Below are 57,671 nucleotides of genomic sequence, written 5' to 3'. Positions count from 1 at the left end.
CGATGCTACCCAAGCTAGAGGTATAGAGCCTTTTACAACCGATATTTTTAAAGGCTTTTTATCATTATTTTTATTAGAAATGGGCATGGTAACCGCAAAACGAATTAAAGGCTTTAAACAGTATGGTTTCTTTTTATTTGCCTTCGGAATCATCGTCCCGCTAATAAATGGATTAATAGTAGCTTACCTAAGTGGTTTTATCACTAATAGCGACGGAAACAGATTATTATTTGCCATATTAGGTGCAGGTGCTTCATATATCGCTGTTCCTGCAACCATGAAACTTGCAGAACCTAGAGCAGATGCGGGTATCTATATCCCCATGGCATTGGGTATAACCTTCCCATTTAATATCACTTTAGGTTTACCTATTTACTACGCCTTTATTCAAATGACATAAATTGAAAAAGAAAATTGAATCAAAAAAAGCCATCACGTTTTATATGTAGATGGCTTTTTAAATACTGCTTAATAAGGTGTGTTTTTACAAGACTTTAATCTAAATCTAAAGTAAAAATATCATCCAAATGTTGTGCACTATCCATTGATACTTTTAAATCGTGAATAATTCCATCTTTTAAATCATACACCCAACCATGTACCTCTAGTCCTCGATCGTCTTTCCAAGCTTGTTGTACTATAGATGTTTTGGCTAAATCGTACACTTGCGCCTTTACGTTTAACTCTACAAGTCTATCAAAACGCTCTTTATCATCATCTATTTTTTTAAGCTCTGTTTTATTGTCTTTATACACCTCTTTAATGTTTCTTACCCATTTATTGATAAGCCCTAAAGATTTGTTTTGCATTGCAGCTGCAACACCACCGCAACCATAATGACCACAAACAATAACATGCTTTACACCTAAATGATTAACAGCATAATCTAAAACGCTTAACATGTTCATATCTGTGTGTACCACCATGTTTGCAATATTTCGGTGTACAAATAGTTCACCAGGATGTGTTCCTGTAATTTCATTGGCTGGCACTCTACTATCTGCACAACCTATCCAAAGTACTGGTGGCTTTTGTCCTTTAGATAAATCCTCAAAATAATTTTCGTCTTTCTCGGTCATCTCTTTTACCCAATCCTTATTATTGGCTAATAATTGATTATAATATGTATTTTTCATAATTATGTTTTATTTAATTTAGTTAAGATACCTTTAATTTATACAATTTACATTTTTTTAATAACACTTTAAACAACTAGTGTTTGGGCTTATTAAGTTTAAAAAACTCTATATAACTCTCGGGATTTTCAACAACACCTCTTTCAGACACTAATTTTATGTCTATATGTCGCTCTTTTGCCTTAAAAGCAAAATCTTCAAGAATTTCGATAATATCATTATCTAAATACCTTGTTTTTCTTACATCTAATTCTAAAAATGAATTTGGCGATAAGCTATCTAACTCCTTTAATATAGCACCTTTATTAAAGAAAGTAACTTCCTCAGCTAAAGTCATTTTTACTTTTCCATCATCTACATCTTCACCTTCTTTATGTAAAAAGTGAGAGTTTTGGAAACTCTTAATTAATATTACAATTATACCTATAGCCAATCCTAATCCTATTCCTAACAATAAATCTCCAGTAATTACCATAGGTAGTACCGTTGCCATAAAAGGTAGCCACTGTTTCCAGCCCAAACTAAACATTTTTTTAAATGTAGATGGCTTTGCTAATTTAAAACCTACTATAAACAATACTGCCGCCAAAACTGCTAATGGAATGTTATTTAATATTTTAGGGATTAAAATAACTGATATTAATAAGAAAAATCCATGAATAATTGCAGACATTTTAGATCTACCACCAGATTGAATATTAGCTGAACTTCTTACAATTACTTGTGTAATTGGCAAACCTCCAATCATACCAGACAAGATATTACCTGTTCCTTGTGCAAATAGTTCTCTATTAGTAGGTGTTACATTTTTATGCGGATCTAGTTTATCTGTAGCTTCAACACAAAGTAAGGTCTCGAGTGAAGCAACTAAAGCTATTGTAAAACCAGTTAACCAAATTTCTGGTTTTACAATAACTGCAAAATTTGGAAAACTAAACTGTCCTTTAAAACTATCTAAACTATCGGGTACTGGTACAGAAACTAATTGATCATCTATAAGCCCCATTGCACTATCTTTAGTAATCATATAAAAGATGATACCTACTACAACAGCCACCAAAGGCCCTTGAACTAACTGAAATATCTTCCCTTTTTTTGAGAGTACGTTAGACCATAGTAGCAATATCCCTATAGATATAACGCCAATTATTGTAGCACCCACACTTATATTTCCACTTAATAACGCATTTATATCATTTAAAAAACCAGATAATAAATTATTCCATTCTACTTTAAGGAAATCAATACTCCCTTCAACATTTGCATCCATGCCAAAAAAGAATCTTATCTGTTTTAAAATAATAATAATTCCTATACCCGTTAGCATACCTTTTATCACAGAAGAAGGAAAAAAATATCCAATAATTCCTAAACGCAAAACACCAAATAAAAGCTGAATAACCCCACCAATAACAACAGCTAACAAAAAATTCTGGTAACCTAAAGAAGTAATTGCAGATAAAACTATTGCCGCTAAACCTGCAGCAGGACCACTAACTCCAATTTTTGAACCACTTATGACTCCTACAACAATTCCACCTATAATACCAGCAATAAGGCCAGAAAATAATGGCGCACCACTAGCTAAAGCGATACCTAGGCATAATGGTAGCGCAACAAAAAATACAACAATACTTGCAGGAAGATCGTTCTTTAAATATTTAAACATAAAACAAAAAATTTAAAACCATTACCAAAGTTGGTATTGATTTTATTGATAAAAAATAAGTTTGGGTGTATTTAGAATTTTAAAACTACTTTGGGAGGTGGAAATGAAAGCTTAATATTAGGTGTTTTGTACACTCTAAAATAATAATGTAAATATAGCTCGTTAAAATCTTTAGTACTAATTTTTAGTGAAGCATCTACCAGAGCAGATATAAATTCTTTATCTATAGTTTTCTCTTGGGTTTTATCCTTTTCTTCTTCTGAGCTGTTGTAAAATATTGAAACATCAGCCGAATCATCAAAAATAATAATAACCGAAGGCATTACTATAACTAATATAAAAATTGATGTTAAAATTATGGCTAATACGTTTTTAAACATTCCTATTGTTCTCTTAAATAAGAATTAAATATAAACATATTTTTTTAAGCGTTTAAAAATCTTTTAAAACTTTAATATCGTCACTTACAATCCAGCCTGTTTTGCCATCTAAAAGCCTAATTTTTTTCCAATTATTTACGGTATCAATTATTTGTACTTTAGTGCCTTCGTGTAACCTAAAAGCCTCTTCGCTTCTTAAATTTGGTTCTGTTTTTATTTGAGATTCTTGTGCAAACACTATGGCAGGATTATTTGTTTTATCTATTGCAAATTTATTAAATGCAAATGCTAAAGCAATACACAAGAAAAATAAACAAAGCACACTTGTTACAAATGTAATTCGTTTTTTTCCAGAGGAATATGAGAAATAATACAGTAAAATTAAAATAACATACACAATACCAAAACCAACTGCTATTTTTGCCCAAGTATCAAAATTAAATGTATTTGTAATAGATTTAATCATTTTTGAAAAACCAACTTCTGGAATAGTGTCAATAGCATCAACAGTCATGTTATTCGCAAAAGCTAAATTATTTTTAATATCCTTATCGCCCGGTTTTAAAAGTAGTGCCTTTTCAAAATAATACACACTAGGCGCTACATTATTTAATTTATAATGCGCATTTGCCAAATTAAAATATAATTCTGCAGAATGATACTCTGTTTCTAATACAGCCTTATATTTATCTATAGCCTCAGCATATTTTCCTGCATTATATAATGCATTACCTTCTTTAAAAAACTGACCGTTTTGAGCTTCAACATTAATAAAACCTAATAGAACAATTAGTATGTATACTATATGTTTCATTGTTGTGCCTGTTTATCAATTAAAGAAATAGTTTTTGCTGCCTTATCATAATCTTCCTGCATGGTTACATTAGTAATTGGCGTATAACGTGCTAACTCACAATTTTCAAAAATGGCAATAAAATTGTTTACAACTTCAGTTTCAACATTTCGTTCTAGCAATAAACTTTGTATTCTATCCTTACTTAAATCGCTAGTTTCAATACGCAATTTTGCTTTTAAATAATTATGTAATGCCTTCTCTAAAGCTTCATAAAATGCTTCTTTTTTTCCTAATTGTTTTTTAGCACCTTTTAAGTATTTTCGTGCTAACCTATCTGCCTTTCTTATCTTATTTCCTGTGATATCAGCATCGCGAAGTGCTTTTTTTCTTCTTACTAATACAACTAGAGGGATGCATAAAAATGGACCTAATAATAAACCCCAAAATACTTTAGATTTAAAAAAATAAGTATTCTCTTTTAAAATGAGATTGGTTTTTGTTTTAATAAACGCAAACTGATTTCCATTAGCAACTACGTTTTGTTTCACTGTATTATTAGTAGTGCTAGATGCTTGAGATGCTGTATTAACGGGACCGTCTAGCACATTAATTATTATTTCTTCAGAAGATAATCGTTTGTAGCTTTCAGTTTTTAAATCAAAATAAGAAAACGATACTGTAGGTAGCGGATATTTCCCCTTGTATTGTGGCACAATGGTATAACTATCTGAAATACTACCTTGCATACCTCGTGTAGTGGTACTAACATTCTCCTTATGTTCGGGCTCATAAACTTCTAAAGAACTAGGTAAAGTAATTTTTGGGAGATTAAATAATTTTAAATTCCCTTTACCACGAACCTCAACTTTAGCTTGTAAAGATTCAGACGCGTCTAGTTCAGTTTTTGATGTAGTAAGTTTAAAACTAAAATCGCCAACGGCACCACTAAAATCAGCTGGCTTTCCATTTTCAGGTAATGATTTAACATTAATAGTGCGATTACCAGCAGACACTGTTTTGTTTACGCGCGTCATCAACCTACTACCAAATATATCACGTCTGTTGGTTGGTACTTGTACCGCAACATTTAGTGAAAGTGGTTCTATATTCAACTTCCCTGTTCTTTGGGGATACAGTACTGTTTTACGTAACACCAAATAGCGGTAATCCTCTCCTTTATAAGTACCATTTTGCACACGTTGCCCTTTAGTATCAATCGTCTGGCTCCAAAAATCATCATATTTGGGTATATCAATTTCTCGCCAATTATCTACTCCGGTTGTTGGTGCTACATATAATTTGTATACCACTGTAATCGCTTCATTCAAATACGGCGTTGTATTAGAAATTTCAGCCACCAAATGTATATTATTAGATGCTAAATAATTAGGATCGTTAGGGTCTTTGGGTTTATCAATTGCAGCCGTAACTTGAACTTTTACGGGTGTAGTTTTATAAACTTGTCCTTCTATTTCAATAGTTGCTTGCCCAATTGTAAAAGCACCTCTACTTTTAGGGGCTAAAAAATAACTGTAGGTTTTTTTATAACTACGCACACCATTAATCCAAGAGTTACTTACAGACTGGTTAGGGCCACCAATAACTGTAAAACCTTCAAAGCTTGGTGGATTAAAATTATCCCCATCCTTATCCATTTGGAAATCTACACGCAAACGCTCGTTTATGCCTAGTTTTTTCTTGCTTAGTTTAGTTTCAAACTTTACTTGACCAGAAACAGCTGTTGCTACAAGAATAAAAAAAGTGATATGTAATAATTTAAATAATTTCATTTGTACTTATTACACCTATTATGTGTTTTTATATAGCTTAGCTTGAAACACGTATAATATCAGTCGCTTATTAAGCTGTTTAAATTCGTTGCTTAAAATCATCTACCAATCTTTTTCAGTTTTAACCTTAACTCCTTTTTTCTTTTCAGCATTCATTTTTTCCTGCACCTTTTTCTCTTGGTTATTCATAGCCTCTAACAAACTTTTAATTTGTTGTGGCGATAATTGTCCTGGTTTAGGCTGTGGTTTTTTCTGTTCTTCCTTGTCTTTATCGCCTTTATTTTTATTATCTTTTTTATCCTCAGGTTTTTCCTTTTCATCCTCCTTATCCTCACCATCCTTCTTTTCATCCTCTTTATCCTCGCCGTCTTTTTTATCGTCTTGGTTTTCTTTATTCTCGTCTTTATTTTCTTTGTCTTCGTCTTTTTTATCGTCGCTGTTATCCTTATCGTCCTTATTCTCGTCGTCTTTATTTTCGTCTTCCTGTTGCTTAGCACAATCTTTTGCTATACCCAAATTATAGCGTGTTTCATCGTCTGCAGGGTTATTTCGCAACGCGCTTTTATAAGCTTCAACAGCTTCAGCACATTTTTTGTTTTTCATAAGCACATTCCCCATATTATGAAATGCTCTATGCTTTGCATCCTTAGAGGTTGCTAATTTAGCAGTCTGTTGGTGTCTATATAAAGCCTCATCAAAATTACCTTTTTCATAATACGAATTTCCTAAATTATACATTCCAGCAATATTATCAGATTGTTTAGATAATGCTTTTCTGTATTCCATTTCGGCAGCAACAAAATCTTCACTCACCAATGTATTAGCTTCATACACATAATTATTCGCTTTTTTCTCAGCTAATAAACGTTCTTTATTTTCCTGAGAAAATCCAAGAAAAGAAAAACATGTTATTACGAATATTACTAATTTTTTCATTGTTAAATATCTTATTTCTAAATTATAAAACTGTCCTTTTTATTCCGTTAAAAAAAATATAAATTTGGGCGTTACCCTAAAGGGTCGGGCTTTCCGTTATATCTTTTTTTCATGCTTCAAAAAAGGATGCCACTACAATCCCTAACGCGGGCATACTTGCTAAAGCTGTTGGTTTTACTAAAACTTCACCTATCTATAAGTTCTCATTAAATAAATTCAACTTTTTTAACCATGCTGTTTTACGTTCTAATAGGAATATATCTAAAAACAAGAAGAAAATACCAAAACCTAAAAACCATTGAAATTGGTCTTTAAAATCAGCAAATTGTTTAGCTTCAAATTCAGTTTTATCCATTTTGTTTAAAATCTCCCTAATACGTTCTACTACATCATTTGTTATTCTTCCATTAATATATGCACCATTTGCCTCCTCAGCAATACCTTTTAAGGTATCCTCATTTAACTTTGTAATTACGGTTTCACCTTGGTTATCTTTCTTATAACTCACCACAACGCCATTTCGTTTTAATGGAATAGGTCCGCCTTTTACATCACCTACGCCAATGGTGAAAATACGAATACCTTCTTCACTAGCCTGTTCTGCTACATCAATGGCGGCCTCACTATGGTCTTCTCCATCCGAAATAATTATAAGTACTCTATTAGTTTGCTCTTCATTATCAAAATAAGTTGTGGCCAACTTTATAGCTTCATTTATTGCTGTACCTTGAGAAGACAACATATCGGTATTCATATTATTTAAAAACATTTTAGCCGATGCATAATCTGTAGTAATTGGCAACTGCGGAAACGCCTTTCCTGCATAGGCAATAATCCCAACACGATCACTAGCTAAATTATTTATAATTTGTGTAACCAATTGCTGCGCTTTTTCTAAACGGTTTGGTGCAATATCTTCTGCCAACATACTTTTAGAAACATCAACCGCAAAAACAATATCAACACCCTCGCGTTTTACAGTTTCTAATTTTGTGCCAATTTTTGGATTTACCAAAGCAATAGATAAACATAAAAATGCTAAACTTAACAACACAACTTTTAATGCCGATTTAAAGAATGAAGCATCAGGACTTAAGCGTTTTAATAAATGCTTATCTGCAAATTTCTTTTGGGTATTATATTTCCAAAATTGAAGCACCAAAAAGAACAGGATAATCACTGGGATTATTCCCAACGTCCAAAACCATATTTTTTCATCTAATTGATACATTGTTTATGTGTATTCGTTTATCTGTGTATTTGTTTACTGTTAGTTATGCTATACAAAGCTTCTAAAAATAGTAAAGCGCAGTAGTAATTCTAGAAGTAACAAAAGTCCTGCTAATAATAATAGCGGGCGATACTTCTCTTCATAATTATAAAACTTAAACTCTTCTACTTCGGTTTTTTCTAATTTATTTATCTCTTTGTAAATGGCCTGTAACTTTTCATTATTAGTAGCCCTAAAATATTTACCACCAGTGGCATCAGCAATTTCTTTTAATAAATCCTCATCAATTTCAACCTGTATTCTTCCATATTGAAATCTACCGGTTCTAGGGTCTAAAGCCACAGGAGATAATGCCATCCCATTAGTTCCTAAACCAATAGTATATGTTTTAATACCATACTCTACCGCGAGTTCGCTTGCAGTTCTTGGATCAATAAATCCTGAGTTGTTTACACCATCAGTAAGTAAAATAATAACTTTACTTTGGGCTTTACTATCTTTTAATCGGTTTACCGAAGTTGCTAAACCCATACCTATTGCTGTACCACCTTCTATAATTGTATTATATTTTATACTTTTTAAAGAGCGCAACACAATAGCTTTATCGCTTGTAATTGGTGTTTTCGTGTAGCTCTCTCCGGCATATTCTACTAAACCAATACGGTCGTTTGGGCGCCCTTTTATAAACTCAGAAGCTACATCTTTTAAAGCTTCAAGTCTATTAGGATTTAAATCTTTTGCTAGCATACTCGCAGATACATCAATAGCCATTACAATATCAATACCTCGCGTTGTTTTTGTTTTGCTAGATACATCTACAGATTGTGGTCTGGCCAGTGCTGTAATTAATAATGCCAATGCCAAAAGCCTAAATACAAAAAGTATATGCTTTAGTTTTGGCAATACCGAGTTGGTTACTTTAAATCCTTTTAAACTCGATATTTTTAGTGCAGCAGTCTGTTTTTTATGTTTTAAAATATACCAAGCAGCAGCTAGTGGTAGTAGCAATAACAACCAAAACATTTCTTTATTTAAAAACTCAATGCCCTCTAACATTATTCGTTATCTTTTTCTTCGTTTTGCAATTCAATAGAATTAAGTATACGCTCAACTATTTTATCTGCGTAAATATCGTCTTCCTTAGATGTAATTATTATTTGTTGCATTACGTTTTCGTTACTAAACAACAATAATACATACTTCCCTCTTTCTTTATCATCTTGAAGAATAGATGGAAAATTAGCTGTACCATGAATTTTTAAACCCTCAGCACCATTAGGTGTAATAAATTTATCCCTTTTAACCAGCATATTTTCAACGCCTTGTTGCTCAAAATCGCCGATACATTTTTCTGCACTCTTCTCTAAATCGAACTTTGTTTTTGGATTTTTTAATTTTAAATTAACTACGTTTAAGTAAAATCCTTCTAGTAAACTTCCATAATTAAAAACAATAGCCTCATGTTGTGCTTTTACTTCTTCTGGTAACTCTACATTTATACGTTTTAACACTCTAGGTGTAGTAATAGTTACAGGCGGCACACCATAAGCACTGGTTACCCATTCGCCTTCTAAAAGCTCTTTACTTTCATGGCCAATAACAGTATCTTTTACATAATCAAATCCATATTTTATAGAAAATCCAGTTATAGCAGCTAAAAGCAGAAACACACTAATACCAACTGTTATCCATACTTTTTTACGTTGCTTTTTACGCTCTTGTTCTTCTGCATATTGCGCATCTAAAAGTTTTTCTTCTTCAGTTGGCTCTGGCAAAACTTCTTTTACATGGTCTATTTCTGCATCAATAGTAGTTCTATCCAATTCTGCTAATGCCACATCTGGAGCAGATTTTGCAAACTTTACCAAATCGGCACGTCTTAAAATACTTTCTATATTTTTTATAGTGTCTTTACTCAAATCTATTTGATTCCCTTCTTTTAATAAGCGTAACCTACTTATCAATTCGTCTGTGGTACTTTCTAAAGAATGATCGTATACTTTCTCGTCTAGATACTTTCTGATAATCAACGTTAATTCAGAATAATAATCTTTAAGCTGCTCATGCTCTAAATAATGACTTTCGTCTAATTTTTGTAGTGCCAATTTTGCACGATCATAAGGTGGTAATAATGCAATTTTCTCTTCTTCAGTTAAAGGTTTTTGTCTCCAAATAAACCACCATAGTGCAGCTGCAATAACACCTATAGCAAGTAGTGTAATTAATAGATATTTCCACCAATTACTACCTCGTTTTTTAACTTCAATTAGTGGTTTTATATCGTAAAGTCCTTGTTTTGTAGTATCAACAACAACTGTGTTTACTTCAACTTTAATAGAATCGGTAAAAAATGTTTTATCGGCTACTATAATTTTTTGTCTAGGTATGGTGTATGTGCCAGAATCAAACTGTGTTAAACCGTATTTTTTTATTAAACTAAATTTGTCTTTGTTTTTTATCGTATCAATGGGGTAAGACTCAATCATCTCCAAAGGTGTAAAGGTTTGCCCTTCTGGAAATACTACCAAACTTGTTGTATCTGTTTCTACTTGAATTTTATAGGTGATTTGTGCACCTATTTTTATAGATGAAGAATCGATTGAAGACGACACCTGAGAAAAGGCAGATAAAGACAAAAAACAGAACACCAAAGAAAAAGTAACCGAAAACGGAAGACCGAATACAGTGCGTTTTGCTTTCATAAATCGTATATCATTATTCATAAATCGTTACTACTTTTATCCTCTTCGTTTAAAATATCCTAATAATTTTTTTACGTAGCTTTCATCTACTCTACAATCAATAACACCAGCTCCAGAGCGTGAAAATGTTTCTTTATAATACGTTACTTTATCCTTATAGAATCGCGCATAGTTTTGTCGTACTTTTTTTGATGAAGTGTTTACTAACATCATTTCGCTAGTTTCTTCATCTTGCATTTGTACCACTCCTAAATTCGGGATATCTTCCTCTCGCTTATCATAAACTCGTATGCCTGTAACATCATGCTTACCGGATACAATTTTCATAGTGCGCTCGTAATCATCCGCAATAAAGTCAGAAAGCACAAATACAATTGCCTTTTTCTTCATCACATTAGTTAAAAACTTTAAGGCTTCTGCAATATTGGTTTGTTTACTTTCAGGTTTAAACTCTATAAGTTCTCTAATAATGCGAAGCACGTGTGAACGCCCTTTTTTAGGCGGAATAAATAATTCTACTTGATCTGAAAATAAAATCAAACCAATTTTATCGTTATTTTGGGTTGCCGAAAAAGCTAATGTTGCTGCAATTTCAGTAACCACTTCATTTTTAAATTGTTGCTCTGTACCAAATAATTCTGAGCCCGAAATATCAACCATAAGCATCATGGTAAGCTCTCGCTCTTCTTCAAATACCTTAACGTAAGGCTCATTATAACGAGCGGTAACATTCCAGTCTATACTTCTTACATCATCTCCAAATTGGTATTGGCGCACTTCACTAAACGTCATACCTCGCCCTTTAAAGGTAGAATGGTATTCTCCTCCAAAAATATGATCAGACAAACGCCGTGTCTTAATCTCAATTTTGCGTACTTTTTTTAGTAATTCTTTAGTATCCATTTTCCTCTCTCCCAAACCCTCTCTCCAAAGGAGTGAGAGCTTTTAAAAACTTTAAATTTAATCGCCATTTGAAATCCTTGCATTTAAGAAGGATTTAGGATGGAATTTAAGGTACTTCAATTTCATTTATAATTTTATTAATGATGTCTTCAGAAGTTATATTTTCTGCTTCTGCTTCATAGGTAACACCTATTCTGTGACGCAACACATCATACACTACAGCACGAACATCCTCTGGAATTACATAACCTCTACGCTTAATAAATGCATAACATTTTGCTGCAGTAGCTAAGTTGATACTTCCACGAGGCGATGCTCCAAAAGAAATTAGTGGTTTTAAATCGGTAAGTCTATATTTTTCAGGATATCGTGTCGCAAAAATGATATCCAAAATGTATTTTTCAATTTTTTCATCCATGTAAACCTCTTTAACAGCTTCTTGTGCTGCTAAAATTTGCTTTACAGATACTACAGGATTTACTTTATCCCAGGCGCCTTTTAAGTTAGCTCTCATAATTAACTGCTCTTCGTCTAATTTTGGATAGTCAATTACTGTTTTTAACATAAAACGGTCTACTTGTGCTTCTGGCAAAGGATACGTTCCTTCTTGTTCTACTGGGTTTTGGGTTGCCATTACTAAAAATGGCTTATCTAAAACAAATGTTTCGTCTCCAATAGTTACTTGCTTTTCCTGCATCGCTTCCAGTAAAGCAGACTGTACTTTTGCCGGCGCTCTGTTTATCTCATCGGCAAGCACAAAGTTTGCAAAAATTGGTCCTTTTTTGATGGAAAAGTCATTCTCCTTCATATTATAAATTAAAGTACCAGTAACATCGGCAGGCAATAAATCTGGAGTAAACTGTATTCTACTAAAACTACCGTCTACTGCTTTAGACAAGGTGTTAATAGCTAAAGTTTTTGCTAATCCAGGTACACCTTCTAATAAAATATGACCACGACCTAACAAACCAATTAGTAATCGTTCTACCATATGTTTTTGCCCCACGATAACTTTATTCATTTCTAAAGTTAGTAAATCTACAAAGGCACTTTCCTTTTCAATCTTCTCATTAATTGACTTAATATCAATTGTACTAGTTTCTTCCATCATTTTCTAAGTTTTAGAGAGTAAATATGAAGCTCATATTTTTAGCATTGCAAATTGTTAAAATTTTTATTCGAAACCTGTTAAAAATTGGTTAAAAAACGAGCGGAATATTATGAAATATGACTTTAACTATTAATTATGATATGATTTTCGAAAATTGAAAGTATATCGTGAATAAATTTTTAATTAAATCTTACAGTTACTGAATGAATTTACATTTGTTTTTAGGTATTTTTAAAAACAATTAAATCTTTACAATGAATAAAACAGCATTAATTACGGGTGCAACAAGCGGTATAGGTGAAGCTACTGCCTACGAATTTGCAAAACAAGGCATTAAACTTGTGCTTTGTGGTAGGCGATTACACCGACTAGAAACCATACAAGAAGCACTAAGCAGACTAACGGATGTACATATTTTAAATTTTGATGTGCGTAATAAACAAGATACTTTAAAGGCTATTGCATCTTTACCTGAAGGTTTTGAGCAGATTGATATTTTAATAAACAATGCAGGAAATGCTCATGGTTTAGACGCTATTCAAGACGGTAGTTTAGACGATTGGGATGCCATGATGGATATAAACGTAAAAGGCCTATTGTATGTTAGTAAAGCTATTATCCCGCAAATGACAGCTAGAAAATCTGGACATATTATCAACATAGGGTCATCGGCCGGGAAAGAAGTGTACCCAAAAGGTAATGTATATTGTGGTAGTAAACATGCTGTTTTAGCTATTACTGAAGGCATGCGCGTAGATTTAAATCCGTTTGGCATAAAAGTAGGCGCTGTAAATCCTGGGATGGTGGAAACAGAATTTTCTAAAGTACGGTTTAAGGGTAGCAAACAAGCAGACAACGTTTACTCTGGCTTTAAGGCATTACAAGCTAAAGATGTTGCCGAAGTAATTTATTTTGCAGTATCTAGACCCGCACATGTTAATATTGCTGATGTTTTGATGTTTTGTACGGCGCAGGCGAATAGTGTAACGGTTAAAAAAGAAATTTAAATGAATATTACTTATATTTTGGGTGCTAGTGTTAGCTTTGAAGCATTACCAATTGTAAATCAGATACCTGAAAAACTGCTAGTATTTGCAAACGCTTTTAGAATTAATAATTTTGAATTTATGGTTTTAAATGAGCAAAAGTCAAATATTGCTGAAAAGCATTTACACCTATATAATTTAATAGAAGATCGAAGTTTCCATCCCAATAGAATTTTAAACTAATACCAAACAGATTCCTGCCTTCGCAGGAATGAAAACTATGATTAATAAACGCCTACTCATAAAACATCTTTTAGCTCATAACGATGAGAACAGTTTTTATGACAAAAAGCGAAAAATTGATATTAGCCTAAAAGAAGGAAAAGCAAAGTTTTTAAAACATATTTGTGCGCTGTCTAACAGCAACCCAAAAAACAATTCGTATATCGTAATTGGTGTTGAAGATACCGATAACTCCATTTTAGGTGTTGATTTTTTTGATGATAGTAAAATTCAAAATCTTATAAATGCATATTTAACTAATCCGCCAATTGTTCAGTATGAAAACATTCCGTTTCCTAACTTACCTGAGGATAAAGTAGTTGGACTAGTTACTATAAGACCCCTAGGAAAACTTACTGCTCTCAAAAAAAATATATGGAAATATTATGGGGGTTCTGTATTTTTTAGAGACGGTAGCATAAGTATGCCCAAGGTATTTAAAAGCGATATTAAAGATGTGAATTCTAAAATTGTAGAAGCCATAGAAAACAATGCGCAAAATAATATTGAGCACACACTTGACGGTGTAATGCATTTTATGAATACCCGGAAAGATTTTAATGCACAATACAAGGTGTTTAAAGAATATTTTGTGGTATGTTGGGCAGGCCAGAAGAAGGTTGTAAAAGAAGATGTATTTTACTCTAGAGTTGATATTGAATTGATAAACGAACAAGTACGTTTGTTTTTTTCTGCCTTAGATGAAGTTTCTATAAAAATAACAGAAAACACTTTTGAGATTATTGAATATGTAAACTTTGGCTACCAAAAACATTTTAAGTATTACCCACTGGAAAAAACTGTGATTAGTTTTCAAGATAATGCCCATTATAATATTGTAACTAAGTTATTATTTAATCCGCCACAATTCAATAAAAAAACACTACATCATATTTACAATACGAACAATGCGCTCTTAGAAAAATTAAGAAAAGGGTTGACTTTAACTAAAAATGATCTGTCTGATTTAAACCAACTCCCTTCTAACTATTTGATTTGTTATTTAAACGATTTTAAAGATGCGCTTGATAAGTTACAGGATGCTAAACCCTTTTTAAAAGCACAAAATAACGGTGTTTATCTTATGTATAAGGAAGCTATGCGTATTTTAAGAAAAGTGAAGTATAATTAACATTTGTTAACTGATTTAACCTTAATTTAACTTTAGAGGTTTCAAAATTTACGGGAAAACCATATTTTTGCATCGCTATTAATCATTTAATAAAACCTTGTACTCCAAATCGAAAGAATAGGTTCAAGGTTTTTTTTATGCGTTTACGTTATCTATATCATTATTTAAATAAAAACCCTTGTGCATTTTAAGTTGAAATAAACAGTGTAATGTCAGTTCGAGTGATTTTTTTGATAAGAAAATCGTATCGAGAACCAATTCATATTAAAAATTCTTATTCTCGATACAAATTTCACTGATTTCAATCGTTAAATTCACTCGAATTGATAGAGTTTTTTCAAAATACACAACGGGTTAAAAGTATAACGGGCATTTTTTAGTTACGCATTTGCAATTTCTTTTTTTAAGCATTCTCAAAATAAATTCTTGTGTCTTTTTATTTTTAAAATAATACTACAATCTAGAGAATATTAAAAAATTATTATCAAAAATCAATTTGAACTGGTAATCACTTACTCTAAAACAATTTACATAAAAACCCCGCTTAAAAGCGGGGTTTAAAACATTGGAATTTTAATATAATTAACACCTTATAATATTACAGTTAACTCCAATTAAATTTAGTAACTATTATAATTTATTTAGCTGTGTTTAAAAACTTAGGCTTAATAATTAACATGGCCCATGCCCAGTTTTGAGTACTCTTTACTCCTGGTAAATCAGCAACTGCACTTTGCTCGAAAAAATGAGAATATCCACCAACTAATTTAAATTCTTTAAACTTTTTTGCTATTACTAAATCTATTTCAGATCCTAAATCCTTACCATCAAAGCCATCAACATCTTCTACTTCTGTAAAATAATGTCCTGTAAGCGTTACTGCTAAACCAGATATTTTTGTAGCAAGCGATACCTGCAAATCATTTAAACCTCCAGCATTTCCGTGGTTACCTACGTAAAATCTATCTATTAAACCATTAAAAGCATGGTTTGTACCGTATAATGGAAAGAACGCTGCAGAATCATCTTTTCTACCAGAGATACTCTCGTAACCTGCACCTAAAGTTAACTTATCTGATACTTTATACTTAGCTAATAAGCTTGACAATAACGCTCCTTTGACATCCACACCACCAACTCTTTCACCTTCTTGCAGGTATAAATTTGCTGTTAATGATAAACCACCTGTTTTATAACCTGCATGCACCCCTGTAGTAAGTAATGATGCTTTTCTATCTGTTGTTGGTGGTGTTGCTGGGTTATTATCTCCTCCGTTTTGAAATGTATTAAGTAACGCTAAAAACGAAAAGTTTAATTTCTCTCCTTTTGTATTTACTCTAGCAAATACCATATCTCTATAAGAAAATAAATTTGCTGTGTTGTAAATTTCATCAACAGTAGTGTTTAATGCTCCACCAATATCTAAGCTCAATTTATTTTTCTTATATTTATACACAAGAGCGTCATGCGTTCTTGCTTGTTGCGCCCAACCAAGTCCACCAAGTATTCTTTGGTCGTCGTAAGATAATGACTGGCGACCTAATTTTAAACTAGAAGATGCTCCCAGTCTTAAATCTGCCCAAGCTTCCTGTACTCTAAAATTTCCATTTCCAGCAGTTGCAATTTGTGGTCTATCACCAAATGCAAATACCTCTTGAAAGTTTATAAAAACTTTATAAGTCTCAGCTGTGTAAGCCGCTTTTAGTGCTGCTCTTACGGTTGTTCTTATAAAACCTTCATCAGAATCTAATGCTGTTTGAGCAGGAAACGTACCTCCTGTAAAGTTTCCACCATTACCAAAATATTCTGATCGTGGTCTAAATTCTCCTTCTAAAGTAAACTGCGCTTGTGCAAATTGAACTATCAATGCCATCACCCCTATTAATACATATTGTTTTTTCATTTTTTACTTGTTTTTTTGTTTAAGTTTTGTTCGAGTTTTTAATGTATTTCTGTTGTTTTAAGATTGTACGTTTCCAAGGCCTATAAAATTTCGTGAATTTTATAAACTATTATTTTTTGTATTTATATGTGTTAGTATTTACTTTCTAGTGCTCTAAAAAGTCTATTAAGTGTTTTCTGTATTTGTAATAATCATCGTGTTCTAAAACCGCTTTTCTAGTTCTTGGTCTTTCAAAATCTATGTTTAAAATATCACCAATTTTAGCTTTTGGTCCGCTTGTCATCATCACCACACGATCCGCTAAAAATATAGCTTCATCCACATCATGTGTAATCATTACTGCAGTAATTTTTTCCTTATTCCAAATTTCAATTAAAATATCTTGAAGCTCTCCACGCGTTAAAGAATCTAGCATTCCAAAAGGTTCATCAAGCAATAACACTTTAGGTTTTATGGCAAAGGCTCTAGCAATACCAACACGCTGTTGCATACCCTGAGATAATTCTGAAGCGCGTTTATTAAACGCATCTTCTAAACCAACTTTTTGTAAATAGTATTTTGCAATATCAGTACGTTGCGCTTTTGTAGCATGAGGAAACACTTGGTTAACACCCAACATTACGTTTTGTAAAGCCGTCATCCAAGGCATTAAACTAGGCGCTTGAAATATGACACCTCTATCTGGTCCTGGGCCTTTAATATGTTTTCCTAATACCGAAATATTACCACCTGAAATAGGATTTAATCCTGCAATCATAGATAGCATAGTTGTTTTACCGCACCCTGAATGCCCAATAATAGTAACAAATTCTTCTTTACGAATTTGAAGATTTAAATCCTCAAGCACTACATAATCACCTTTAGGTGTTGGGTATACTTTTTTTAAATTCTTTAAATCAAGCATCACATCATCAGAAGGAAACCCTGCAGCCTCAGTAATAATTTTTGTTTTATTTTCAATTATAACACTCATCTTTGATACTTATTTAAAACGGTTAACAAAATCTTTTGGAGTTAGTTCTGGTAAAACATATTCTTCTATAGCTTGAGATTTACGTTCTGCCCCAATATCCATTAGATACTCAATAATCGCATTTCTTGTTTTCTTAAAATTTGCATTATCATTCATTTCGGTTTTATCACGTGGGCGCTCAATATCAATTTTAAACTCTGGCCCTAAGGTTGCATTTGGTCCGGGACGTAGCGGAATAATGCGGTCTGCCATATAAATCCCTTCATCTACATCATTGGTTATCAATAAAGCGGTGCGCTTATCTTTTCCCCAAATATTTAAAATCTCATCCTGTAAATTACCTCGCGTTAAAGCATCTAAGGCACCAAGCGGTTCGTCCATAATAATCATCTCCGGCTTCATTGCTAAAGCACGGGCAACAGCCACACGTTGGCGCATACCTCCCGATAATTCTTTAGGGCGTTTATTTATCGCAGGCGTTAAACTTACCATCTCTACATAATCAGCAACAATGGCATTTAATTCACTTTTAGATTTTTTCGGAAACGCTTCCTTTACCGCCATAAAAACGTTTTGCCCAACAGTTAACCAGGGTAACAACGAGTAATTTTGAAATATCACACCTCGCTCATGGCTCGTTCCTTGTACAGGGGCTCCTTTAAATAACACCTCACCACTTGTAGGCTCCAGTAATCCATTAATTAAATTTACAAGTGTTGTTTTTCCACTTCCTGTAAACCCAACAATAGCAACAAATTCACCTTCCTCAACCGTTAAATTAATATTAGAAAGTACTTCGGTAGCACTATCACCCTGTCCGTAGGTTTTATAAATGTTATTTAATTCTAAGTATGCCATTTTTTAATGTTTAATAGTTTATCTGTGTAATTGTTTAATCGATTCAACCCTTAAACAACTCAACACATCAACATTATTTATATTGCGTCTGTTTTCTCAAAACTTACCCAGTTTTGTATAGTTAACATTAAGCGATCTAATAAAAACCCAATGATACCAATAACAAACATGGCTACAATTATTTTAGCATTGGAGTCGTTTGCACCATTTTGGAATTCCTCCCAAACAAACAAACCTAAACCAGGGCTTTGTGCCAAAAGTTCAATGGCAATTAAAACCATCCACGCTACAGATAACGTGATTTTTAAACCTGTAAAAATTAAAGGTAAAGACGATGGTAATACCACTTTAAATATCTTTTGAAAATTCCCCAACTTTAATACTTTCGCAACATTTATATAATCTTTATCTACAGATGATACACCCATAGCTGTATTTACTAAGGTAGCCCACATAGAACATAAACCCACACTTATAAACGAAATAGTAAATGAGCTATCCTCGCTAGAACCAATTAATAAAGTTTTTACAATCATAAATACTAATAAGTACCAAACCACTGGCGATACTGGTTTAAAAATCTGGATAAACCAATTAAAAGAACTTTTTAATGTTGGACTCAATCCAATAAAAATCCCTAAAGGCACCGCAATTAGTAAAGCCAATAAAAAGCCTGCAAACACCGTTTGTAAACTTCTAAAAATTTGGTCTACAAATGATGGTCTACCAGTATATACAATAGGATCTAAACCTTTAGCAACACGCGTTTCATTTAGTGCTGCAGTTTTTTCTACAAATGCTGCCTTATCGGCACTAATTAAGTTATGGTCTCTTAATAAGGATTGAAAAGACTCCCAAACCTGTACAGGCGATGGCAATGTATTAGGCTGACAACTGGAGTCTCCCGACGCTATACAAGCACGTAAGGCTTCAGCAGCCTCAGGCCCTTGATCTGTTAAAGCTTTTTCAATTTTAAAATCTGCTTCTGTATTATATAAACTCTTAGAGCCTAAATGCCACAAGCCAATAAATAAAAGTACAGAAACAATAGGTACAATTGTTTTACGTAAAAAGGCTTTAAAATCTTCCTTTTCTAAATTTCCAGTGAATAAATCTTTAAAGGTGGTTAAAAACCCTAAACCCATAAATTTAGTTACTTTTCCTAATGTTAAACTTTGCTTCATCATTCTTATCTTTAGTATCGTCTGTGCTTTTTTATTAAAATATTAATTCGGGTGAGTTTCGCTATCGGTATAGTTGCATTTACTACAAAGTCTCATATCTCAAACTCACCCAAACTCATATTATGTGGTGTTTTTATTGTGCAGCTTTATCTTTGTTACCAATTTTAAAGCTATTAATATATCCTATTGGGTCTTTAGCATCATATGATGTACCGTCAATAAAATCAGCAGTTGCTGGCTTGTAACCATCTGTTGTAGGAATATCACTTGCTGGAATTTTTCCTTCTGCAACTAATAACTTTGCAGCTTTTGTCCATATATCTGGTCTGTAAATGTCTTTAATAGTACTTCCATACCAATCTGCAGATTTAGCTTCAGGAATTTGTCCCCAACGTCTCATTTGAGTTAAAAACCAAATACCATCAGAATAGAATGGGTATGTCGCATTATACTTGTAGAACACATTAAAGTCTGGCATCTCACGCTTATCACCTTTTTCAAATTCAAACGTACCAGTCATAGAGTTAGCTAATACTGCTTCAGGAGCACCAACATACTGAGACATTGCTAATATTTTTACAGCTTCGGCTCTGTTACTTGGTTCGTCCAACCATTTTCCTGCTCTAATTAATGCTTTAGTTACAGCTGTTGCAGTGTTAGGATAATCTTCTACAAATTTCTTTGTCATTACAAATACTTTTTCTGGATTATTTTTCCAGATATCATAATTGGTAGTTACTGGCACACCAATACCTTTAAATACTGCTTGCTGATTCCAAGGCTCACCAACACAATATCCGTAAATAGTTCCTGCTTCTAGTGTTGCTGGCATTTGCGGCGGAGGCGTTACAGATAATAAAACCTCAGCGTCAATTTGTCCTTGTACGTTATCTGCTGTGTACATTCCTGGGTGAATGCCTGCTGCAGCTAACCAATATCTTATTTCGTAGTTATGTGTAGATACTGGGAATACCATACCCATTTTAAACGCTTTACCAGAGTTTTTATACTCATCAATTACTGGCTTTAACGCCTCAGCTTTAATTGGGTGAATTGGCTTACCATCAGCACCTTTTGGTACGTTTGGCTTCATTTTGCTCCAAACATCATTTGAAACTGTAATACCATTACCATTTAAATCCATGGAAAATGGCGTTACTAAATCTGCTTGACGACCAAATCCTGCACCTGCAGCAATTGGCTGACCCGCTAACATGTGCGATCCATCTAACTGACCATCGATTACACGATCTAAAACATTTTTCCAATTTGATTGTGCTTCTACTGAAACAAATAAGCCTTCATCTTCAAAAAAGCCTTTTTCTTTAGCAATAGCTAAAGGTGCCATATCTGTTAACTTAATAAAACCAAAAGTTAATTGTGGCTTTTCAATATCTAATGTTTGTGTTGTTGAAGTTTCAGCAGCTGCACTTTCAGCCACGTCTTTCTTTTTGTCTTTACCACCACATGCAAACAGTAATACTGCTACGGGCAAAATCCAAGTTGTTTTCTTTAGAAGAGATTTCATAATTGAATAGTTATTTTAAGTTTACTAAGTATAAATACTTATTTTTTGACAAATATATAAGTAGTCTTAGTTTTAACTTATGGTCTTACCCATGTAAAAACCTCTTTTTAATACATAAAAAAACCTGCTATTACACAGGTTTAATTTTTAAATTACTGATTTTAATTACTTTAATATCTAAAAAAACAACGTATCACCATACTTAAATAAGTACGTAAAACACGTAGTTATTACATAATTTTTTGATTTGTTCAATGCAATTTTGAATAAATTAAACGAAAAAAAGGATTTTTATGTAAAATTACTACGTAGTTTTAGTATTACTTATATGTAATATAGATTTTTTACGTAGAGAATATATAATAGATTATGCGTTTCTGTAGAAGTTAACTAATTCAAGTGAATTCCACGATTGAAATAAGTGAAATTTGTATCGAGACTAAGAATTTTTAGATATGAATTGGTTCTCGATACGATTTTTTATCAAAAAATCACAGGAACTGACATCATCCTATTTATTTTAACACAAAATGTACGACAGATTAAGCTATATAATAACTAGAAACTTGAATACAGAAATTAATTTAGTAAGTATTCCCACAGTAAAGATTGAACTGCATATTTAAAATCTCAACCCATAATAAATAAGCGAACTAAATACCAAAAGTAAGTTGGTACCCAAATTTTTAAATAAAATGGAGTTGTTTAAAGGATTTATTAAGTACTTTTTGATCTTCTGCCTGCAACCATTTATCTAAAACAGTAGCGTAAATAGTGCGGAAATCTATTTCGAATTTTAAGTCGCCATTGTCGTCTAAATCATTTAAACTTGCCATATTATTGTAAAGCCCCTGTTTTTTTAGGTTTTCGCCAATAATAAAAACGTTGTTTGCTGTACCATGATCTGTACCTAAGCTAGCATTTTGTTTTACGCGACGTCCAAACTCAGAAAATGTTAAAATTAAAGTATCTTTAAAGGTATTATTTGCTTTTAAATCTTCTACAAAAACTTCAACGCTTTCTGCATATGTAGTTAGTAAACGCTTTTGGACGTTTTGCTGATTTACATGTGTATCGAACCCTCCAAGAGAGGTATAATATACTTTAGTTTTTAAATGAGAATTAATGAATTGCGCAGTGGTTTTCATTTGCTTTCCAAACTTATGGTTTGGATATTCCTTTTTAGAGGTTACTGTTTTTGAGGTTTCATAAATATATTTGGCGGAAGACTCTGCAGCAATCATAGATTTATACAAATACCCTAAATTATGCTCGCTTAAATGTTTGTCTGCCACATGTTTGTTTATGTTTTTTAGATAAGCTCCTTTTGATAGATTATACATAATCTTAGGGTCTTTAGTGGCTATAGCATTCATGCTTTCGCCTTTCATGGCTAGCGATAAACTATCATCTATTTCTATAGCACTGTGCGGATTTTTACCGTAAGTATCCAGATAACGCCCTATCCACCCGCTTTGCGAATATTGATTAGAGTCTGAACCTGTTTGCCATATATCCATCGACCTGAAATGAGACCGGATTGGATTTGGATACCCCACGTTATTTATTATAGATACATAGCCTTTATCGTAAAGCCGTTTTAAAGGTGCTAAACTAGTATTTAACCCTACTTCATCATTCAATTTTATAATATCTTTTGGTGTTAAACCTAATGTTGGGCGCTCTTTATAATACAAATCGTTTCTAAAAGGTACCACCGAATTTAATCCATCGTTACCACCTGATAATTGTATAATTACCAATCGCTTGTAGCCTAATTTACTAGTGGCAACTTTCTCAAAAGCTCTCACAAAACTAGGCACAAAAAATAAGCTACTAGCAAGAGAGGATTGTTTTAAAAATTTTCTTCTGTCCATAAATACATATTTTTCTAAGGCAAAATTATTTTTTTATTAACACATTTGATATTCGGGCAGCGACATCAATTGTATACAATATTCTTGTTTTGACACTTTTGCTAAAGCTTCTAAATACACTTTTGTCTCATCATTTATAGAGCATGCTAAAATATGACTGTCCATATCTTGTAATGCCACGCTTTTAAAATGTTTTTTAAAATAATCCCAATTGGTTTCTGTATTAAAACGTTTACCATATTTTTTCTTGAATTGTTGTTTTTTGATGTCCATGATAGCATCTTCATTTCCAGTTTTAATATTTGAGATATAGGCATTATTGAGCAATAGTGATGGTAACTTTAATCTAAGTACAATGGTATTACTATCAATCCAATTGCGACCACCTTTCCAGCCAGCAACGTTTGGAGGATCTAGCAAGGTTTGTCCTAATAGCCGTTGAATTTGTAATACTTGTTTCTTAGTTTTAAACGTAATAGGCACTGTATGCTTTAGCCCTACTAAAAATTCTATAGGCGATTTTATTTTTGATCCTATATGTTTTTCATCATAAAACCAGTTGGATGTTAAAACAAATCGCATTAAATTTTCAATATTATAATCTTTATAAAAAACATCTGTCATCGCATTTACATGATCTTCACTTACTACATCATTAACAAAATAGCGGTATAATTTTGTGCAAATATATTTGGCACATTGGGGCTTTTTTAAAATGATATCAATAATATCATCTCCAGTAAAATTTCCTGTTTTACCAAAAAAAGTTTTCTCAGTATAGTCATGCTGTCGTTTCCTAAATATAAATACTCCACGTAAGTTATGGCTGTAACCAGTAAATGCTCTTGCGCTTTCCTTAATATCCTCTTCGGTATAATGTCCTTCACCCAAGGTAAATAACTCCATAAGTTCTCGAGCAAAATTCTCATTAGGTTTTAGCTTTCTATTTTGCTTGGTATTAAGGTATTTTGTCATAGCCGCTTCTTTGGAAATAGCTTTTACAAAATCTCCAAAATTACCTAAAGCGTGCGTCCTTAATGTATTATTGAATTGTTGAATGTAAACAATGCTATTATCTTCACACACAAAATGATTTGCCCAAAATAATGTCATTTTTTCTCTTAGTAATTCAGATGAATTGGTTAAACGATTTATCCAGGACACATTAAGTTCTACCTGCTTTTTTCTACTTATTTTCTGAAGTTTTCGTCGTGTATCAGCATCCATTTTTGAAGCACTCTTTATACCTCCAAAAATATTCCTGATTTCTGAAATATCAACTTCAAGTATTGTACTTTTTTTAGAAGTTGTAATGAGATTATCTACTATTTGGCTTTTACTTTGCGTAGATATCTCTTGAAGTGTGGCTGGTAGTATTCCAAAACCAACACGCCTATACAAATGCTGAATATGTCTTATTTTCATAATAAAAGTGAATCGCTAAACATTTAGACTGTAATGCGCTAAAAAGGTTTAAGCTTAGTTTGAAGATACAAAAAAACCGTTTCATTACTGAAACGGTTTTCTATAATTTAATTATATAATGACTTTACTTGCCGCCATCTAACTCATCTTGCCATTTTAAAAGTGCATCCCATTTGCCTTCGTAAGCTAATTTAGCTTGTTTTGGCCAAGTGCCTGGTTTGTGCATTTTAAAACGATCTCCTCCAGATGTAAGAACACTTTGGCATTTATCTATTGAACATTCGGATAATGCTTTCCATGTTTTAACACCGTTATTATGGAACAGCTCTTGGATTTTCGGACCAATACCTTCAACAACAGTTAAATCGTCTTCTTTTATTTTTTTACCAAAAATAGCCTTTGCCGCTGCCGCATCAAAAGGTATTAAGTTTGATGAAGTTGTCGCTGATGCAACTGGTGCAACTGGAGCTGCAGCTGCAGTTAGGGATGACGCCAATGAAGCTTTTGTTGATTTTAAATCACCCTCTAAAGATCTACTTTTATTTCTACATGCATCCAATTCTGCTTGCAATTTTGATAATCTATCCTCACAATCATCGTGGTTTCCACCTCCTGTAAGTTTACCTAATAAGTATCCTAATATTGCTGAAATAATACCTACTAAAATTGGAATAAGCCAACATGGTATATGGATTGCTAAAAAATTCATAATTTATATTTTAAGTTTTTAATTAATGGTTATTTCTGTTCTTCTGTTTTCTGCTCTACCTGCTTCGGTTGCATTATCTGCAATAGGAGCGTGTGGCCCTTTAGAGGATGTTACAATGGTATTTTCTAATATGCCATTTTTAACCAAATAGCCTTTTGCAAAATCTGCGCGTTTTTTACCGAGAATAACATTATTTGCAGCATTTCCAGTGTTATCAGTATGTCCTACAACTTGTAGTTTAACGCCTAATTTATCCACACAATGAGACATATCTGCTATTTTTTGACGTTGTTCAGGAGTTAAGTTAATTGAAGCTTGACCTGTTTGAAAATGTAGAACAAGTGGATTAGCTCTTAAGGCATCACATGCTGCCTCTAAAGCTGCTGTATTTGATGCATCTATAGTTTGTATCCCAAACTTTACAGGGCCAAATAATGTATTGCTATCATTTGGCGTAATAGCATCATTTAATGCTCCATAAGTATCTATCTGTTTTGAAGAAACATCATGTAAAATCAAATAATTTTTAACTGCATTTGCTCTAGCTAATCCTAAATTTGGATATGCAGAATTGTTAGCTTCATCACTTTTATAAAATCCAGTTATATCAACTGTTTTTAAAGGATTATCTAATAGATAGGTTTTAAGTTTAGATACACCATTTTCAACATTTTCAGAAACAGGTTCTAAAATTGCAAAATCTGATGTTGTAAAATTAAAATTATCATTAAATTTAATGTTGAAGTCGCCATCCGCATCACTTATATAAAATGCATTTTTAGTAACTTCTTTAATGTCTGGCATTACTACACTTTCAGTCTCGGTCTTTTTGTTTTCACATCCATCTTTGCCACAACAAACGCTACAGCACAAATAAATATACAGAATAGTACCAATAATGATAGTGAGTATAATTCCTAGATAATAGGATGTTTTTTTACTCATTTTGGTTAGTGTATTAAATTATTTAAAAAATTAAGTGCTTCTAAAATAACACTTTAAGTTCATAAATAAGAAACAAAAAACTAAAAAAAGTCACATAATTAATATATCCGTATTTAGAAACAGATGTTTTTAAGGAACTTAAAAACATCTGTTTATCCAAAATACAGTTTAATACCAATACCGATGTTATGAAAAGATGCTCGACTAAATAAAGGTTGAATTTCTGGTGCAGTTAAGATATCTGTTTTATCATTTCTATAGGTATAATTTAAAATATTGACAATTCAGGATTAAACAAATAATCAAAATGTATTTCGTAGGCTCTAAGTTTTGTGTCGTCATCTTGAGTCCATTCTTCTCTCAATGAAAAGCCTTTGTTTTTAATATCTGAGTTACTGAAAAGCGAAATATCTTAAAAATTATAAATCAAATTTAATACCTTGCGCCAAAGGCAACTCCGTAGTGTAATTTATAGTATTAGTCTGCCTTCTCATGTAAATTTTCCAAGCATCAGAACCAGATTCGCGTCCGCCACCTGTGTCTTTTTCACCTCCAAAAGCACCACCAATTTCCGCACCCGATGTGCCTATGTTTACATTAGCAATACCACAGTCTGAGCCTTGAACAGACAAGAAATGTTCGGCTTCGCGTAAATTATTGGTCATTATTGCAGATGATAATCCTTGAGCTACATTATTTTGAATATCTATAGCATTTTCAATAGTACCAGAGTATTTTAATAAATATAGCACTGGTGCAAAAGTTTCATGCTGCACAATTTCAAATTCTGGTTGTGCTTCAGCAATAGCCGGTTTTACATAACATCCACTTTCATAACCTTTACCAGAAAATACGCCGCCATCAACAATAATATGTCCGCCTTCTTCAACTACTTTTTCTAAAGCTTGCTTGTATATCTTTACAGCATCGGTATCAATTAAAGGCCCAACATGATTATTTTCATCTAGCGGATTTCCAATACGCAATTGTTTATATGCACCAACTATGGTATTCTTTACTTTATCGTAAACAGACTCGTGAATGATTAGTCGGCGTGTAGACGTACAACGTTGTCCTGCAGTACCAACTGCACCAAAAACAGCACCTATCACCGTCATTTTTATATCGGCATCAGGTGTAACAATGATAGCGTTATTCCCACCTAATTCTAAAAGTGATTTCCCTAAACGTCCTGCAACTTGCTTAGCTACAATCTTACCCATTCTTGTGGACCCGGTTGCTGAAATTAATGGAACACGAGTGTCCTTAGTCATAAATTCACCTACTTTGTAATTGCCGTTAATTAAACATGAAATACCTTCTGGTAAATCATTTTCGGTAAAAACTTCAGCCGCTATATTTTGACAAGCGACTCCACAAACAGGTGTTTTTTCTGAAGGTTTCCACACACAAACGTCGCCACAAACCCAAGCGAGCGCCGTATTCCACGCCCAAACGGCTACTGGAAAATTAAAAGCAGAAATAATCCCAACTACTCCTAGCGGATGGTATTGCTCGTACATACGATGCCCAGGACGCTCAGAATGCATAGTTAAACCATGAAGCTGGCGCGATAAACCAACAGCAAAATCGCAGATATCAATCATTTCTTGAACTTCGCCCAATCCTTCTTGATAGCTCTTACCCATTTCGTAAGACACTAACTTCCCTAGAGCTTCTTTCTTTTCACGAAGTTTATCTCCAAACTGGCGTACAACTTCTCCGCGTTGTGGTGCTGGCATTAATCGCCATGTTTTAAAAGCAGAAGTTGCGGTAGTCATTACAATTTCATAATCTTCTTTTGTAGTCGCTTTTACCTTTGCAATTAATTCACCATCAACTGGTGAATAACTCTTAATAATTTCTCCATTAGAAAAGTTATTAGAACCTGTTGAAGTGCCTTCATTAATATCTTTTATGCCTAAAGTATTGAGTGCTTTATCTATCCCAAAATCAGCCGCTAGTGTATTCATCAATTATTGGTTTACTAAATATGTTGAAATTATTTACGAATATACCGATAAGTTGTTGTTTTTATTAAAATTTACTAATGATAAAATCAGTAACTTTAATCACTAAAAACTAGCATATATCATGAAAAAAATCATTGTAATTATTGTTTCTATTACTCTTTTTTATTCTTGCAAAAATGAAGTGAAAAATATAGAGATACCTGTAAATAGCAAATCAGAAAAAACAGCTTTCTCCTTAGTCATTCATGGTGGTGCAGGTTTTATAAAAAAAGATAATATATCTGCTGAAAAAGAAATAGAATATCGCAATAAATTGGAAGAAGCTATTCGTGTTGGCTACACGATTTTAAAAGATGGTGGCACTAGTTTAGATGCAGTACAACAAACGATTAACATTCTAGAAGATTCGCCGCTATTTAATTCTGGTAAAGGTGCTGTACTTACTAATGAAGGTACTTGTGAACATGATGCTTCCATAATGGATGGAAAAACCTTAAATGCTGGGGCTTCTGCAGGTACTAAAACAGTTAAAAACCCTATCAATCTAGCGCGAGCAGTAATGGAAAAATCGCCTCATGTAATGTTAGCTAGAGCAGGTGCAGAGACCTTTGCAAAAGCACAAGGATTAACTATTGTAGACCCTTCTTATTTTTATACTGAAAAAAGCGTGAAGGCTTTAGAACGTGTAAAAGCGTCTGAAAGTAAAAAAGTGGCGTCGTTTTTTGATGCTGATATTCAAAACTCAAAATTTGGTACTGTGGGTTGTGCAGCTCTAGATACGCATGGAAATATAGCTGCAGGAACCTCAACTGGCGGTATGACCAATAAGCGTTGGGGACGCATTGGCGATTCCCCAATTATTGGAGCAGGAACTTATGCCAATAATAATACCTGTGCAGTATCAAGTACGGGTTGGGGCGAGTATTTTATACGTGGTATGGTAGCTTATGATATTTCTGCATTGATGGAATACAAAGGGTTATCCTTAGCTGAAGCCTCAAAAGAAGTCATTCAAAATAAATTACCAAGTGTTGGTGACGGCAAAGGTAATGGCGGCATTATTGCTATTGATGCCAATGGTAATATGGTAATGGAATTTAATACGCCTGGGATGTTTCGAGCTACTATGAATGACAAAGGTGACTTATATATTGGAATGTTTGGGGATTAGTAGCTTTTTTAACTCTTGCCTTTCTATGAATTGAAAACCCATCCCTAACCCCTTTAAGGAGAGGAGTACTAAACTTAAAAATTGATATGAATATCTTTTACTTATATAATCGTTTCCCTTTATAGAAGACACAAAAGGAGTGGATAAAAAATATTAGTTTAAACTCCACTAGAACGTTTCTTTAAAAAGATTTGAGTGAAATAATACACGCCAGCATCGTTTTTTATAACGCCAATACCAATATGCGTAAAATCACCTTCAATATTTCGTCTATGCCCTGGGCTATTTAACCATGCCTCCATAACCTGTTGAGCAGATCGTTGCCCGTAAGCTACATTTTCACCTGTTCTTAATGCATTCTCATCAGCAATTAAACGATCAGAACGTTGATCGAAATCATCATGACTAATATCGTTTTGAGCAATCATATATTCAGTATGCTCGTTTGCTAAATCGGTTGCCAAAACATTTATTTCTAATGGATTTTCGCCAATGCTTAATCTGTGGTCGTTTACTATTTGTAATATCTCATCGGCTACGGTAAGCACTTCTGCTATTTCAATGGCTTCATCTTCGGTTACTGCTTCATCTTTTGAACAAGACACAGAGATCATTAAAATTGAAATACAAAGTGATAAAATGTAGATTTTAGAATAAAGGGTTTTCATACTATAAATAAATTTGGGTTTTTGAAATATACGGCTACAGGTAATTTACAGACTACAAAAAATTAATAATTCGATGAAACTACATTCAAATTTGCATTTCACCGATGGATTTTACTAAATTTAAGTGTGAATATTACGTTTAATAACTAGAATAAGACCGAAGACTATTAAAAATAATGAAAAGAAAAATCATACCATATAATCCAGATTTAGTGCCGTTTGCGAAACAACTAAGAAATAATATGACACTTAGTGAAGTTGCATTATGGCGAGAAATAAAAGGTAAAACCTTAGGTTTAAGGTTCAATAGACAAATACCAATTGATCAATTTATTGTAGATTTCTATTGTAAAGACTTACAACTAGCTATTGAGGTTGACGGGACGATACATTTTGAAGAAGGTCGTCAAGAAAAAGACGCTAAACGTCAACGTCGTTTGGAAGCACTTGGAGTAACTATTATAAGATTTAGCGATCTTGACGTTAAAAATAATTTAGGCTGGGTAATTTCTGAGATTGAAAAGGTTATAGTTGATTTACAAACCCACCCCTAACCCCTCCAAGGAGGGGAATACTCAAACTCAATAAATTTTTATGATACAATCTTCATTCGCGAAATCATTTCCCTCTAAGATGCGGATTAAGAAGTGGATAAAACTTTTAACTCCTGATTCAAGCTATCTAAAACTAGTAATAATGCTTTACAAGGTTTTCAGGTTTTTGAGAATATACCTTTAAATTAATCCCTAACCCCTCCAAGGAGGGGAAAATTTAAGCTCATAAATTATATGTTGTAATCATTACCCGCGTAATCGTTTCCCCTCTAGGGAGGGGATTAAGGGGTGGGTTTTTTATTCATAAACCTAAAAATCAAAAAAAAACCTTAAGACTTATTTAACATCTTACAAAAGGCCAACCTTTTAATATTTAACGTAATTTAATTAACGAGACTCTACCTACGCTTTCGTTTTTTTCAGTAATTTGTTCATTTAAATCTTCATCTATATGTCATTAAAAAAGTGTCTCGTTTTTGCATTAATAATTGCGCTCTCATCCTGTAAAAAGAAAGTAACAGAAACCGATAACCTTTTCAAATTTAAAGACTATATAAGTTATACTACGTCTGGAACGACCTCTACAGCGAGCCCAATTCAAATTAATTTAGCAAACCCAGTTGAAGATTGGAATACAGGTGATGAAATAGCAAATAACATCATAAGTATAAAACCGCATGTTGAAGGCAAACTAACCGCTAAAAACAAACACACATTACTTTTTACACCAGATGAATATTTAGAACCAGATACCGAATATACCATTACCGTTAAACTAAATGATATTTACAAAAATATACCTGATGGCTTTAAGGCTTACACCTTTCAGTTTAAAACCATCACCCCAAGTTTTAATGTAGAAACAAACAGTTTACAATCCTACAGTAAGCAATGGCAATATCTAGAGGGCGTTATAACATCTGCTGATATTATTACGATTAAAGACGCTAAAACCTTAGTTAGTGCCTCACAAAATGGTAAAAAACTACCACTTGTTTTTAATGAATTAAATGAAAGCTCGAAACATTTTGAATTTAAAATTGATAGTATTCATCGGCTTATTGAAGACTCTAAAATTTTGATAAAGTGGCATGGAAATGCCATTAAAGCAAATAATGAAGGTGAAAACACTGTAACTATTCCAGGAAAAAACAACTTCACTATTGTAGATACTGAAGTCACCCAAAGTCCGGAACAATTTTTATCCATCAACTTTTCTGATCCACTAAAAAAACAACAAAATTTTGAGGGTTTAGTCTCTATTCAAAAGGTAAAAAACCCAAAATATATTGTAGATGGCAATGTGCTAAAAGTATATCCAGATACTAAGCTGGTGGGTAATATTCAGGTAGATGTATTTCAAGGCTTAAAAAATACGGAAGGTTATAAATTAAAGCATCCTTTTTCTGAAACTATTGCTTTTGAAGAATTGAAACCTCAAGTAAGATTAATTAGTAACGGGACAATTCTACCAAATTCTACAGCATTAAAATTCAATTTTGAAGCGGTAAATTTAAGTGCGGTAGATGTTCGCGTCATTAAAATTTTTGAAGATAACATTCTCCAGTTTTTACAAGATAACAATTTAAACAGCAGCAACAGATACGATATTAAAAAAGTGGGGCGTCGTATTGCAAAAGAAACCATACAGTTGCAAACTGCCGATGAAAACTCAGGGAAATGGAAAGCTTATAGTATCGATTTATCCAAATACTTTAAGGCCGATGCTGGTGCCATCTATCGTGTAGAATTGAGTTACGATAAACGCTATTCACTTTACGATTGTGAAGCGAATGCCAATATTTCAAATTCTGAAACCGATGATTACGACGATTATTATGAAGAAGATTATGACGATAATGCTTATGATAATCTAACCGAAGAAAATGAAGATTTAAGAGAAGAAATGTACTGGGATAATCTCTTGTACCGCTACAAAAACTATCGCTATAATTGGCGCGAACAGCAAAACCCATGTCACGATGCGTATTACAACGAAAGTAAAATTGTGTCGCAAAATTTATTAGCATCCAACTTAGGAGTTATCGCAAAGCGAAGCGCTAACAACTCTTACTATTTTGCCGTAACCAATATTTTAAACACTGAACCTGAGGCGAATGCAAAAGTGACATTGTATAATTTTCAGCAACAAGAATTAGCTAGCAAAACTACAGACACAGAAGGCTTAATCACCATTGATGCCGACAAACATGCAGCCTTCGCTATTGTTTCAAAAGGAAACAATAATACGTATGTAAAACTGCAAGATGGCAATTCGTTATCCTTAAGTAAGTTTGATGTATCTGGTCATAAATTACAACGCGGACTAAAAGGCTATTTGTATGGCGAACGTGGGGTTTGGCGACCGGGAGACAGTTTGCATTTAACGTTTATGCTGAATGACAATGCGAATCCGATACCTAAACAACATCCCATAAAACTAGAGCTTACAGATCCCAATGGAAAATTAGTTTACAAAAACATAACGGCAGATAATCTCGACAATTTTTATAAGTTCATGGTACCAACATCTACCGAGGATAAAACAGGAAACTATAACGCTAAAGTATCAGTGGGTGGCGCAACCTTTTATAAAACGCTTAAAATTGAAACGGTAAAACCAAATCGCCTAAAAATTAAGGTAGATTTTGATACTGAAATCCTTTCAAACAAGAAACCTTTAAACGGTGATTTAGATGTAAAATGGTTGCATGGAGCACCAGGAAAAAACTTAAAAGCCGAAGTTAAAGCGAAGTTTAGCACATCATACACTGCTTTTAAAAACTACAAAAATTACACGTTTAACGATCCAACACGAAAATTTCAAACCGAAGAGATTAATGTGTTTGAAGGTAAAGTAAATGAAGAGGGTTTAGCAAGTATCAACAAAAAATTGAATGTTGGTAAGAATGCTCCGGGCATGCTAAACGTTCAATTTTTAGTGCGCGCGTTTGAAAATGGTGGCGATTTTTCCATGGATGCCTTCACAAAAACTTATGCGCCTTATAGTTCATTTGTTGGTTTACGTTCACCTAAAGGCAATGCCTACGGTTCTTTTTTTACAGATGAAAACCAAACGTTTGATATCGTTGTGGTGGATGAAAACGGTAAACCCGTAAAGCGTAATAACCTTGAAGTTAAAATCTATAAAGTAGAATGGCGCTGGTGGTGGAATTCTTCTTATGATGATTTGGCAAGCTATGTGTCGAGCAATTATCACCGTCCGTATAAATCTTTTAAAGTGAATACGAATACTAACGGAACAGCCAATTTAAATATTAAAATTCCAGATGAAGATCGCGGTCGCTATTTGATAAGAGTGGTTGACCCTGTAAGCGGACACGCCACAGGAAGAACAGCGTACTTTTATAAAAATTGGTGGCAAAAAGCCCCATCTAGCGATAAAGATGCCGCAAAAATGTTGGTGTTTTCTGCAGATAAAGAAACTTATAATGTTGGCGAAACTGCTAAAGTCACCTTTGCCTCAGGAAGCAAAGGTCGTGCTTTGGTAAGTATTGAAAATGGTACCGAAGTGCTAGACTATAAATGGGTAAAAACCACAAAAGGCGAAACAGTTGTAGATGTGCCGATTACCAAGGACATGGCACCCAATGTGTTCGTCAATATTTCGTTATTGCAGCCGCATGCTATTACAGCTAACGATTTACCAATTCGTTTGTACGGTGTTATTCCAATTATGGTGGAAAACCCAAGCACCAAATTACATCCAGAATTACAAATGCCCGATAAACTTAAACCAGAACAAACGTTTGAGGTAAAAGTTTCTGAAAAAGACAATAAACCTATGACTTATACCATTGCCATGGTAGAAGAAGGGTTGTTAGATTTAACGCGTTTTAAAACTCCAAATGCATGGACTGAATTTTATAAACGTGAAGCGTTAGGTGTAAAAACTTGGGATATTTTTGATGATGTTATTGGTGCCTATTCGGGTAGTATCGATCAGGTATTCGCTATTGGTGGCGATGGTAGTGCAGCAGGTGGTAAAAACAAAAAAGCGAATCGATTTAAACCTGTAGTAACCTATTTAGGCCCGTTTACTTTAGATGCTGGAACATCCAAAACACATCAAATAAAACTACCTAATTATATAGGTTCGGTGCGGACGATGGTAGTTGCTGGACACAACGAAAATGAAGCTTATGGAAGTACAGACAAAACCGTGCCTGTTAAAAAACCATTGATGGTATTGGCAACATTGCCGCGGAAGTTAAGTCCTGGTGAAAAAGTAACCTTACCTATTACCGTGTTTGCAATGGAGTCTAAAATGAAAAACGTCAATATCAGTTTGAAATTAAGTAATGGTATTTCTATTATTGGTGACACCAAAAAGACCTTGAGTTTTGCGAAACCCGATGAGCAAATGACATATTTTGAATTGGATGTAAGTAAAGCCAAAGGCATAAATACCGTTGAAGTAATTGCTACTGGAAACGGTGAGAAATCAATCTACAAGGTAGAATTGGATGTGGTAAATACAAATCCCATCACCTCAAAAGTATTAGATAAAACCTTAGCAGCAAACGCCTCTGAAACTCTAGACTTTTCAACCTTTGGGGTTGCAGGAACTAATTCGGCTATGGTAGAGTTTTCAACCTTACCTCCAATGGATTTTACGCGTCGATTGGAGTATTTAATTCGCTATCCGCATGGTTGTGTAGAACAAACCACATCAAGCGTATTTCCGCAGTTATTTTTAGAAGATATTTTTGATTTGACGCGTGATAAAAAGAAAAAAATTAGAGATAACGTTGAAAAAGGCATTAAACGTTTAGGTAATTTTCAAAGGCCTAATGGTGGTTTAAGTTATTGGATGGGAGAATCTAGCGCCAACGATTGGGGCACCAGTTACGCGGGTCATTTTATGATTGAAGCCGAAAAGAAAGGCTATACATTACCACTAACTTTTAAAAGCAATTGGTTAAACTACCAAAAGCAAACCGCAAGAAATTGGCGACCAAGTTACAGACGTTATAATTCTGATTTGGCACAAGCATACCGATTATATACCCTAGCTTTAGCTGGCAGTCCAGATTTGGCAAGTATGAACCGTTTGCGGGAGTTTAGTGAAATTTCAAACGAAGCCAAATGGCGATTGGCAGCTGCCTATGCTTTGGCTGGACAAAAAGAAGCTAGTGACAAGATTTCACAATCGGCTAATATTAACTTTAAACCCCAGCGTTATAATTATTATACCTATGGTTCGGCAAATAGAAACAGAGCCATGGCTTTAGAAACTATGGTACTGACTAAGAATTCTAAAACACGTGAATTAGCTGAAACAATTGCCAAAGATTTATCAAGTAACCGTTGGATGAGTACACAAACTACAGCGTACAGTTTATTAGCGATGGCAAAACTAGTACAAGCCAATGGCGGAAAAGCGTTAAGCGTAAATTATACCCTAAATGGAAAAACTGAAAGTATTGATACTAAAAATGCCATTGCACAGCGTAAACTTAACATCATTGATGGCGTTAATAGTTTAGTTTTAAAAAACACAAAAGATAATGTGGTGTATGTTCGGGTGTTAAATTCTGGCAAATTACCGCTAGGGCAGGAATTGGCAACACAACGCGGTTTAAACGTTTCAGTACAATACAAAGATTTACAGGGTAACCGTTTGGATATTTCTAAACTGATGCAGGGTCAGGATTTTGTAGCAACCGTTGGCGTGAGTAATCTTAAAAATAATGCAGTAAATGATGTGGCATTAACCCAAATTTTTCCATCGGGTTGGGAAATTGTAAACACACGTTTTACCGCTTTTGGAAGCAACACTTCGGGCGCCTCAGCACGACATACCGATATTAGAGACGACCGTGTGTATTTTTATTTTGATTTGCCCGAAAAAGGAAAACACAATACCAAAACCTTTAACATAATGTTGAATGCGGCTTATTTAGGGACGTATTATTTACCTGGAATACAAGCTGAAGCGATGTATGATGATGAGTTTTTGGTGCGGACTAAAGGGAAATGGGTTGTGGTTGAGAAGTGATAAATTCCTGCGAAAGCAGGAATCTAACCCCAAATCTCATAATATTGATGAGCTTGACTTTGTTAGAAAAAAAATGATAACTTCGTTCAATAACAGATATAAGTCACTTATTCTCAATATATTTCAGTATTAAAACGACATATATCTAGTATGAGATTAAATAAACCACTCCATCAACTAAAAATTTTTAGGTATAAACTATAATTTGAGAAGGATTTAATGTTAAAGGTTTTTAGTCAAGAATTCATTGTTTTCAAATACAAATCAATATATAAATCGCAGCCCTTACAGTTAAGCTGCTAATAATACCACAGATAAGCTGACTTCAAAAAAAATAAAAATTTAAATAATTGTAAATTATAGATTATTAGCTATATTTGCAGCCAATTTTGGGTTAACCTCTGGCGATAATCGTGCATGTTGTTTCAAATAAACTATTTTTAATTATAAAGAAATGGAAGCTTTAGTAAAATTTGTTCAAGACGAATTTGTAACAAGAAAAGACTTACCAGATTTTAGTGCTGGTGATACAATAACAGTATACTACGAAATTAAAGAGGGTAGCAAAACGCGTACTCAGTTTTTTAGAGGTGTAGTAATACAACGAAGAGGTACTGGCTCATCTGAGACATTTACCATTAGAAAAATGTCTGGCTCTATTGGTGTAGAGCGTATATTTCCAGTAAACTTACCTGCTTTACAAAAAATTGAGATTAATAAACGTGGTAAAGTACGTCGTGCACGTATTTATTACTTTAGAGGTCTTACTGGTAAGAAAGCAAGAATTAAAGAAGAAAGAAGATAAGTATTTCTTAGTAGATAATTTAAAAGCCTTGGACAATATCCAAGGCTTTTTTTATGAACAAAAGTTGACAACTACAGTTTATATACTTATTGTAGCAAGAGCAATTTCTCGTATTTTTATAAAAAATTATAGCACTTTTTTAAAAGTTTTTAAAGTAAGGTACTTTACATAGTATTGTTTTCTAAGTATTATATTCATAATAAATACATTATAATGTAACGCTGTGAGGTTACGAATTATATAAATCGATGTAGATTGCTAAAAATTTATAAGTGCGCAACGTCACGCTTTGATACAAGAATCAGAAATTTTTGTAACATAGCAAGTTTAGGTATATCCACTAAGTGAATTAGGCAACTAAACATATTAGGAAAACAATCTACCGAGACATTGCGTGATAAATCAATACATTTTGCAAGTCACAATATCATGTTTCATTGAAATAACTGTACTTAAATTAAAAATTTAAGACTTAAGCTCATTTAGTCATAGTACTAAATAAATTTATGCAAAGTAATTTCAAAAAAAGCCATATCAAAATAGATATAATTCTACAGTGATATGGCTTTTGTTTTTTTAATACTTTCTCATATTAATTCTTAATAAATTCTTATCCTTCAAGATATTTATTAAAATTATCCTAAATGTATGCTATTCTAGTGTTTTTCATCTAAATATGCTATACTTATAAACACCAATTTTTGTATATTCGCAGTCGCTAAAAATAAATCATCTTTTCGTTACTGTTTTTAGCTTTACAACATTAAAAAATACGACACGCATGTCTAAAATTATTTATACTAAAACCGATGAAGCACCAGCTTTAGCAACGCGCTCATTTTTACCAATTGTTGAAGCTTTTCTAAAATCTTCTGGTATTTCTATTGAAACAAAAGATATTTCGCTAGCAGCGAGAATTCTAGCAGTTTTTCCTGATTTTTTAAATGAAGACCAACGTGTATCTGATGATTTGGCACTACTTGGTGAAATGGCTAAACAACCTGAAACTAATATTATTAAACTACCAAATATTAGTGCATCCATACCACAATTAAAAGCAGCTATAAAAGAATTACAAGCTAAAGGTTTTGCCATTCCTGATTATCCTAATGAAGCTACAACTGATACTGAAAAGAATATTAAGTCGCGTTATGATAAAATTAAAGGTAGTGCTGTAAATCCTGTCCTTAGAGAAGGTAATAGTGACAGACGTGCACCTAAGGCCGTTAAAAATTATGCTAAAAACAACCCACATTCTATGGGAGCATGGACTAGCGATTCTAAAACACATGTGGCTACTATGAGTGAGGGTGATTTTGCTCATAACGAAAAATCTACAACTTTAGCTGAAGCAACATCTATTACAATAGAACATACCAACGCAAATGGTGACACTACAGTTTTAAAACCTAGTTTCCCATTATTAAAAGGTGAAATTATTGATGCCACTGTAATGAGTAAAGCAGCATTGTTAGACTTTTTTGAAAAAGAAGTTGCCGATGCAAGAGCAAAAGGAATTTTGTTTTCTTTACACATGAAGGGCACGATGATGAAAGTGAGCGACCCAATAATTTTTGGTCATGCGGTTAAAATTTTCTTTAAGGATGTGTTCGAAACCTATGGTGATACCTTTGAATCGCTTGGTGTAAATGTAAATTCTGGTCTTGGTAACTTACTAGAGCGTATTCAAGAATTACCCGAAGATAAACGTAAAGATATTGAAGCAGCTATTGAGGCTACTTATGCTAAAGGCCCTGGTATTGCAATGGTGAATTCTGATAAAGGAATTACCAATTTACACGTACCTAGTGATGTTATTATAGATGCTTCAATGCCTGCTATGATTCGTACTTCTGGTAAAATGTGGAATGCAAAAGGAGAATTGCAAGCTACTAAAGCAGTAATTCCGGATAGCAGCTATTCTGGAGTTTATGCAGCCACTATTGATTTTTGTAAAAAACATGGTGCTTTCGATCCTAAAACTATGGGAACGGTACCAAATGTTGGCTTAATGGCACAAAAAGCCGAAGAGTATGGCTCTCATGATAAAACGTTTGAGATTCCTTCTAATGGTACTGTTAAAGTTATTGATGCTTCTGGCACTATTTTATTGCAACACGATGTTGAAGAAGGTGATATTTGGCGTATGTGTCAAACTAAAGATGCACCAATACAAGATTGGGTAAAACTAGCAGTAACTAGAGCAAGAGCTTCTAAAACACCTGCTGTATTTTGGCTAGATAAAAACAGAGCGCATGACGCTGAATTAATTAAAAAGGTAAATACATATTTAAAAGACCATGATACTAATGGTTTAGATTTACAAATTTTAGCGCCAATTGACGCCACTATATTTACTTGTGAAAGATTAAAAGACGGTAAAGATACTATTTCAGTATCAGGAAATGTATTACGTGATTATTTAACAGACCTTTTCCCTATTCTCGAAGTTGGTACAAGTGCTAAAATGTTATCTATTGTACCATTAATGAATGGCGGTGGTTTATTTGAAACTGGTGCTGGAGGTTCTGCGCCAAAACATGTACAACAACTAGAGAAAGAAAATCATTTACGTTGGGATTCTTTAGGAGAATTTTTAGCATTGGCTGTATCGTTAGAACATTATAGTAACGTAAACAACAATGCTAAAGCCAAAGTTTTAGGTGAAGCTTTAGATGATGCAACTGACAAACTTTTAGAAAACAAAAAAGGGCCTTCTAGAAAAGCTGGCGAAATAGATAATAGAGGTAGCCATTTTTACTTAGCGATGTATTGGGCCCAAGAATTAGCAACTCAAAATAAAGATGCTGATTTAAAAGCTGAGTTCTCTAGTATAGCTAAAACTCTAGCTGAAAATGAAGAAAAAATCACAAAAGAGTTAATTGATATTCAAGGAAAACCAGCAGATATAGGTGGGTATTACGAGCCAGATGAAGATTTAATTAATAAAGTAATGCGCCCTAGTGCAACATTTAATTCTATTTTAAATTAGAAATAAAAATACAATTAAAAATTTAAAGCTCCTTTTTAGGAGCTTTTTTATTTTGTAATACTACCAATTAATTACTTGATTTACAGAATAATGTTAAAACTTAGCCAAATACTAATTTTAAAACTTCTTTAACTATATCAAATAGATACGTCATGTTTTTTTTACTACATTTAACCGTCAATCTTATAAAATCAAACTAAATGAATAAAAAAAAGATAGCCTATGCCATAGGCGCTGTCGTTTTATTAATATTAGCATATTCATTTTTTAATACTACATCAGAAGAAAACGCACCTATAACCACCAACGTAGTAAAAGGAGTGTTTTTAGATGAAGTTATTATTTCTGGCGAAGCGCAATCTACCAGCTCTAAAAAAATTAATGGTCCTATTAATGCTAGAAGATTCAATATTTACCAAATTAAAATTCAAGATTTAGTTGCCGAAGGTACCGTTGTTAAAAAAGGCGGATATATTGGTAAACTTGACGCTTCTGAGGTTAATGGCAAAATAAACGATGCGATGTTAAATTTAGAAAGCGCACAATCTAGATATACTCAAAAACAATTGGATACTACTTTAACTTTAAAAGAAGAGAGAAATAAAATAAAAGATTTATTATTTAATATTGAAAAAGATGAGATAGAGCTAAGTCAATCCACTTATGAACCTCCTGCAACAATAAAACAGTTAGAAATAAATATCGAAAAAACTAAACGCGACTTAAAAGAAAAAAAAGAAAACTACTCTATTAAAAAAAGAAAAGCTACAGCAGAAATGGTACAGGTAGCAACAGAAGTTTCAAAAATTAAAAAGCGTATAGAAGAATTAAAAAATCTACAAAAAGAATTTACCATCCACTCTGAAGAAGCGGGTATGGTAACTTATATTAAAGATTGGAGTGGTAATAAGAAAAAAGTTGGTTCTACAATATCACCATGGGAACCTGCTATTGCAAGCTTACCAGATTTAACCCAAATGGAATCTAAAACGTATAGCAACGAAGTAGATATTAGAAAAATAAAAAAAGAACTCCCTGTAGTTGTTGGCTTTGACGCGTTTCCAGAAATTGAGTTATCTGGAATAGTTACCAATGTGGCAAATGTAGGCGAAAACAAGCAAGGTTCAGATGTAAAACTATTTCAGGTTTTAATAAAATTAAATGAAACTAATGAAAATATAAGACCTGGAATGACAACCTCTAATAAAATACTTACCCATAAAGAAGAAGATGTACTAATGATGCCGTTAGAAGCAGTTTTCGCAAAAGACTCTATCAGTTTTGCTTACGTAAAATCTGGATATTCTATTGAAAAAAAACAGATTGAATTAGGGACATCAAATAATGAAGTAGTTATTATTAAAAACGGATTAAAAGAAAACGAAACTGTTTTTTTAAGTAAACCAGAAGGTTTGGATGATAAAAGCATAACACTACTAAAATAGTGATGATAGATAAGATACTATTAGAGAAACTTAGGTCTAATTTTACCGAAGCTTTACACGCTATTGAAACTAATAAATTTAGAACCTTCCTTACAGCACTAGGCATTATATTTGGAGTTGCTGCAGTAATTACCATGTTGGCTATAGGTAATGGTGCTGAAAAAGAGATTTTATCTCAATTAGAGCTAGTAGGCGTTAATAATATTGTTATTACGCCTATTGCAGATGAAAAAGGTGTTAATGATGGTACGACCGACGAAGAACAAACTGAACAAAATGAAACTAAAAGATTTTCTAAAGGATTAGACCTATTAGATGCTGAAAAAATTGCATCATTAATTCCTTCTGTAAAAGCCGTTAGTCCCGAAATAATAATGAATACCTATGTTATTAATAATGGTAAACAAAACACCGTAAGACTTATAGGAGTAACATCGTCATTTTTTGATGTATCAAATATAGAAATAGAAAAAGGAAAGTTTTTTTCTGAATATCAAAGCAACAATGCATTACCCGTTTGCATCATTGGTAGAAAAGTTGAAAAAAAATTATTTACAGGCGAAAGTGCATTAGGTAAAGACATAAAAGTTAAAGACGTTTGGTTAAAAGTAATAGGAGTAATTGAAGAAAAACTAATTTCTGATAAAGCTCAAGAAAATTTAGGGATAAGAGATTTGAATCAAGATATTTATATTCCTACTAAAACATTTCTGGTCCGTTATAGAGATCGTAAAATAATAACAGATAATGTATTAGCAAGACGAAATAATTCAAATGGTCCGAAACCAAAAATACCCCGAGGTAATTATCATCAAATAGATAAGCTAACCATACAGGTATCTAACTCTAACCAATTAAAAGCTACCTCAGAAGTTGTAAGCAAAATGCTTAAACGAAAGCATAATGATGTATTAGATTTTGAAATTACAATACCAATACAACTACTAAAACAACAACAAAAAACGAAACAAATTTTTAATATTGTACTTATTATTATTGCTGGTATATCCTTACTAATAGGTGGTATTGGTATAATGAATATAATGTTAGCCTCTGTTTTAGAACGCACCAAAGAAATAGGCATCATGCGCGCCATTGGTGCAACAGAAGAAGATGTGATTTTACAGTTTTTAGCAGAATCTACATTAATAAGCGTTGGCGGTGGAGTTATAGGAATAATTGTTGGAATATTAGGAGCCTACATTATCGAAATTGCTTCTGGTATAGAAACAGTACTTTCAATAAATTCAATTATTATATCCTTTGTAATTGCTGTAATTGTTGGTTTGGTATTTGGTATTTTTCCAGCAAAATCTGCAGCAAATAAAAGACCTATTGAAGCGCTACGATCAGAATAAATAAAAAGTACACAACATGCATCAATCTCATAAAATCAATATGTTGAAAAACAAAATACTCCTTCTCATTGCTGTTATTATTTTTCCACTGTTTTTGTGTTCACAATCAAAAAAAATAACACTTAAAGAAGCTATAGAAATAGCGCAAAAAAAATCTCCAGACTATAAAATTAATCTAAATCAAAATCAGCGTAATTATTGGAGATTTAGAAACTATAAAGCTAGTTTTCTTCCAGAGCTAAGGCTAAATGCAACACTACCAGAATATAGAAATCAAGTACTTAGATTAACAAATGATGCTGGACAAGATATTTTTGTAAATCAAAATCAACTATTAATAGAAGGTGGTCTATCCGTTTCCCAAAGTATACCTTACACAGGCGGTACGCTTTCTATAAATACTAATTTAGAGCGTGTAGAATTATTTGGACTAGATGATAATGTTGGGTACTCCGTAATTCCATTTACAATCAACTATTTTCAAAATTCATTGTTATTTAACCCTTTTAAATGGGATAAAAAAATTGAACCTTTAGCATACGAAGAAGCTCAAAAGGAATTTGTTGAAAATATGGAACGTATATCGGTAAGTGCCTCAAGGCGCTATTTTGAGTTGCTTAAAGCACAAAAACAATTAGAAATTGCTGAAACTAATTTATCAAATCAAGACACTTTATATAAAATTGGAAAAGGTAGATTTAAAGTTGGAAAAATTGCTGAAAACGATTTACTTCAAATTGAATTAACACTTTTAAACTCACAAAATAGTGTAACCTCTAATAGAATTGAGTTAAAAAGAACATCTCAAAATCTAGCAAGATATTTAGAATTAGATACCGAGAATATAGAATTAACTATTCCTGATGAATTACCGCTTTTTGATGTAGAAATTGATAAAGCTTTAGAAGAAGCACAACAAAACAGAAAGGCTGTTATTGAGTTTAGAAGAAGGCGTTTAGAAGCCGAAAGAGAAGTAGCTTTTCAAAAAGGAAACAATAGATTAAATATAAGTGTATCCGCTAATTTTGGAATCTCCAATAACGGTAACGATTTTAATAATCTATTCACAGATTTTAACAGACAGCAAAATGTTCGTGTTAGACTTGGCATTCCAATTTTTGACTGGGGCGTGTCTAAATCTAGAGTTAAAATAGCTCAAGCAGATTTAGATTTGGCCAATAACAACATCAATCAAGATAGGCAGGAATTTGAACAAGAAATTTATTTACATGTATTAAATTGGTCTAACCAAAGAGAATTTTTGGTAACTGCCGAAAAGGCTAAAGAAGTAGCTCAAAAAAGATATGATATTTCTAAGAAAAGGTATATCCTCGGAAAAATTACAATTACAGATTTAAATATTGCTCTTCAAGAAAAAGACCGAGCTATTTTTCAATATTTAAACTCACTTCAAAATTTTTGGCAAGATTATTATATTTTAAGGCAACTTACTTTGTATGATTTTATTAATGATAAAAAAATAGAAGTTGAAGATGTGCTTTATGATTAAAAGTGTGGATTTATTCATACTTTTGAGGCATGAGTTTTATTAAAACTACCGAGCAAGATTCTAACCATAATCATCTAGAAAAGATGAGCGTGCGCGAACTTCTAAAAAATATCAATGCCGAAGATAAAACCGTGCCTAATGCTGTTGAAAAGGCTTTACCTCAAATTGAACATCTTGTTACCCAAATAGTAAACAAACTTAAAAATGGCGGACGCTTATTTTATATGGGTGCTGGTACAAGTGGTAGGTTAGGTATTGTTGATGCCTCAGAATGTCCTCCTACATTTGGCGTGCCACATGAGTTGGTTGTAGGTTTAATTGCAGGTGGCGATACGGCCATTAGAAAAGCAGTAGAATTTGCCGAAGACTCCACAACCCAAGGTTGGAAAGATTTACAAGACCATAACATTTCTGAAAAAGATGTTGTTGTAGGTATTGCAGCTTCAGGCACCACGCCTTATGTAATTGCTGCTTTAAAACAATGCAACAAAAACAATATTATTACTGGATGTATTACCTGTAACAAAAATAGCCCATTAGCACAAGTATCCAAATATCCTATAGAAGCTGTAGTTGGACCAGAATTCGTTACTGGAAGTTCTAGAATGAAAGCTGGTACTGCTCAAAAATTAGTCTTAAATATGATTACCACTGCAACCATGATACAATTGGGACACGTAAAAGGTAATAAGATGGTAGATATGCAATTGAGCAACAACAAACTTGTAGACAGAGGCACTAAAATGATAATGGCAGCAATAGATGTTTCTGAAGAAGAAGCTTTACAGTTATTAAACCAATACAAAAGCGTTAGAAACGCAGTAAAACAGTATAACAATGGAAGAAAATAGAACAGACAAACAAATACTTTTTAAAGGTATAAAAACACTCGTTTTTGCAGCTTTAAGTTTATTTATGGGCCCTATTTTATTAAGTTTTGCATTTAGTAAACCAGATGATAAATTATACTACCCGCTTCTTATTGTAGGATGCGCAATTTCGGCATTAGCTGTTGTAATGTTATTTAAAGGCATTAAAACCATCATGAACAGTATGTTCAAAAAGAAATAACAAAAACACTCTTATCTACCGTAAGTTAGAGTGATTTCAACTTTTTTGTTGAAATTGTATCGAGAACACTCTAAAAAATTATAATACTTTCTTTATTCCGAAGAAACCGCTTTAGGTGTGGTTGGATTATAACCAAATTCCGAATCATTAACCACAACACCCAAACTATCTAAAATATAATTAATAATAGCATAATGGTGTATGGTATGGCTATTGGCTTGAGATAACAAGGCGCCATAAGTATAAGTAATTTCAGTTTTACCCAAACCTAAATCGTCAATAACTACTACGCTATCGTTAATAGTAAACGTAGTCGAATTTAATTTTGAAATGATAGTATTCAAATACCCTTGTGCACAACCACAATCAGACTCTACAGATTTATTTCTACTTCTAGCCGTTAAATCTACTTTACCAGCATCTCCCGAGTTAAAAATACAATCATAGAAATCTAAAATATGTCTCACATGAGATCCAATACTCGAATAATAGGGCGATACAGATGCATCACATAATTCTGTATTCGAAATATGATCTAATAAAATTTGAGATTTTTTAAGTGTCTTAAGGGTAGATTGTACTATTAAATTCATGTGCACTAATTTAACTAAATATTTTTAATTTCATAAAATATTAACGTTTAGTCTAAACACTTAAAAATCCTTACAAAAAATCAAGAGTATTGGTATGCTTAGAGACAAGAAAGAGAACCGTAAAGATTTCTTTGTTATTTAGAAGAGATTAGCTAAAATCAAAATATAAACTAATATGTTAATTCAAGTGATTCATAAGGCAGGAGCGAATTGTATCGAGAATCAATTTAAAACAAAAAGAGATATCTCGTTTTCGCACAACCTTCGGATTTTAGTTTTTGTTATTTGGAATTTGAAAGCTCATTCACCACCAAACGCAACTCACCATAACTAAACTTATCATCCAACTGATGTTTCAAATCCGATAAATTCTCAAATTTAGTTTTCGGAATCAACACCTTCAATTCCTCATAATGTTTGGCAGACATCAAATCCGTAATCTTAACCTCGCCAGTAGACATAAAACTCGCCAAATGCCCAATAATAGTATTTACGTTCAACTCTCGAATATCCGCAATTTCAGCAACCGATTTACCCGATTGAAACAAGGCTAAAGACTCCTTTTTAGTATCCCCTTTTTGTCGTTTTGGCTTTTTAACAGCCTCAAAAATCTCAATGTCACCAGAAGTAGCAATGTCATTATCTTCACAATACGCGCGAATCACTTTTAAAATAGCAGTCCCATATTTTTCAACACGCATTTTTCCCATGCCGTTTATTTCCAACAACTCTTTTTTGTTAGTTGGCAAGGTCTCACACATCTCATACAAGGTTTTTTGTGCAAAAATCTGATAATGAATCAATTCCTTTTCCTGCGCAATATCATTTCGCAAAATTCGAAGCTTTTCAAACAATTCCACATTACTCGTCCCTTCAACAACTGCTTTTCGTACTTTTTTAGGCTTTTCCTTCCCAGAAAATACGGATTTTGCTCGCAACTCTAAAAATCGCTTCGCATTAAAACCGTCACTCAAACCTTTAAAATACAACACCTTCACGGTTAATAAATCTTCAAAAGCATCCAACTGTTTGGTAATATCACCACCTACCGCTTGGTTATCCGTTGTAAACGCAAACGTCTTCAAAGGAGCTAAAATTTTAGTCTCAGTTTCACTTTTAAAATAGGCAATCGCCTTTTTAAAACGCTCCTGTATTACTTTATTCTCTTCGGCTAAACCATCATCTTCCATAGCCAATTGTTTCAACTGCGCATTAAACCCATTCGCCACTTTCAAAAAGTTAGTAATACAATTTTTTATCGGTACAAAAGTCTCCTCAATCTTCCCTTCTACCACCGTTCTATTCTTATAATACACATCCAGAATTCGGCCTAACGGATATAAAAACCCATAAAACTCAAAAATTTCCGCAATCAAATCCAACTGAAATTTTTGCTGCGAATCCCGCAACACCTCTTCATCGGGTGCATTCTCCTCTGCAGCGGCATTAAAACTCGTTACATTCCCATCACTAATAATCTGGCTAGAATGTATTTTGCTCTTCAACACCAAACCCTCCAAACTCTTACATCTACTCAATGCCACATAGGTTTGCCCATGCGCAAAAGCACCAGCAGCATCAATAATGGCCTTTTCAAAGGTTAAACCTTGGCTTTTATGTATGGTAATACTCCACGCTAAACGCAAAGGCATTTGGGTATAACTCCCTATCTTCTCCTCAGTAATTGCCTTGGTTTCAGCATCCACCGAATAGTTAATATTCTCCCAAGTTTCAGGTGTTACATTAATATTAAAATCATCCTCAGGACAATGCACCACCACTTCATCTCGATCCAATAAAATTACTTTCCCAATCTTACCATTAAAATAACGTTTCGCAGGGTCGCTATCATTCTTAACAAACATCACCTGTGCACCCACTTTCAATTCCAAATCCACCGCATTTGGGTAGGCATACTCAGGGAATTTACCATCCACTTCCGCACGATACGTAAACGGTTTCGTGGTTAACTTCCCCAACTCACCCCTATTGGTGGCCTTCGCTTTATTATTATGAGTCGTTAAACTAATGTAGCCCGCATCAGGCTCGGGCGTAAAATCTGGCACAAACCGTTTATTCAGTTCTGCAGCACCAGCCTTGGTTAAGGTATTCGTTCTAATCTGATTTAAAATATCAATAAATGTCGGATTCTCCTGCCTATAAATATGCTTCAACTCAATGGTAATCGCATTACAATCTCTAAACGCATTGCTACTAAAAAAGAACCCATTAGCATACACATGGCGTAACAATTCCCACTCCTGCTCCTTAATCACAGGGCTTAGTTGTTGCAAATCGCCAATCATCAACACCTGCACACCTCCAAAAACCTTATTGCGGTTTCTAAAACGGCGTAAGGTTTTATCAATCCCATCCAGCAAATCGGCACGCACCATACTAATCTCGTCAATCACCAAAAGATCCATACTCTTAATGATATTAATCTTCGTTTTGCTAAACTTTCGGTTAAACCCCTTGCCCGCACTCAAATTCGTATCAGGTAAAATGGGACCAAAAGGCATCTGAAAAAACGAATGTATCGTCACGCCCTTAGCATTAATCGCCGCAACGCCCGTAGGCGCCACCACCACCAAACGCTTCAAACTATGCCTCTTCAAACGGTGCAAAAACGTGGTCTTCCCCGTACCAGCCTTACCCGTCAAAAAAATCGAACGGTTCGTATGGTTCACAAACTGCCACGCCAATTCCAGTTCCCTATTATCACTCATTAATACGATAAATTTAATAACTCGGAAGATACTAATTTGTACAATTTTTAGGGCGGGTTTTTGCCGAAAAAAGCAAAAACCGCGCTATCCGCTATATCTTTCTGCGGAGCAGTCCCGAACTTGTTTCGGGATCTCGCCAATTCAATAAACATATCATAAATGATTAAAATGATAAGCATTCCAAGCTCCGCACAAAGGATGCCGCTACTATCGCTCCCGCAGGTGTCTGCCAAAGTCAGTTTCAAACCTAAAAAACAATGTCTATTTGCAACCGTCATTGCGAGGAGCAAAGCGACGTGGCAATCTCCTAAATATAATACCAAATCCAAACTTCAGTGCTTACTAACCAAAAAAATAAGAATAGAGTCTTTCCTGAGCATTACTGAAATAAAAGTATCCTTTTATAGAAAGTACCTCGTGGAACGAGTCAAAGGGTTACTGTCGCTCCCAAACCCATCCGTCATTGCGAACGCAGTGAAGCAATCTCACCAAAAGAAAACGAAAACCATTAAACAGATGGCTTCGTACCTCGCAATGACGTAAATAATTCAAAAAAGTGCTACTATTCTGATAAAGATTTATATTTTTAGGGAAGCAAATAGCGTTAAGCACTTTTATGTCATTATACCAACCATCAGTACTAAAACAACAATTAAAACTACAAGACCAGCAAGTACTGGAACGTGCTTATAAAAAATACGCAAGTTACTTTTTAAACCCAACCATTCAAGATAATATTCGCAGCTCTAAGGAAGAAGAATACCAAGGCATATTTCTAACAGAATTGTTTGTCAATATTTTAGGTTACACCTTAAAACCTAAAGCAGATTTTAACCTGGTTGCAGAATATAAAAACCAAAACAATGCGCGTAAAGCAGATGGCGCCATTTTAAAAAATGATACCGCTATCGGTGTTATAGAGTTAAAAGGAACTAATACAAAAAATTTAGAAAGTATTCGAAATCAGGCGTTCGATTATAAAGCTAACCAAAAAGACTGCGTATATGTCATAACCTCCAACTTCGAAAAACTACGCTTCTATATAAATGACGCTACCGAGTTTGAAGAGTTTAATTTATTCGAGTTAACCAAAGAGCGTTTCCAATTATTCTACCTATGTCTTCAAAAAGATAACATCTTAAATAATGTGCCTTTAAGCCTAAAGGAAGCATCAGTTGTAGAAGAAGAAAAAATTACAAAGCAATTTTACAAAGACTATTCGCTCTTTAAACGAGAACTCTTCAGAGATTTAGTAAAACGAAATGCCAAACGCTTAAAGAATGCCAATGTCACTTTGAGTGCAGTCGAGAAGTCTCAAGAAGATGCTATTTTGCAACAACAAATCGAAAAAAACGTAAAACTCACCCTATTTAAAAAATCGCAAAAACTAATTGATAGATTCCTATTTATATTTTTTGCAGAAGACAGAGGGTTACTACCACCAAACAGCACACTACAAATTATAGATAAATGGAAAGCAGATATAGATTTTGGAGACGAACGCCCATTATACAACCTTTTTAAACAATACTTCAAGTTTTTAGACCAAGGACGAAAAGGCACAAATAGTCGCGCTGAGATATATGCTTATAATGGTGGTTTATTTAAAGAAGACACATTATTAGACAGCTTAGAATTAGACGATGAATTATTATCTAAACACACCTATAAACTAGCATCTTACGATTTTGAAAGTCAAGTAGACGTTAACATATTAGGACACATTTTCGAAAATTCACTTAACGAAATCGAAAGCGTTAATGCCGAAATTGAAGGTGGCGAATTCGATAAACAAAAATCTAAACGTAAAAAAGATGGTGTATTCTACACCCCAAAATACATTACTAAATACATTGTAGAAAACACTGTTGGCAAACTATGTAATGAAAAGAAAGTTGCATTAGGTTTTAAAGAAGAAGAATACTTTAAAGGCAGAAAAAACCGAAACAAAAGCACCATTACAAAATTAGTAACAGTTTTAGATGATTATAGAGACTGGTTGCTACAACTCACCATTTGCGACCCTGCTTGTGGCTCTGGTGCATTTTTAAACCAAGCTTTAGATTTTTTAATAAAAGAACATAACTATATTGATGAGCTAAAAACAAAAGTGTTAGGCGGTGGCTTACAATTCCCAGATATTGAAAACACCATTTTAGAAAATAATATTTACGGTGTAGACCTTAACGAAGAGTCTGTAGAAATAGCTAAACTATCCCTTTGGCTACGAACAGCACAACCTCGTAGAAAATTAAATAATTTAAGTAGAAATATTAAATGTGGTAACTCTTTAATAGATAGTAAAGCAGTTGCAGGAGATAAAGCGTTTCATTGGCAAGAGCAGTTTCCTAAGGTATTCAATCCGTCATTGCGAGAAGGAACGACGAAGCAATCTGCTAATGATAAAAAAGGCTTTGATGTGGTGATTGGGAATCCGCCTTATGTTAGACAGGAGCTATTTAAAGAGATAAAACCATATTTAGAAAAAAACTATAAATGCTATAATAGCGTTGCAGATTTATACACTTATTTTATTGAAAAAGGAATCAATCTAATGAATGAAGAAGGCTTGTTTTCTTTTATTCTACCCAATAAATTTTTGAAAGCTACTTATGGTAAAAACATAAGAAAGGTGATGAAAGAAGATGCTAATTTGGAGTTGTTATTAGATTTTGATGATTATCCTGTTTTTGCTGATGCAACTACTTATCCAATCATTTTTATCTTAAACAAAAAGCCAGATTATAAAGAAAAAACCTTTTTATATTCTGAAATAAATAAAAGACATAATACAAGTGATCCTATTACGGTTTTAAAATCAAAAACATTTGAAATATATAATTCTAGCTTAGACTCAAATGGCTTGTGGAATTTTATACCTAAAAATGAATTTGAATTATTTGAAAAACTTCACAATCATAAAAGTTTAGCAGAATATGTAAACAAAAAAGTTTTTTTAGGAATTAAAACAGGAAAAAATGAAGCTTTCATAATAAATAAAAATATTAAGGATGAGATAATTGATGAAGATAAAAAATCTATAAAGCTTATTAAAAAAGTAGCAACTGGAAAAGAAGTTTATAGGTATCGATTAGTAGATTCTGCTAAGTATATGTTATTTACTCAATATGATATTGATATTCCAAGTAATTTTCCATCAATATACAATTGGTTAAAAACTTTTGAAATAGATTTAAAAAAAAGAGGAGATAAAGGTAAGAATTGGTGGAATTTGAGACCTTGTGATTATTACAAAGAAATTCAAAGCCCTAAAATTATTTGGAGAAGTATTACAAATGAATGTGGTTTTTATTTAGATCGAGAAGGAGATTTACTTTTAACTAATAATAACTATTTTATAGCAAATTCGACTAAAGGTTTAGTTGCTCTATTAAATTCCAAAGTATCCTTCTTTATACTTAAAAACATATGTACTTCTTTACAAGGAGGGTTTTATGATTTTAGAAGAGATAAAGTTATGACTCTTCCAGTACCAAATTCTCTTATTGAAAATGAAAGAGTCTTTGAAATAAAAGTCAATAATATTTTAAATTTAAATGAAAATAAAACTATTTTAAATAATAAATTTCAATATTATATTCTACAAAAATTTAAAATACAAAAAATAACAAAAAAACTTCAAAATTGGCACGATTTAGAATTTGGAGGCTTTATAAAAGAACTTAATAAGGCAATAAAATCCAATAACAAACTACGTGTAAAAGATGGTTTAGAGGCAATTGCAACACTCACCAAAAAAGATGAGTTTGAATGGTTAGAGTTGTTTGAGGATAATAAACAAAAAGCCCAAACCCTACAAAACCAAATTAACCAAACAGACAAAGAAATTGATGCTATGGTTTATGAGTTGTATGGCTTAACGGAGGAGGAGATTGAGATAGTAGAAAATAGTTAAGAACATAATGAATTTAAAAAACGACATACCAGATTTTCAAACCATAATGTTGCCAATGCTAAAACTCTTAGCAAATGGCAAGCAATGGACGCTTAACGAAGTAATGCGTGCGCTAACCAAACATTTTAGTCTCACTGAAGAGCATTTAAAAATTCAAGTTCCAAGTAAGCAAATGGGGTTGTTTAGAAATCGTGTAGGTTGGACACGCAGCTATCTTAAAAAAGCAGGTTTAATAAAATATCCTGAAAGAGGTGTTTATCAAATTACAGAAACTGGTAAAGAATTTTTAGCTACCAACCCAACTAAGTTGCGTATGAAGCAGCTAGAACAGTTTCCAGAATACAAGGAATGGCGAAAAACTTTTAGTGATAATAGTACTAAAGAAAGACCTGTTACGAGAACAGATGACCAAACACCCGAAGAAGTTTTAGCATCTACAGTTAAAGAATTAAAAAACGAACTAGCTACTGAGCTATTGGATAAGTTAAAAGAAAACTCATTCCAATACTTTGAAAATTTTGTGATTCAATTATTGCAAAAAATGGGGTACGGTGAGTTTAGGGAAGATGTTACACAACACACTGGGCAATCTGGAGATAAAGGGATAGATGGTATTATCTCTCAGGATAGGTTAGGTCTTGAGAATGTATACATTCAGGCGAAACGTTTTACCGATAATTCGGTAGGCTCACCCGAAATAAGAAATTTTATTGGCTCGCTTGCCCTACAAGGCGTGAATAAAGGTGTTTTCTTAACAACAAGTCGATTCTCTTCTAGCGCCATTCAAACAGCTATTGATAGTAAGCAACAAAAGATTGTATTAATAGACGGTAAAGAACTTACTGAACTTGCAATTGAATATAACCTTGGAGTACAAGTTGCAGAAACCATAGAAATTAAGAAAATAGATTTAGATTATTTTGAAGAATAAATAACAACCACCCAAAAAATAGTAAACCACCTAACATGAGTACATTTTTAACAGGCGAAGCATTAGAGAACAAACTAACCGATATAATTTGGAATGCTAAAAAATATGTAGTTATCATTTCACCATTTATAAAACTAGATAACCACACAACCAAAATTTTTGATAAGTTAAAAAGTAACCCAAAAATCTCATTATACATTGTTTTTGGAAAAAACGAAGACTATAAACACAATAGCTTTAATGAGAATGACTTAGAGTATTTTAGAGACTTTAAAAATATTACCATATTATATAATAAAGATCTACATGCAAAACATTATGCAAATGAACAGGAAGGTTTAATAACTTCTTTGAATCTTTATGGGTATTCCATGGTAAATAATGTAGAATATGGTGTGCATTTTTCTAAAACAATACTAAACCCAATGGATAAGCTTTTTGAAGAAACTTATAATTATACGCATCAATTAGTGCATAAAACGAGTGAAGTAGTGTATATAAGAAGACCTCAATATTCAAATAAACTATTTGGCTTAAGAAAAGAGAGAGTTGGTTCTAAAATTATATTTGATATCTGTGATGATTTTTTTAATGGATGGAGCAACTATGACAAAAGGTTCTTCAATGAATTTGATATTGAAACTGAAACTATAATTGAAAAGAAATTTGCAAAAAAACCAGAGCGTGAAACTGAATCGTCAAATAGTAATTCCAATTATGACGAAAACCAAAAAATTGGATATTGCATAAGAACAGGAGAGGAAATTCCATTCAATCCAGAGCAACCATTATCTGTTCCGGCATGGAGAATTTGGAAAATTTATGAAGATCCTTACTACCCAGAAAAGTACTGTCATAAAACAGGTAAGCTATCTGATGGTAGAACTTCAATGGCACGTCCGATATTAAAGGATAATTTAGTTTTATAAAGAAAAAAATCAGCCAAAAAACAACCATTTGTCAATAATCTTCACTTATCAACATTATTTTTTTTAGGGAACTATGTTTAGGTATTCGTGAGGCGTTTTATAGGTAAAAAACGTCATTGCGAGTCACGAAGCAATCTCATGAAAGGAAAGACAAACTTTCAAAAGATTGCCGCATCATACCTCCTCGCAATGCGTTTCAATTATCTTTAATACTTACTAAACAATCTCATGAAAAAAATGCTAATTTTGAAGAGATTGCTTCACTAAGTAAACGTCACTGCGAGGAACGAAGCAGTCTTTTAAAGAAAATACGCTAATTTTAAACAGATTGCCGCGTCGTACCTCCTCGCAATGACGAAAAGGGCGATGACATATAAAAATGAAACCAGGATACATTTACATACTTACCAATAAAAACAACACCACACTTTATGTTGGTGTAACAGCAAATCTTAAAGAACGCATCCAACAACACAAAGAAAAAGTTAACAAAAGATCGTTTACAGCTCGCTATAATTTAAACAAATTAGTTTATCATGAAACGTATCAAATGATAGGTGATGCTATTGGCAGAGAAAAACAATTAAAAGCAGGAAATAGAGCCAAAAAAATAGATTTAATAGAAAGTCTAAACCCCCATTGGAATGATTTATTTGATGACTTATAACGTCATTGCGAGAAGAGAGGCACGAACGACGAAGCAATCTCATGATTAAATACGATAAAAATTAACAGATTGCTTCGTACCTCGCAATGACAACATCAGGAACAGATCGCTTCGTACCTCGCGATGACGTTTCTATTTTTGTTCCTCACAATGATGTTTCTAAACCAACACCTTCCTAATTATCTTTTGAATATCACTATTATCGTTCTGCCGTATTAAAAAGGTTTCAAAATCTTCGGTGTTGTTAAGCTGTTCTGTTTTATCAATAAAACCATACCCCAAATAGGTGCCTTTTTCAATCATAATAAAGGCATCTTCGTAATCGTATCTGCCTTTTTGTTTTAAAATAACATCTTTTTTAGTATTGTTTAAACTCTCTAAAGCTTGCAAAACACGTTGGTTATAGTGTTCTGTGGCTTCTTCATCTTTACAAATGCCTTTACAAGTATGTATTTTAAAATGGTTACAACTAGCAACAGCTTCTTGTAAGTGGCAATATTTAGGGCAAAGTTCAAATTTGCTACACAACTGTTCTATTTGCTGTCGACATTCGGTTATAGAATGTAAGGTCAATATTGGGTTTGGTGTCGCTTTAAGTGTATTGTAAGCCAAATGTATAATCCCTTTTCTATCGGTATAACTAAAAATAGCATGCATTTTAGGTGCACGTTTAGCCACTTGGTTGTATTCTGGATAATGCTGTTTAATGGCTGCATCTTCCATCAATAAAGCAATGAGTTCACTACCAGAAAGCGCAAAATCTATATCAGCAGTCTCTCTACACATCGCTAAAGACTTTTTCGTTTTACTATAAAAATGACTTAAAACCCGCTTCTTAATATCCTTAGCTTTCCCAACATAAATAATTTTACCCTTTTCATTTTTAAAATAATATACTCCAGGTGTACTAGGTAAATTATTAAATACCGCCGTTGGTAAATGCGAAGGCAATGTCGCTTCCTTAGACGATTTTTTCAAGAAGTTATTAAACACAGTATCTGCATCCTCTTGATTGAGCAACAATTCAAATAAAATAACCGTAGCTTCAGCATCTCCCCTAGCCCGATGCCTATCTTTAATATGAATATGTAACGCATTACAGAGTTTCCCTAAACTATACGATTTGTGCCCAGGAATGAGTTTTCGAGCCAACCGAATGGTACACAGCTTCTTTCTGTTAAAGTCTATACCAACAGCCTTAAACTCATTCCGAATAGCGTTATAATCAAAATTTACATTATGCGCTACAAACACACTGTTTTCTGTAAACGCTAAAATATCCTGTGCAATTTCAGAAAAGGTAGGTGCATTGACTACCATCCCATTATCAATTCCCGTAAGTGCGGTAATATAATCTGGTATCCACATTTGTGGGTTAATCAAAGACGTCAATTCATCAATAACCTGCGTGCCATTATATTTAAAAATAGATATTTCGGTAAGCTTATTGCTTTTCCCCGTAGTTTCAACATCTATTATAGTGTAAATCATGGAATAAATCTACTGTTTATTTAAAAGAAGACTAAAGATATTAATAAAAGTATAATTTAGAAGTTAAAAACAGTAATTAGTCATTTCTATTGAGCGAGAAACGAGTAACAAGAAATCTCATCAGGGAAAAATAGTTTTAGTCATTTCGAACACAATGAGACATCACACAAGAATTAGAAAATATTTCAATTTCAGTATAAACCAAAAAAATCCCGATTCTAAAATTAGAATCGGGATTCAAAAAAGGCGACGACCTACTCTTCCACGAATGTAGTACCATCGGCGCTAATGGGCTTAACTTCTCTGTTCGGAATGGTAAGAGGTGAGCCCCATCGCTATAACCACCTTAAGTTATAGCTGTTCGCTATTGGCATTTAGCCTTTAGCTTCC

43 protein-coding genes and 1 rRNA gene (1 of these 44 running past the window's edge) are annotated in these 57,671 nt (G+C 33.2%); 18 read left to right on the top strand and 26 right to left on the bottom strand.

From position 1 onward, the window contains the following. Window positions 1-400: the 3' end of a sodium-dependent bicarbonate transport family permease gene (locus tag ACKGJY_RS14385; RefSeq protein WP_413974597.1), read on the top strand. It extends 569 nt beyond the left edge of the window; the window shows 400 of its 969 coding nt (coding positions 570-969); the start codon falls outside the window, past its left edge; its stop codon occupies window positions 398-400. Window positions 401-494: 94 nt separating this feature from the next. Here the strand turns inward: ACKGJY_RS14385 and can are convergent, their stop codons facing one another. The 11 genes from can to ACKGJY_RS14330 form a co-directional block, all read right to left on the bottom strand. Beyond that, complete coding sequence (gene can / locus ACKGJY_RS14380) at window positions 495-1,136, bottom strand: carbonate dehydratase (protein ID WP_413974596.1); 642 nt, start codon at window positions 1,134-1,136, stop codon at window positions 495-497. Between the two features lie 76 nt (window positions 1,137-1,212). Next, the gene (locus ACKGJY_RS14375) at window positions 1,213-2,805 is read right to left on the bottom strand and encodes a SulP family inorganic anion transporter (RefSeq protein WP_413974595.1); all 1,593 of its coding nucleotides are present in this window, start codon (window positions 2,803-2,805) and stop codon (window positions 1,213-1,215) included. 71 nt (window positions 2,806-2,876) lie between these two features. Then, window positions 2,877-3,185 carry a hypothetical protein gene (locus ACKGJY_RS14370; RefSeq protein ID WP_413974594.1) on the bottom strand — a complete coding sequence of 103 codons (309 nt, stop codon included), beginning with the start codon at window positions 3,183-3,185 and terminating at the stop codon, window positions 2,877-2,879. A 52-nt stretch (window positions 3,186-3,237) separates the two neighbouring features. Continuing rightward, the gene (locus ACKGJY_RS14365; protein ID WP_413974593.1) at window positions 3,238-3,999 is read right to left on the bottom strand and encodes a tetratricopeptide repeat protein; all 762 of its coding nucleotides are present in this window, start codon (window positions 3,997-3,999) and stop codon (window positions 3,238-3,240) included. Further along, complete coding sequence (locus tag ACKGJY_RS14360) at window positions 3,996-5,771, bottom strand: BatD family protein (RefSeq protein ID WP_413974592.1); 1,776 nt, start codon at window positions 5,769-5,771, stop codon at window positions 3,996-3,998. Before ACKGJY_RS14360 ends, ACKGJY_RS14365 begins: the two co-directional genes overlap by 4 nt. A 102-nt stretch (window positions 5,772-5,873) precedes the next feature. Continuing rightward, window positions 5,874-6,707 (bottom strand): tetratricopeptide repeat protein, encoded by an 834-nt coding sequence (locus ACKGJY_RS14355; RefSeq protein WP_413974591.1) that lies wholly within the window; start codon window positions 6,705-6,707, stop codon window positions 5,874-5,876. 193 nt (window positions 6,708-6,900) lie between these two features. Further along, the gene (locus ACKGJY_RS14350) at window positions 6,901-7,938 is read right to left on the bottom strand and encodes a VWA domain-containing protein (RefSeq protein ID WP_413974590.1); all 1,038 of its coding nucleotides are present in this window, start codon (window positions 7,936-7,938) and stop codon (window positions 6,901-6,903) included. A gap of 48 nt (window positions 7,939-7,986) precedes the next feature. Continuing rightward, entirely contained in the window at window positions 7,987-8,994 is a 1,008-nt protein-coding gene (locus ACKGJY_RS14345; protein ID WP_413974589.1) for a vWA domain-containing protein, read from the bottom strand. Further along, window positions 8,994-10,661 carry a hypothetical protein gene (locus tag ACKGJY_RS14340; RefSeq protein ID WP_413974588.1) on the bottom strand — a complete coding sequence of 556 codons (1,668 nt, stop codon included), beginning with the start codon at window positions 10,659-10,661 and terminating at the stop codon, window positions 8,994-8,996. The genes ACKGJY_RS14345 and ACKGJY_RS14340 overlap by 1 nt, the downstream gene beginning before the upstream one ends. Window positions 10,662-10,676: 15 nt before the next feature. Next, window positions 10,677-11,543 (bottom strand): DUF58 domain-containing protein, encoded by an 867-nt coding sequence (locus ACKGJY_RS14335; protein ID WP_413974587.1) that lies wholly within the window; start codon window positions 11,541-11,543, stop codon window positions 10,677-10,679. A gap of 106 nt (window positions 11,544-11,649) precedes the next feature. Continuing rightward, the gene (locus ACKGJY_RS14330; RefSeq protein ID WP_413974652.1) at window positions 11,650-12,651 is read right to left on the bottom strand and encodes an AAA family ATPase; all 1,002 of its coding nucleotides are present in this window, start codon (window positions 12,649-12,651) and stop codon (window positions 11,650-11,652) included. 257 nt (window positions 12,652-12,908) lie between these two features. Here ACKGJY_RS14330 and ACKGJY_RS14325 point away from each other — a divergent pair, with 257 nt between their 5' ends. From ACKGJY_RS14325 to ACKGJY_RS14315, 3 genes are read left to right on the top strand one after another with little or no spacing between them, the layout of a single operon-like run. Continuing rightward, the gene (locus ACKGJY_RS14325; RefSeq protein ID WP_413974586.1) at window positions 12,909-13,661 is read left to right on the top strand and encodes an SDR family NAD(P)-dependent oxidoreductase; all 753 of its coding nucleotides are present in this window, start codon (window positions 12,909-12,911) and stop codon (window positions 13,659-13,661) included. Next, window positions 13,662-13,883, top strand: a complete 222-nt coding sequence (locus ACKGJY_RS14320; RefSeq protein ID WP_413974585.1) for a hypothetical protein — start codon at window positions 13,662-13,664, stop codon at window positions 13,881-13,883. A 37-nt stretch (window positions 13,884-13,920) separates the two neighbouring features. After that, window positions 13,921-15,054: an ATP-binding protein gene (locus ACKGJY_RS14315; RefSeq protein ID WP_413974584.1), complete on the top strand. Its 1,134-nt coding sequence runs from the start codon at window positions 13,921-13,923 to the stop codon at window positions 15,052-15,054. Between the two features lie 637 nt (window positions 15,055-15,691). Here ACKGJY_RS14315 and ACKGJY_RS14310 read toward each other — a convergent pair. From ACKGJY_RS14310 to ACKGJY_RS14265, 10 genes are all read right to left on the bottom strand, one after another. Further along, window positions 15,692-16,957, bottom strand: a complete 1,266-nt coding sequence (locus tag ACKGJY_RS14310) for a hypothetical protein (protein WP_413974583.1) — start codon at window positions 16,955-16,957, stop codon at window positions 15,692-15,694. A 145-nt stretch (window positions 16,958-17,102) separates the two neighbouring features. Beyond that, a complete protein-coding gene (locus tag ACKGJY_RS14305) occupies window positions 17,103-17,930 on the bottom strand; it encodes an ABC transporter ATP-binding protein (RefSeq protein WP_413974582.1) in 828 nt (275 codons plus the stop codon). Between the two features lie 9 nt (window positions 17,931-17,939). Next, a complete protein-coding gene (locus tag ACKGJY_RS14300) occupies window positions 17,940-18,788 on the bottom strand; it encodes an ABC transporter ATP-binding protein (RefSeq protein WP_413974581.1) in 849 nt (282 codons plus the stop codon). Window positions 18,789-18,865: 77 nt separating this feature from the next. Then, complete coding sequence (locus tag ACKGJY_RS14295; RefSeq protein ID WP_413974651.1) at window positions 18,866-19,972, bottom strand: ABC transporter permease; 1,107 nt, start codon at window positions 19,970-19,972, stop codon at window positions 18,866-18,868. A gap of 133 nt (window positions 19,973-20,105) precedes the next feature. Then, window positions 20,106-21,500: a CmpA/NrtA family ABC transporter substrate-binding protein gene (locus ACKGJY_RS14290; protein WP_413974580.1), complete on the bottom strand. Its 1,395-nt coding sequence runs from the start codon at window positions 21,498-21,500 to the stop codon at window positions 20,106-20,108. A 686-nt stretch (window positions 21,501-22,186) separates the two neighbouring features. Then, window positions 22,187-23,377 (bottom strand): DUF1501 domain-containing protein, encoded by a 1,191-nt coding sequence (locus ACKGJY_RS14285; RefSeq protein ID WP_413974579.1) that lies wholly within the window; start codon window positions 23,375-23,377, stop codon window positions 22,187-22,189. A gap of 36 nt (window positions 23,378-23,413) precedes the next feature. Further along, window positions 23,414-24,802 (bottom strand): DUF1800 domain-containing protein, encoded by a 1,389-nt coding sequence (locus ACKGJY_RS14280; protein WP_413974578.1) that lies wholly within the window; start codon window positions 24,800-24,802, stop codon window positions 23,414-23,416. A gap of 124 nt (window positions 24,803-24,926) precedes the next feature. After that, entirely contained in the window at window positions 24,927-25,511 is a 585-nt protein-coding gene (locus tag ACKGJY_RS14275) for a hypothetical protein (protein WP_413974577.1), read from the bottom strand. A gap of 18 nt (window positions 25,512-25,529) precedes the next feature. Further along, window positions 25,530-26,456, bottom strand: coding sequence for an OmpA family protein (locus ACKGJY_RS14270; protein WP_413974576.1), 927 nt, complete (start codon window positions 26,454-26,456; stop codon window positions 25,530-25,532). Window positions 26,457-26,875: 419 nt separating this feature from the next. After that, window positions 26,876-28,429, bottom strand: coding sequence for an aldehyde dehydrogenase family protein (locus tag ACKGJY_RS14265; RefSeq protein ID WP_413974575.1), 1,554 nt, complete (start codon window positions 28,427-28,429; stop codon window positions 26,876-26,878). 121 nt (window positions 28,430-28,550) lie between these two features. On the opposite strand from ACKGJY_RS14265, the gene ACKGJY_RS14260 reads away from it, so the two are divergent. Beyond that, window positions 28,551-29,600: an isoaspartyl peptidase/L-asparaginase family protein gene (locus tag ACKGJY_RS14260; RefSeq protein ID WP_413974574.1), complete on the top strand. Its 1,050-nt coding sequence runs from the start codon at window positions 28,551-28,553 to the stop codon at window positions 29,598-29,600. A gap of 158 nt (window positions 29,601-29,758) precedes the next feature. Here ACKGJY_RS14260 and ACKGJY_RS14255 read toward each other — a convergent pair whose 3' ends face one another. Beyond that, window positions 29,759-30,268 (bottom strand): CAP domain-containing protein, encoded by a 510-nt coding sequence (locus ACKGJY_RS14255; protein WP_413974573.1) that lies wholly within the window; start codon window positions 30,266-30,268, stop codon window positions 29,759-29,761. Window positions 30,269-30,444: 176 nt separating this feature from the next. Between ACKGJY_RS14255 and ACKGJY_RS14250 the strand changes: the two genes are divergently transcribed. The 9 genes from ACKGJY_RS14250 (at window position 30,445) to ACKGJY_RS14210 (ending at window position 46,025) form a co-directional block, all read left to right on the top strand. Further along, window positions 30,445-30,822, top strand: a complete 378-nt coding sequence (locus tag ACKGJY_RS14250; RefSeq protein WP_413974572.1) for an endonuclease domain-containing protein — start codon at window positions 30,445-30,447, stop codon at window positions 30,820-30,822. A gap of 451 nt (window positions 30,823-31,273) precedes the next feature. Further along, the gene (locus ACKGJY_RS14245) at window positions 31,274-36,844 is read left to right on the top strand and encodes an alpha-2-macroglobulin family protein (protein ID WP_413974571.1); all 5,571 of its coding nucleotides are present in this window, start codon (window positions 31,274-31,276) and stop codon (window positions 36,842-36,844) included. Window positions 36,845-37,298: 454 nt separating this feature from the next. Continuing rightward, on the top strand, window positions 37,299-37,649 hold the full coding sequence (gene rplS / locus ACKGJY_RS14240; RefSeq protein ID WP_413974570.1) for a 50S ribosomal protein L19: 351 nt from the start codon (window positions 37,299-37,301) through the stop codon (window positions 37,647-37,649). A 781-nt stretch (window positions 37,650-38,430) separates the two neighbouring features. Then, window positions 38,431-40,641 (top strand): NADP-dependent isocitrate dehydrogenase, encoded by a 2,211-nt coding sequence (locus tag ACKGJY_RS14235; RefSeq protein WP_413974569.1) that lies wholly within the window; start codon window positions 38,431-38,433, stop codon window positions 40,639-40,641. A 200-nt stretch (window positions 40,642-40,841) separates the two neighbouring features. Further along, entirely contained in the window at window positions 40,842-42,086 is a 1,245-nt protein-coding gene (locus ACKGJY_RS14230) for an efflux RND transporter periplasmic adaptor subunit (RefSeq protein WP_413974568.1), read from the top strand. Between the two features lie 2 nt (window positions 42,087-42,088). Next, window positions 42,089-43,444, top strand: a complete 1,356-nt coding sequence (locus ACKGJY_RS14225; protein WP_413974567.1) for an ABC transporter permease — start codon at window positions 42,089-42,091, stop codon at window positions 43,442-43,444. Between the two features lie 40 nt (window positions 43,445-43,484). Continuing rightward, on the top strand, window positions 43,485-44,954 hold the full coding sequence (locus ACKGJY_RS14220; protein ID WP_413974566.1) for a TolC family protein: 1,470 nt from the start codon (window positions 43,485-43,487) through the stop codon (window positions 44,952-44,954). A 29-nt stretch (window positions 44,955-44,983) separates the two neighbouring features. Continuing rightward, a complete protein-coding gene (gene murQ, locus ACKGJY_RS14215) occupies window positions 44,984-45,805 on the top strand; it encodes an N-acetylmuramic acid 6-phosphate etherase (RefSeq protein WP_413974565.1) in 822 nt (273 codons plus the stop codon). Continuing rightward, window positions 45,792-46,025, top strand: a complete 234-nt coding sequence (locus ACKGJY_RS14210) for a DUF6095 family protein (RefSeq protein ID WP_413974564.1) — start codon at window positions 45,792-45,794, stop codon at window positions 46,023-46,025. Before murQ ends, ACKGJY_RS14210 begins: the two co-directional genes overlap by 14 nt. Window positions 46,026-46,117: 92 nt before the next feature. On the opposite strand, the gene ACKGJY_RS14205 is transcribed toward ACKGJY_RS14210, so the two are convergent. Then, window positions 46,118-46,618 carry a hypothetical protein gene (locus ACKGJY_RS14205; RefSeq protein WP_413974563.1) on the bottom strand — a complete coding sequence of 167 codons (501 nt, stop codon included), beginning with the start codon at window positions 46,616-46,618 and terminating at the stop codon, window positions 46,118-46,120. A 281-nt stretch (window positions 46,619-46,899) separates the two neighbouring features. Further along, window positions 46,900-49,347 (bottom strand): helix-turn-helix domain-containing protein, encoded by a 2,448-nt coding sequence (locus tag ACKGJY_RS14200; RefSeq protein ID WP_413974562.1) that lies wholly within the window; start codon window positions 49,345-49,347, stop codon window positions 46,900-46,902. 616 nt (window positions 49,348-49,963) lie between these two features. On the opposite strand from ACKGJY_RS14200, the gene ACKGJY_RS14195 reads away from it, so the two are divergent. The 4 genes from ACKGJY_RS14195 to ACKGJY_RS14180 all read left to right on the top strand — a co-directional run bounded on the left by ACKGJY_RS14195 (window position 49,964) and on the right by ACKGJY_RS14180 (window position 55,790). Then, window positions 49,964-53,263, top strand: coding sequence for an Eco57I restriction-modification methylase domain-containing protein (locus tag ACKGJY_RS14195; protein WP_413974561.1), 3,300 nt, complete (start codon window positions 49,964-49,966; stop codon window positions 53,261-53,263). A 7-nt stretch (window positions 53,264-53,270) separates the two neighbouring features. Next, on the top strand, window positions 53,271-54,194 hold the full coding sequence (locus ACKGJY_RS14190) for a restriction endonuclease (RefSeq protein ID WP_413974560.1): 924 nt from the start codon (window positions 53,271-53,273) through the stop codon (window positions 54,192-54,194). 35 nt (window positions 54,195-54,229) lie between these two features. Further along, on the top strand, window positions 54,230-55,123 hold the full coding sequence (locus ACKGJY_RS14185) for a hypothetical protein (RefSeq protein ID WP_413974559.1): 894 nt from the start codon (window positions 54,230-54,232) through the stop codon (window positions 55,121-55,123). Between the two features lie 379 nt (window positions 55,124-55,502). Beyond that, window positions 55,503-55,790 carry a GIY-YIG nuclease family protein gene (locus tag ACKGJY_RS14180; RefSeq protein WP_413974558.1) on the top strand — a complete coding sequence of 96 codons (288 nt, stop codon included), beginning with the start codon at window positions 55,503-55,505 and terminating at the stop codon, window positions 55,788-55,790. A gap of 159 nt (window positions 55,791-55,949) precedes the next feature. Here ACKGJY_RS14180 and ACKGJY_RS14175 read toward each other — a convergent pair whose 3' ends face one another. Next, a complete protein-coding gene (locus tag ACKGJY_RS14175; RefSeq protein ID WP_413974557.1) occupies window positions 55,950-57,281 on the bottom strand; it encodes an exonuclease domain-containing protein in 1,332 nt (443 codons plus the stop codon). Between the two features lie 241 nt (window positions 57,282-57,522). Further along, window positions 57,523-57,630 (bottom strand): 5S ribosomal RNA (gene rrf / locus ACKGJY_RS14170). Between the last annotated feature and the right edge of the window lie 41 nt (window positions 57,631-57,671).

The sequence above is a fragment of the Hyunsoonleella sp. 2307UL5-6 genome (assembly GCF_047345485.1).
Classification (GTDB): domain Bacteria; phylum Bacteroidota; class Bacteroidia; order Flavobacteriales; family Flavobacteriaceae; genus Jejuia.
The sequence above is the reverse complement of the archived record's forward strand: the minus strand, read 5'-3'. Positions and strand labels throughout refer to the sequence as shown.

Coding starts and splice junctions, on each gene's coding strand:
- ACKGJY_RS14335 (WP_413974587.1), bottom strand. CDS start 11,543: ATGGATACTAAAGAATTACTAAAAAAAGTACGCAAAATTGAGATTAAG.
- ACKGJY_RS14230 (WP_413974568.1), top strand. CDS start 40,842: ATGAATAAAAAAAAGATAGCCTATGCCATAGGCGCTGTCGTTTTATTA.
- can (WP_413974596.1), bottom strand. CDS start 1,136: ATGAAAAATACATATTATAATCAATTATTAGCCAATAATAAGGATTGG.
- ACKGJY_RS14210 (WP_413974564.1), top strand. CDS start 45,792: ATGGAAGAAAATAGAACAGACAAACAAATACTTTTTAAAGGTATAAAA.
- ACKGJY_RS14250 (WP_413974572.1), top strand. CDS start 30,445: ATGAAAAGAAAAATCATACCATATAATCCAGATTTAGTGCCGTTTGCG.
- ACKGJY_RS14320 (WP_413974585.1), top strand. CDS start 13,662: ATGAATATTACTTATATTTTGGGTGCTAGTGTTAGCTTTGAAGCATTA.
- ACKGJY_RS14365 (WP_413974593.1), bottom strand. CDS start 3,999: ATGAAACATATAGTATACATACTAATTGTTCTATTAGGTTTTATTAAT.
- ACKGJY_RS14195 (WP_413974561.1), top strand. CDS start 49,964: ATGTCATTATACCAACCATCAGTACTAAAACAACAATTAAAACTACAA.
- ACKGJY_RS14340 (WP_413974588.1), bottom strand. CDS start 10,661: ATGAATAATGATATACGATTTATGAAAGCAAAACGCACTGTATTCGGT.
- ACKGJY_RS14235 (WP_413974569.1), top strand. CDS start 38,431: ATGTCTAAAATTATTTATACTAAAACCGATGAAGCACCAGCTTTAGCA.
- ACKGJY_RS14370 (WP_413974594.1), bottom strand. CDS start 3,185: ATGTTTAAAAACGTATTAGCCATAATTTTAACATCAATTTTTATATTA.
- ACKGJY_RS14265 (WP_413974575.1), bottom strand. CDS start 28,429: ATGAATACACTAGCGGCTGATTTTGGGATAGATAAAGCACTCAATACT.
- ACKGJY_RS14260 (WP_413974574.1), top strand. CDS start 28,551: ATGAAAAAAATCATTGTAATTATTGTTTCTATTACTCTTTTTTATTCT.
- ACKGJY_RS14305 (WP_413974582.1), bottom strand. CDS start 17,930: ATGAGTGTTATAATTGAAAATAAAACAAAAATTATTACTGAGGCTGCA.
- rplS (WP_413974570.1), top strand. CDS start 37,299: ATGGAAGCTTTAGTAAAATTTGTTCAAGACGAATTTGTAACAAGAAAA.
- ACKGJY_RS14280 (WP_413974578.1), bottom strand. CDS start 24,802: ATGAAAATAAGACATATTCAGCATTTGTATAGGCGTGTTGGTTTTGGA.
- ACKGJY_RS14375 (WP_413974595.1), bottom strand. CDS start 2,805: ATGTTTAAATATTTAAAGAACGATCTTCCTGCAAGTATTGTTGTATTT.
- ACKGJY_RS14220 (WP_413974566.1), top strand. CDS start 43,485: ATGTTGAAAAACAAAATACTCCTTCTCATTGCTGTTATTATTTTTCCA.
- ACKGJY_RS14310 (WP_413974583.1), bottom strand. CDS start 16,957: ATGAAAAAACAATATGTATTAATAGGGGTGATGGCATTGATAGTTCAA.
- ACKGJY_RS14330 (WP_413974652.1), bottom strand. CDS start 12,651: ATGGAAGAAACTAGTACAATTGATATTAAGTCAATTAATGAGAAGATT.
- ACKGJY_RS14300 (WP_413974581.1), bottom strand. CDS start 18,788: ATGGCATACTTAGAATTAAATAACATTTATAAAACCTACGGACAGGGT.
- ACKGJY_RS14200 (WP_413974562.1), bottom strand. CDS start 49,347: ATGAGTGATAATAGGGAACTGGAATTGGCGTGGCAGTTTGTGAACCAT.
- ACKGJY_RS14205 (WP_413974563.1), bottom strand. CDS start 46,618: ATGAATTTAATAGTACAATCTACCCTTAAGACACTTAAAAAATCTCAA.
- ACKGJY_RS14290 (WP_413974580.1), bottom strand. CDS start 21,500: ATGAAATCTCTTCTAAAGAAAACAACTTGGATTTTGCCCGTAGCAGTA.
- ACKGJY_RS14255 (WP_413974573.1), bottom strand. CDS start 30,268: ATGAAAACCCTTTATTCTAAAATCTACATTTTATCACTTTGTATTTCA.
- ACKGJY_RS14360 (WP_413974592.1), bottom strand. CDS start 5,771: ATGAAATTATTTAAATTATTACATATCACTTTTTTTATTCTTGTAGCA.
- ACKGJY_RS14350 (WP_413974590.1), bottom strand. CDS start 7,938: ATGTATCAATTAGATGAAAAAATATGGTTTTGGACGTTGGGAATAATC.
- ACKGJY_RS14180 (WP_413974558.1), top strand. CDS start 55,503: ATGAAACCAGGATACATTTACATACTTACCAATAAAAACAACACCACA.
- murQ (WP_413974565.1), top strand. CDS start 44,984: ATGAGTTTTATTAAAACTACCGAGCAAGATTCTAACCATAATCATCTA.
- ACKGJY_RS14295 (WP_413974651.1), bottom strand. CDS start 19,972: ATGAAGCAAAGTTTAACATTAGGAAAAGTAACTAAATTTATGGGTTTA.
- ACKGJY_RS14270 (WP_413974576.1), bottom strand. CDS start 26,456: ATGAGTAAAAAAACATCCTATTATCTAGGAATTATACTCACTATCATT.
- ACKGJY_RS14225 (WP_413974567.1), top strand. CDS start 42,089: ATGATAGATAAGATACTATTAGAGAAACTTAGGTCTAATTTTACCGAA.
- ACKGJY_RS14285 (WP_413974579.1), bottom strand. CDS start 23,377: ATGGACAGAAGAAAATTTTTAAAACAATCCTCTCTTGCTAGTAGCTTA.
- ACKGJY_RS14185 (WP_413974559.1), top strand. CDS start 54,230: ATGAGTACATTTTTAACAGGCGAAGCATTAGAGAACAAACTAACCGAT.
- ACKGJY_RS14275 (WP_413974577.1), bottom strand. CDS start 25,511: ATGAATTTTTTAGCAATCCATATACCATGTTGGCTTATTCCAATTTTA.
- ACKGJY_RS14325 (WP_413974586.1), top strand. CDS start 12,909: ATGAATAAAACAGCATTAATTACGGGTGCAACAAGCGGTATAGGTGAA.
- ACKGJY_RS14345 (WP_413974589.1), bottom strand. CDS start 8,994: ATGTTAGAGGGCATTGAGTTTTTAAATAAAGAAATGTTTTGGTTGTTA.
- ACKGJY_RS14355 (WP_413974591.1), bottom strand. CDS start 6,707: ATGAAAAAATTAGTAATATTCGTAATAACATGTTTTTCTTTTCTTGGA.
- ACKGJY_RS14245 (WP_413974571.1), top strand. CDS start 31,274: ATGTCATTAAAAAAGTGTCTCGTTTTTGCATTAATAATTGCGCTCTCA.
- ACKGJY_RS14175 (WP_413974557.1), bottom strand. CDS start 57,281: ATGATTTACACTATAATAGATGTTGAAACTACGGGGAAAAGCAATAAG.
- ACKGJY_RS14190 (WP_413974560.1), top strand. CDS start 53,271: ATGAATTTAAAAAACGACATACCAGATTTTCAAACCATAATGTTGCCA.
- ACKGJY_RS14315 (WP_413974584.1), top strand. CDS start 13,921: ATGATTAATAAACGCCTACTCATAAAACATCTTTTAGCTCATAACGAT.